Genomic DNA, 57,509 nt, shown 5'->3' with positions numbered 1-57,509 from the left:
ACACTCCCGCGCGGATGAGAATTCACTTCACGCCCCCCTGGGCATCTGCCGGGAACTCCCTCCGCATGGCAGGATCGGTCCGATCGCCGACGGGAACCAGGGGAGGGCCGGCCGATGGGGGCAGGGCAGCGCGCGGAATCGACCGGGATGCGGCCGTGGGTACGCGCCGCACTGCGTTGCGGGGCGGTGCTCGCCGTCGCCGCACTGACCTTGCCGTTCGCCTCCGCCGCGTACGCCGCGCCGGACCCCGGAGCCTCGACCTCCGCCCCCGGGGCCGACCCGCTGGCTGAGGCCAAGCGGACCCTCGGCCCGCTGCTGGAGCAGCTGCACACCCTGTACCAGGAGGCCGAGGCCGCCACCGAGCAGTACAACGGCACGGTGGCCCGGCTCGCCGAGCAGCAGGCCAACGTCCAGGACCTGAACGCCCGGGTGACCCGGCAGCAGGAGGCCGTGGACACCGGCAACGACCTGGCCGCCCAGCTGGCCGGCGCGCAGTACCGCAACAGCCAGATATCCGGGTACGCCGAGATGCTGCTGGCCAAGGACCCGTACGAGGCGGTGGTGATCGCCGGACTGCTGGACTCTGTCGGGCGCTCGCAGAAGGAGTTCCTGGAGCGGCTGAAGTCCGACCGGGACACCCTCGCCGCCGCGCAGCTGGCCGCCCAGCAGGCGCTGACCGAGGCGCAGACGCTGGCCGGTCAGCAGGAGCAGCAGAAGAACACCGTGGCCAAGAAGCTGGCCGACGTGGAGACCCTGGTCGGCTCGCTCACCGGCGCCCAGCGCAGCGAGCTGGAGGCGCTGGAGAAGCAGCAGGCCGACCAGGCGCAGCTGACCTTCCTGGCATCCGGCGCACTCGGCAAGGGCGAGCGCACGCCGTCCGCGATGGGCCGCAAGGCGGTGCAGTACGCGCTCCAGCAGCTCGGCAAGGACTACGTGTGGGGCGGTGCCGGGCCGGACGTGTTCGACTGCTCGGGCCTCACCTCGCAGGCCTGGCTGCACGCCGGGAAGGCCATCCCGCGCACCAGCCAGGAGCAGTGGGCGCAGCTCAAGCACGTGGCGCTGAACGAGATGCGCCCCGGTGACCTGGTGGTCTACTACGGCGGCGCCACCCACATCGGGATGTACATCGGCGGCGGCCTGGTCGTGCAGGCCCCGCGCACCGGCGACGTGGTGAAGGTGTCGAAGGTCGGCGCGATGCCGATCCTGGGCGCCGTCCGGCCCGATCCGGAGGACTCGGCGGACGACGCGGGCGGCGAGTGGAAGGTGCCGGACGTGAAGGCCGGCGAGTCGAAGATCGGGCCCGCCAAGCCGTCCACGCTGCCGCCGGCGCCGAGCACGCCCGCGCCGAGCACGCCTGCGCCGAGCACCCCGGGCCCGAACGTCCCGGGGCCGGACACGAAGCCCAGCAACCCCGGCACCATCCCGTCGCAGCCCGGTGGCAGCGGCTCGCCGAGCACCGGTTCGAGCAGCTCGCCCAGCGGATCGGCGAGCGGTTCGGCCTCCGGCTCGCCGTCCGGCGCCGCGTCGGCCTCCGGGTCGGGTTCGGCCGCGCCGACGGGCAACTGACCGACCGGGCCGCCGTCGCAGGACGGCGGCCCAGGCGGGTCGGACCGGTCAGGCGGTCGGCTCCAGGCGGACCACCACGGCCTTGGAGGTCGGGGTGTTGCTGATGTCCGCGGTGGAGTCCAGTGGCACCAGCACGTTGGTCTCCGGGTAGTAGGCAGCCGCGCCGCCCCGGGCCACCGGGTAGTGCACCACCCGGAAACGCGGGGCGCGGCGCTCCACGCCGTCCTTCCACTCGCCGACCAGGTCGACGAACTGCCCGTCGGTGAGGCCGAGTTCGGCGGCGTCGGCGGGGTTGACCAGGACCACCCGGCGGCCGCCCTTGATGCCCCGGTAGCGGTCGTCCAGGCCGTACACGGTGGTGTTGTACTGGTCGTGCGAGCGGAGCGTCTGGAGCAGCAGCCGGCCCGGCGGGACGTCGGGGGCGGTGAGCGGGTTGACGGTGAAGTTGGCCTTGCCGGTGGCGGTGGGGAAGCTGCGGCTGTCGCGCGGGGCGTGCGGCAGGGCGAAGCCGCCGGGGCGGCGGACCTTGGCGTTGAAGTCGTCGAAGCCGGGGATCACGCGGGCGATCCGGTCCCGGATCAGGTCGTAGTCGCGGGCGAACTCCTCCCACGGCGTGGGGTCCTGCGGGCCGAGCGCGGCGCGGGCCAGCCGGCTGACGATCGCCACCTCGGAGAGCAGCTCGGGCGCGGGCGGGCGCAGGCCGCCGCGCGAGGAGTGCACCATGCCCATCGAGTCCTCGACGCTGACGAACTGCGGGCCGAGCGTGCTGACGTCCCGGTCGGTGCGGCCCAGGGTGGGCAGGATCAGCGCGCGGGCGCCGGTGATCACGTGCGAGCGGTTCAGCTTGGTGGAGACGTGCACGGTCAGCCGGCAGCGGCGCATCGCGGCCTCGGTGGCGTCGGTGTCGGGGCTCGCGGAGACGAAGTTGCCGCCCATCGCGAAGAACACCTTGACCCGGCCGTCGCGCATCGCCCGGATGGTGTCGACGGTGTCGAAGCCGTGGGCGCGCGGCGGCTCGAACGCGAACTCCTGGCCCAGGGCGTCCAGGAACGCGGTGCTCGGGCGTTCGAAGATGCCCATCGTGCGGTCGCCCTGCACGTTGCTGTGCCCGCGCACCGGGCAGACGCCCGCGCCGGGGCGGCCGACGTTGCCGCGCAGCAGCAGGAAGTTGACCACCTCGCGGATGGTCGGCACCGAGTGCTTGTGCTGGGTCAGGCCCATCGCCCAGCAGACGATGATCTTCTGCGAGGAGAGCACCAGGCGGTGCAGTTCCTCGATCTGCTCCCACGGCAGGCCGGTGGCGGCCAGCGTGGCCGGGCGGTCGAGGTCGGCCGCCTCGGCGGTGAACTCCTGGTACCCGGCGCAGTGTTCGGCGACGAACGCCTCGTCGACGGCGCCGGGGGTGGTGAGCAGCAGGTGGTTCAGCGCCCGGAACAGCGCCAGGTCGCCGCCGAGGCGGATCTGCAGGAACAGGTCGGTGAGCTTGGTGCCGCCGCCGACCAGGCCGCGCGGGGTCTGCGGGTTCTTGAACCGCTCCAGGCCGGCCTCGGGCAGCGGGTTGACGCTGACGATCTTCGCGCCGGCCCGCTTGGCGCGCTCCAGCGCGGAGAGCATCCGGGGGTGGTTGGTGCCCGGGTTCTGGCCCGCGACGATGATCAGATCGGCCTGGTACAGGTCCTTGAGCGAGACGCTGCCCTTGCCGACTCCGAGTGTCTCGGTGAGCGCCGAACCCGAGGACTCGTGGCACATGTTGGAGCAGTCGGGCAGATTGTTGGTGCCCAGCCGGCGGGCGAACAACTGGTAGGCGAAGGCCGCCTCGTTGGACGTCCGGCCGGAGGTGTAGAACGCCGCCTCGTTCGCGGAACCCAACGCGGTGAGCTCGGCGGCGATCAGCGCGAACGCCTCGTCCCAGCCGATCGGCGCGTAGTGGGTGGCGCCCTCGTCGAGCAGCATCGGGGTGGTGAGGCGGCCCTGCTGGCCCAGCCAGTAGCCGGAGCGCTCGGCGAGGTCGGCGACCGGGTGGGCGGCGAAGAACTCGGGGGTTATCCGGCGCTCGGTGGCCTCCTCGGCGACCGCCTTCGCGCCGTTCTCGCAGAACTCCGCCAGGTGCGGCTTGTCCGGCTCGGGCCAGGCGCAGCCCGGGCAGTCGAAGCCGTCCTGCTGGTTGACCTTGCGCAGGGTGGACAGCACCCGGCCCGGGGACATCTGGTCGGCGGCCATCCGCAGGGTGTGACCGATCGCGGGCAGACCGGCGGCCGCGTGCGCCGGAGGTCCGACGTGCGGCGCGTCCTGGGCGGGGTCGCGGTGCGGGGGCTGCTTGGCCATGGCGGACTCTCCGGAGGGCTCGGGGTACTTGGAGCGTATCCGGTACGACCGCGGGTGTCGTGGGGCGGAGGGCCGGGCCGGTCACCAGCCGTGCGGGATGCGCTCCAGCACCCCGCCCGCGAACACGTCGTACAGCGGCAGCGACTCCAGGTGCACATAGCCGATGTGGCAGTCGCACTCGCCCAACGGGCAGGCGCGCGGCCGAAGTTGGGCCCGGTATGAGTCGTCGTACAGGTTGCCCAGCGGCGGTCGGACGAAGTGGCAGCGACGCACCGTGCCGTCCCCGTCCACCGACACCACGCTCTCCCCGGTGCGGCACGGCAGGCCCGCGCTGCGGTGCGGGTGGCGGCTGTAGCCGAACAGCGGGTCCAGCTCCGTCCACCCGGCCGCCTCCGCGTCGGTGTACGTGAGCCCGTCCGCCGCGTTCACCCACAGGTAGACGGACGCCGGCAGCGCCGCGCGCAGCCGGCGGGCCGCCGCCAGGTGCTCCGGCTGCCCGACCACGCCGACGCTGAACCGCACGCCCAGTGCCGTCAGTTCGGCGCACTTGGCGAGGAAACGCTGCTCCGTCACCTGGCCCGGGTGGTACGTCACCCAGAGCGCCAGCTTCGACAGGTCCGCCTCGGCCAGCCAGCCGGTGCGGCAGCTCGCGTTGGTCTGGATCGCCACCCGCTCCAGGTGCGGCAGCCGGCTCAGCTCCACCATCGCCCGCCGGTACCAGGACCGCACCAGGCCCTCGCCCCACGGCGTGAACAGGACGGAGAGACGGCCGTGTTCGTACCGGGACGCCCAGGCGGTGAACCGCTCCAGCGCGGCCCGGTCGGTGCGCAGCAGCTCCGGGGGGTCCCGCCGCTTGGCGAACGGGCAGTACGGGCAGTCGTAGTCGCAGGAGGACAGCGGGCCCCGGTACAGGACGGTCAGTGCGCTCATTTCGGCGAGTACCCCGCCATCCGCTCGCGCACCCCGGCGGAGAACAGCCGTGGGCCGATCGCGTCCGACCAGGCCAGGCCCTCCGCGGTGAGCAGCAGCCGGTCCGTGCCGGCCGCCAGCCAGTTGTTGGCGGCGAACCCGGTCAGTTCGGACGGGAAGTCCTGCTCGGGGCTGCTGCCGAAGCGCTCCCGGTAGGCCGCCAGGTCGACGCCCTCGCCCTGCAGCAGCGACTGCACCAGATGGCGGCGGCGGGTCTCCTCGTCCGTCATCTCCCAGCCCAGTTCGGCGCGCGAGAAGTCCGGCGCCGCCACGTAGTCGTCGATGATTCGGCGGACCTCGCGGGCGTCCACCGCGTAGTCGAAGGAGTAATGCAGCTTCGAGGTGTACGAACGCGCCCCGCAGCCCAGGCCCACCATGCCGTCGGTCTGGCAGGCGTACTCGCCGGCGCTCGCGCCGGCCGCGCCGGAACGGCGGAACATCCGCATCGACACCTGCTCGTAGCCGTTCGCCAGCAGGTGGTCGCGGCCGGCCCGGTAGAGCGTCAGGCGCTGAGCGTCCCATTCGGGGGACGGCGCGTTGTCGGTGTGCCGGTTGTCGGCGTGCCGGCCGAGGCCGGTCAGCGGGCGGACGTACAGCGGGTACAGGTACAGCTCCTCGGGCTGCCAACTCAGCGCCGCGTCAAGGGACTTGATCCAGCTGACGGCCGTCTGGCCGTCGATGCCGTAGATCAGGTCGATGTTCAGCACCGGGAAGCCCGCGTCCCGGATCCGGCCGAGCGCCGCCTCCACCGCCGCCCGCTTCTGCGGCCGGACCGCCGACCTCGCCTCCTCGTCCAGGAACGACTGCACGCCCAGGCTCAGCCGCGTCGTGCCGCGCTCGGCCAGGACCTGGAGGCGGTCCGCGGTGGCGGTGTCGGGGGAGGCCTCGACGGAGAGGGGGATGGACCGCAGATCCGCGCCCATCCGGTGCTCGGCGATGTCGCAGAGACGCTCCAGCTCGGCCGCCGTCAGATAGGTGGGCGTGCCGCCGCCGAACGCCGCGAGAGCGAATTCGGCGGTGTCGGAGAGGGCCTCCCGGGCCTGGCCGGCCTGCCGCTCCAGCGCGTCCAGGTAGGCCGTGGTCAGGCCCTCCGGGCTGCCGATCCGGGTGAACAGGTTGCAGAAGCCGCAGCGCACCTCGCAGAACGGGATGTGCAGATAGAGGGAGAGCGCGTCCTGCTTCTCGCCCCGCCACAGATCCGCCAGCGACGGGCGGTCGGGCAGCGGGCGATAGGCCGTCTTGTGCGGGTACGCGTAGACGTACGACTGGTACGGGGACTCGGCGGGCGTCATCGGTGCTCCTGGGTGGTCGCCGGGAGGGTGAAGTGCGCGTACGGCACCGTCCAGACCACCTCGTGGCCGATCCGGTGACCGGTGTAACCGTCCTCGCCGTACGCGGTGCCGTGGTCCGAGCAGACGATCGCGAAACACGGACGGCGGGCGGACATCGCCGCGAACAACCGCCCCAGATGCGCGTCCACGTACTCCAGCGCGGCCGCGTGACTGGCCCGGGAGTCGCCGTCCTCACGGGTCGCGCCCGGAAGGTGGAACCAGTTCGGCTGGTGCAGCGCCGAGACGTTGATGAACAGGAACAGCGGCTGGTCGGACGGCTGCTCTGCCGCGACCCGCTCGGCCACCGCCACCTGCGACTCGAACGAGGTCGGGGACGGGACACCCAACTCCGGTGCCCAGTGGCTCTCCTGGAACAGGCCGGGGAGAACGGAACCCAGCGGGCCCTGCTTGTTGAAGAACCCGACGCCACCGATGCAGACCGTGCGGTAACCGGCCGCGGCGAGAGCCGTCGGCAGATCGGGCGCGTCGAACACCCAGGTGCGGGACTCGGTCGACTCGGAGCCGGCGAAACGCGCGGCGAACAGCCGCGGGTGCGGGCCATCGGGGGACGCGGGCGTGGGGAGGAAACCGGCCAGGATCGCCTGGTGCGCGGCGTACGTGAAGCTGCCGGGGGAGTGGCGGCGCTCCCAGGCGCCGTTCGGGATCACCTTGGCGAGATTGGGGAGGCGGCCGGCGGCGAGAAGCTCTTCGGCGACGTCGTAGCGGAGGGTGTCGAGGGTGACGAGGAGGAGATCGTGGGTGCCGACGATCTCGTTCATGTTCGGTATGTCGTGCTGCAAGGGAGTTCCTTCGGGGTTACGCCGCCGGGGCGTCAACTGGCTGCGGGGTGGACGGATCCGGCCGGGGGAGCTCTTCCGCTTCGCGCAGTTCTCCCCCTAGTCCTGGCGGGCTGGGAGGTGCCCCCACGCGCCCCTGGTTTCGCACCCGCTCGCGCTCCCCGCCGGGGGCTGGGAAAAGCGCCTCCCAGCACTTCGGCGAAGCCAGCTGTGCCGCGTAGGTGTCGAGCCCCGGGGCCGGGCCGTCCGGCAGGCCCGGGAGGTTGGGGAGGAGGTCGCCGAAGGCGTTGACTTCGCCGATCAGGGTGCGGCGCCAGCGGGCGTGGGGGAGCAGGTCGACGCCGACCATCGGGGCGTGCGGGAAGCAACTCGCGGCGGCTTCCGCGGTGGCGAGCAGGGTGGGCCAGGTGTCGCCGGCGGCGGCGCGGACGGCGGCCAACTCGCCGCGGGCGCCGCCGAGGTGGAGGTTGGTCATGGGGTGGCGGCTGGTGCGGACCACCACGTGGGTGGCCCGGCCGCCGACCACCAGTACCCGCAGGTCCGCGGCGCGGCCGCCCTGGCCGGACTTGGGGACCCACTGTTCGACGTGCAGGCCCTCCGGGGCGAGCCGGTCGACGAGTGCGGCGACCTCGGCCGCGTCGCGGTAGCGGCGGACGGTGAGCGAGTTGTGCAGCCCGTCCGGGGCGACCTCCACCGAGGTGGTGGCCTGGACCTGCCCGCGCGGGCCGAACTCCAGCGCCACCACCCCCGAGGCGGAGGAGCCGTGCACCGGTTTGAGGAACACCCGGCGCATCCCGGCGGACGCCATCCGTTCCCGCAACTCCTCGAAGGAGGACGGGAGTTCACCGGGCAGTGCGGGCGGAACCGGCACCCCCGCGGCGGCCAGCGCCGCGTGCGCGCGGCGCTTGTCGAACATCACGGCGATCTCCTCCGGATCGCCGAGCATCCGCACCCCGGGCCGGGCGGCCAGTTCGCGGAGTGCGGCGGTGACGCCCGCGTACCAGGCCGGTCCGCCCTCGACCCGGGTGGCCGCGTAGCTGTCACCCAGTGCGGCGCCGCGCAGCAGCCGGTCGGCCTCCGGGTCCTCGCCGGGCGAGTCGACCCGCACCACCGCGCCGGGCGGCAGCTCGTACCGTCCGCGCAGCACCGAGGACCAGGGCAGCACGGCGGGCTCCGGCAGGCCGGCGGCGCGGGCCGCGGCGGCGAACAGGGTGACCCTCCGGTGCCCGGGGCAGCCCAGGACGACCAGCTTCGGCGGCGTCAACGCAGGACCTCCGCCTACTCGGAGACGGCGACGTAGCGCCAGTTGTCGTTCGGGTCCTCGGCCTGGGAGAGGTCGATCTCGACGCCGGGCAGGGCGTCCCGCAGGCGCTTCCGCATGCCCTCGGTGAGGTAGTGGTGGTGCAGGTCGAGCTTCTTCAGGTGGGTGAGCGGCTGGCCCTCCAGCAGTGCCGCCGCGCCCTCGTCGGTGAGCGCGCCCAAGGACAGCGCCAGCCCGGTCAGCCGGGGCACCACCGGGGCCTGGGCGACCAGCGCGGCGATCCGGTCCTGCTGTTCGGCGTTCTGCAGGCCGAGGTACGTCAGCGACGGCAGGTTGGCGCCGGACAGGAACGGGCCGAGGTCCTCCATCGTCCAGTCGCCGCCGTAGTTGTCGACGCCGAGCCACAGTTCCAGCTTCTCCAGCGCCGGGAAGTCGCAGGCCGCGACCGAGCGGACCACCGAGCCCGGCAGGCCGCCGGCCTCGAAGCGCAGCGCCTTCAGCTTCTCGTGCTTCACCGGCTTCAGGGAGAGCGAGTCCTTGCCGTCGTAGTCGCCGTCGGTGCCGCGCACCACCAGCTCCTCCAACTGCGGGAAGGCGGCGAAGACCGGCGTGATCTCGGACATCTGGATCCAGGAGATCTCGCACTCCTCCGCGATGATGTCGCCGATGAACAGCGCCCGCAGCGCCGGGAATCGGTCGGCGGCGGCGAGCACCGTCGGCAGCACCCCGGACAGCGACTCCGGCTCCTCGGAGAACCAGGGGCCGAGCACCAGCGCGGTGACCTCCTCCAGCGCGACGGTCTTCAGGAACGCCGCCCAGACCTCACCGAACTCGCGCTCCTCCTCGTAGTCCAGCCCGATCCGCCAGGCGGTGGCCGCGGCTGCCGGCAGCTTCTTCCCCTCCGCCTCGGCGGTCCGGAAGTCGGTGACGGGGAGGCCGTGGAACTCCTCGATGTGCTGATTGATGGTCATGCGCGCCGCTCCTGGCTGCTCGTCGTGGGGCCTGACCCTGTCTACCAGCCGCCCCCGACGTTCACCCGCACGGGGAGTTCCCTGGCGTGGTGTTGTCGGTGGCGCCGCCTAGTTTTCCGGTCGGGACGTCCGGCGCCCGGCCGGACCCGACCGCGGGAGGACTCCGTGTACCGCCAGGGTGACGTACTGATCGTGCCGGTCGAACAGAGCGCGGTACCGGCCGCGGTGGCCCACCTGCCCCGCCAGCCGCGGGACGGCCGCGGCCGGCTGGTGCTGGCCCTCGGCGAAGTCACCGGCCACGCCCACGCGGTGGTCGGCCCGGGCGAACTGCTGCGCGAGTCCGGCCCGTTCGGCCGGGCCTGGCTGCACCTGCCGGAGGGCGGCAAGGTCGTGCACGAGGAGCACGCGGCGATCCCGCTGCCCACCGGCTGGTTCCGGGTGGTCCGGCAGCGCGAGTACGCGCCCGGCGCGGTCCGGATCGTCGCGGACTGAGCACCCCTTAAGGATTGAGGACAGAACTGATGAGCACGCAGCTGACCGGCCGTCCCGCCGACGCCTCGGTGGCGCACTGGCGGGCCGTCGCCGCCGCCACCGGGCCGGCCGACCGGGCCACCGCCGAACACGCCGTCCGCGCCGCCTACCGGGCCGCCGGGCTGGCCGAGCCCACCGCGTTCCGCTGGTACCCCTCGCCGCTCGCCGCCGTCACCGAACTGCTCGACCACCGCGAGGAGTTCGGCGCCAACGTTCGCGAACAGGTGCGCACCGCCGCCTGGGAACGCGCCCGCACCGCCGCGTTCACCGCACACGGCCCCGGCGGCTGGGCCGAGATCTGGGGTGCGACCGGCGCCGAACTCGCCGCCACCACCACGCTCCCCGCCGAACGCGTCCGCGCCGCGCTGCTCGACCACTTCGCCCCCGAGCCCGAACCGCTCGACTGGGAGGAATCCCGCAAGCCCGAGAACAAGGAACGCCGCCGGGTGGCCGGCGAAGCCCGCGCCAGGGTCCGGCTCGCCCTGGTCGACGCCGTCGCCGGGCAGCACGACGCCGCCTGGTTCGCGGCGTTCGACACCGCGGGCACCGGCGACGAGGCGCTCGCCGCGCTGGCCGGCGTCGCCCGGCAGACCGGCTGGTGGTGGCCCTTCGAGAACACCGTGCTGCTCAGCGAACGCCCCGTCGCCCTGCACCGCGACGAAGCCGGCCGCCTCGACCGCGCCGACGGCCCCGCCCTCGCCTACGCCGACGGCTTCGCGCTGTACGCGTGGCGTGGCATGCCCGTCCCCGCGGACTTCCTGGAGCAGCTGACCGGCCTCACCGCGGAGCGGATCCGCGCCGAGGAGAACGCCGAACTGCGCCGCGTCATGCTGGAGCACTTCGGCTACGAGAGGTACCTGGCGGAGAGCGGCGCGAAGCCGCTGCACCGGGACGAGACGGGCGTGCTCTGGCGGATCCAACTCCCCGACGACGAACCGGTGGTGATGGTCGAGGTGGTCAACTCCACCCCCGAACCGGACGGCACCTACCGCACCTACTACTTGCGCGTTCCCCCGTCGACCCGCACCGCGAGGGCGGGCGTGGCCTGGACGTTCGGCGTCGAGGAGGCGGAGTACCGGCCCCAGCGAGAGACCTGACGGGACGGGTGCGAGAGCCAGCGGGCGCGAAACCGGGGGCGGGGGGACTGCGCGACAAGCGCAAGTCACGTCCGCAAGGTCGCTCTCACGTGCAAGTCATTGTCCTGCGTCGCGATCTTGCGGACGTGTCGCGTTCCCCTTCGCGCAGTTCCCCGCGCCCCTGGTTGTGCCCTCCCTGCCTTCGCCTCACCCTGGCAGTCCCACATCGCGGAGGCGTCCCATGAGCACCCCCGCCGGGCTGTCCGCCGTCTCCAGGCGGAGCCAGTTGCGCAGGACTTCGGCCGTCTGTTCGTCGCGGACGGCCGTTGCGGCGGCCATCACGACGAACTGGTCGACCAGCCAGTCGCAGAGGGAGTCGAGGGGGATCTGGTGGCCCTCGTCGAGCCAGCTGATCGCGGAGGCTTCCACCACCGAGATCCAGGAGCGGACCAGCAGGGTGAGTCGCGGGCCGGCCTCGCGGACGCCCAGGTGGCGCAGGGTGCGGCGGATCGCCGCCCTGCGGACGTCGTCGACGATGGCGGAGGTGCGGGCGGTCTCGACCACGGAGCCGCCGCGGAGGAGTGCGGCGTAGCCGGCGGCGTGTTCGTCGACGAACGCGAAGTAGCGGTGGAGGACGGCGCCGAGTTGCTGGGTGGGGGTGCCGGGGGTCGCGGAGACCGTGAAGCGCTGGGTGAGTTCGGTGGCGGCGCTGCGCAGGGCGGCTTCGTAGAGCTGCTGCTTGCCGCCGGCGAAGTAGCGGTAGACGAGGGGGCGGGACGCGCCGGCGGCCTCGGCGACGTCGTCGAGTGAGACGTCCTCGGGCGGGCGGGCGGCGAAGAGTTCGAGGGCGACGGCGATGAGTTGTTCGCGCCGTTGCTGGACGGGCAGTCGGCGGTAGGTGGCGCGCCGGGGGCGCTGGGCCTCGGTGCGGGAGGGGGTCGCTGCCATGGGTGCCAGCGTAATCGTCGGGCGGGTCGTTGCCGCCGACCGCAGACTGTGAGCAGGTGTCGGTGGAGTGCGACGAGGAGCGGCCGGTGCGGTGGGTTCGGGCGGTCGGCCGGTGGATCGGCAGGTCTCCGGGGACGTACGTGTGGCTGCTGCTGCTCGCGGTCACGAGTTTTGTGGTGGGTCAGAAGGATCCGGCCGCGCTGCACTATTTCCTGCAGAAACGGTCCACCAATATCGATCAGCTGACTTCGCACCCGGTGCATGTCCTGGTGGCCAGCCTGATCTGGACGGAGCAGGCGAACTTCTGGTTCTACTTCGTGATGTTCCACATCTTCCACGTCCCGGCCGAGCGCTGGCTGGGCACCCGGCGCTGGCTGACGGTGGCGCTGACCGCGCACGTCCTGGCGACGTACATCAGCCAGGGGGTGGTGGCGTGGGGCGTCCACCACCAGGTGCTGCCGATGAACATGGCGAACACCGTGGACGTCGGGGTGTCGTACGCGCTGGCGGGGGTGCAGGGCGTCCTGACGTGGGGGCTGGCGGGCTGGTGGCGGTGGGTGTACGGCTGGGGGCTGGTGGTGTTCTACCTGGTGCCGCTGCTGATCTCGCACACCTTCACCGACCTGGGGCACTTCTGCGCGGTGCTGATCGGGCTGGCGTTCCGTCCGATCACCCGGGGCCGGCCGGTGTGGGATCCGTGGCAGGCGGTGCGGCGCCGGTGGCCGGTACGCAGTTGACGCGATCACTTCCAGTTGGGGCTTGAATTCGTCCGCCGCTGCGACAGGATGGCCGGATGGCTCATGAACTGAACGATCGTCACGTCGGCGGCCCCACTCCGCGCCGCATCGCCGACTCCTACGTCCACGCCCTCGCCGAGCTGGACCCGCTGACCGCGGTCTACCTCGGCCTCAACCCGGAGGACGACCGGCTCACCGACCTGTCCCCGGCGGGCACCGCCGCCCTCGACGAGCTGGCCCGCCGCACCCTCGCCGAGCTGGACGCGCTGGAGGCGTCCGGCCCGATCGAGGACGAGGCGGAGCGCCGCTGCGCCCGGCTGCTGCGCGAGCGGCTGATCGCGGAACTCGCGGTGCACGACGCGGGCGAGGAGTTCCGGTCGGTCCGCAACCTGGGCTCGCCGGTGCACAACACCCGGGAGATTTTCACCCTGCTGCCCACCGACACCGACGAGGACTGGCTGCGGCTGGGCCGCCGGCTGGCCCGCTTCCCGGAGGCGCTCGCCCAGTACCGGCAGACCCTGGAGGAGGGCGTGCGCCGCGGCCTGCTGTCGGCGCCGCGCCAGGTGACCACCGTGGTCGGCCAGTTCGAGGAGTGGATCGACTCGGAGCGGCCCGGCGGCTGGTTCGGCGACCTGGTCGCCCCCGCGCCGGAGCACCTGCGCGAGCAGCTGACCGCCACCGCGGTCGAGGCCACGGCGGCCCTCGCCGAGCTGCGCGACTGGATGCGCGACGTGTACGGCCCCGCCGCCCAGGGCACCCCCGACGCGATGGGCCGCGAGCGCTACACCCGCTGGGTGCGGTTCTGGACGGGCGCCGACCTGGACCTGGACGAGGCGTACCGCTGGGCGTGGGAGCAGTTCCACGACCTGGACGCGCAGATGCGGGTCGAGGCGGAGAAGGTGCTGCCGGGGTCGACCCCGATGCAGGCGATGAAGTGGCTGGAGACCGACGGCCCGGCGATCCGCGGTGAGCAGGAGGTGCAGGAGTACCTGCAGGGCCTGATGGACCGGGCGATCAACGACCTGCAGGGCGTGCACTTCGACCTGGCCGAGCCGCTGCTGAAGGTGGAGTCGCGGATCGCGCCGCCCGGCAGCGCCGCCGCCCCGTACTACACCCAGCCGTCGCTGGACTTCTCCCGCCCCGGCCGGACCTGGCTGCCGACCCTGGGCCGCGAGGCGTTCCCGGAGTGGGACCTGGTCTCCACCTGGTACCACGAGGGCGTCCCGGGCCACCACCTGCAGCTCGCGCAGTGGACGTACATGGCGGACCGGCTGTCCACCTACCAGGTCACCCTGGGCGGCGTCAGCGCCAACATGGAGGGCTGGGCGCTGTACGCCGAGCGCCTGATGGACGAGCTGGGCTACCTCACCGACCCGGGCCACCGCCTGGGCTACCTGAACGCGCAGATGATGCGCGCGCTGCGGGTGATCGTGGACATCGGCATGCACGCCGAGCTGGAGTTCCCGGCCGACTCGCCGTTCGCCGCGGGCGAGCCGATGCTGCCGGAGCGCGCCCGCGAGTTCTTCGGCGCGTACTGCGGCCTGTCCGCCGACTTCCTGGACAGCGAGCTGGTCCGCTACCTGGGCCTGCCCGGTCAGGCGATCGGCTACAAGCTCGGCGAGCGGGCCTGGCTGAGCGGCCGGGCGGCGGCCCGGGCGGCGGCCGAGGCGCGCGGCGAGGAGTTCGACCTGAAGGCGTGGCACATGGCGGCGCTGTCGCAGGGCTCCCTGGGCCTGGACGACCTGGTGACGGAGCTGGGCGCGCTGTAACCGGGGGAGTGTCCCGGGTGGCCGATGCGGCCGGGCACCCGGGTCCCATGTCCCAAATCGTGACAAAAGAACACAGACCGCCTTGCCGATGACCGGATCGGGCGTTTGGCTGGAGAGAGCGCCGTGCGCGCGACCAGGCCCATTCCCGATTCGGCGGAAGGCGGTCCTCCGGTGACCTCCCAGCACGCCCCCGACACCCAGACGGTTGACCCGCGCCGCTGGTGGGCCCTGGCGGTCATCGCCATCGCCCAGCTGATGATCGTCCTGGACGCGACGATCGTGAACATCGCCCTCCCGTCCGCCCAGCACGACCTGGGCATCTCCAACGCCAACCGCCAGTGGGTGATCACCGCCTACACGCTGGCCTTCGGCGGTCTGCTGCTGCTCGGCGGCCGGATCGGCGACCTCTACGGACGCAAGCGCACCTTCATCATCGGCCTGCTCGGCTTCGCCGCCGCGTCCTGCCTCGGCGGCTTCGCCACCAGCGGCGGCATGCTGTTCGCCGCCCGCGCGCTGCAGGGCAGCTTCGGCGCGCTGCTCGCCCCGTCCGCACTGTCGCTGCTGTCGATCACCTTCCGCGACGCGCGTGAACGGGCCACCGCGTTCGGCGTCTTCGGCGCGCTGGCCGGCGGCGGCGCCGCGATCGGCCTGATCACCGGTGGCCTGCTCACCGAATATCTCAGCTGGCGCTGGTGCCTGTACGTCAACGGCCCGATCGCCGCGGCCACCGCGCTCGGCGCCTACTACCTGCTGCGCCGCGACCACATCGACCGCTCCCACCGGGTCCGGCTCGACCTGCCGGGCGCGGTGCTCGGCTGCGGCGGACTGCTGCTGATCGTCTACGGCACCTCCGAGGCCGTCGACCGCGGCTGGGGCGACTGGCTGGTGCTCACCGCGCTGTGCACCGGTGTCGCGCTGCTCGCCGTGTTCGCCCTGGTCGAGCGGCGCACCCCGCACGCACTGCTGCCGATGCACCTGGTCCGCGACCGCAACCGGGCCGGCAGTGCGCTCTCGGTCGGCCTCGCGGTGATCGCCATGTACGGGCTGTTCCTGTTCCTGACGTACTACATGCAGGTGGTCAAGGGGTACTCGCCGATCCGGGCCGGCGTCTCGTTCCTGCCGATGACCGGCGCGATCATCCTCAGCTCGGCCGGCATCGGCTCCCGCCTGATGACCCGCATCCCCACCCGCGCCCTGATCGTCCCCGGACTGCTGATCGGCGCGGGCGGCATGGCCTGGCTCACCCAGCTCCGGGTGGACAGCTCCTACGCCGGACTGGTGCTGCCCGCCGAACTGCTGCTCGGCATCGGCCTCGGCCTGGTCTTCATGCCGGCCATCAACCTGTCCACCCTCGGCGTCGCCCCGCAGGAGACCGGCGCCGCCTCCGCCATCATCAACAGCGCCCAGCAGGTGGGCGGTTCGATCGGCACCGCGCTGCTCAACACCATCGCCGCCAGCGCCACCGCCACCTACCTCGCCACCCGCAACCCGACCGACCCACTGGTCCAGGCCCAGGGCGCCGTGCACGGCTACACGGTCGCCACCGTTGTCGCGATGGGCATCCTGCTGGCCGCCGCGGTGGTCGCGTTCCTGATGATCACCCACCGGCCCGCGCCCGGCGAGGCCAGAGGCCGCGCCACCCAGCCCGAGGCCAGAGCGGTGGCGTAGGCGGGGCCTGACCCGCCCGCCGGGTGTCGCCGTCCCCGCACCCGGCCCCGGCCGTGAGACCCTGCTGTCCGCCACCGGAAATCTCACGAGTCTCCCAGCCAGGAATCACGGCATTTCCAGCTCGGCGACGCATATTCGAGACAGCTCGGGTCACCGGTGTCCGCGTCGACAACGACGCGGACACCGCTACGATCCTCCGGTCGGCAGGAACGGGGCACCATGGGACGGCACGCCAAGCAGCGCAAGCGCCGTTCGCTGCGCCCGGTCGTCCTCAGCTCGGTCCTCGCCGTCGGCGTGGCCGGCGTGATAGCCGTCGCCGGGCTGTTCTCCGTCCACGTGCGCGACCCGCGGCAGCGGACCAGCGCCGACAGCGTCGCGATGGCCGCCTCGGCCCCGGCGCCCGCCCCCGTCACGGGCGCCACGGTCGACGCGAGCCCGAGCCCGAGTGCCGGTGAGGAGACCGGTGCGAGCGAGCAGCCCGGCGCCGCCGCAGGGTCCGCGGACCCCAGCGCCGGTCTCAGCCGGCAGATCCCGCCGTTCGCGCCGCCGGACGTGAAGCTCGGCGTCACCGCCGACGCCGCCGTCAACGCCGAGTCGGTCCGGGTCGGCGCGCTGTTCACCGGCGACATCGGGCCCGGCAACCACTTCTGCACGGCCAGCGTCATCGACAGCCCCGGGCGCGACCTGATCCTCACCGCCGCGCACTGCCTGTCCGGCATCAGCAGCATCACCTTCGTCCCCGGCTACCACGACGGCCAGGCCCCGTTCGGGAGTTGGCAGGTCAGCAAGGTGTTCACCGCGGACGGCTGGCAGAACGGCAACGACCCCGACGAGGACTTCGCCGTCCTCGCCGTCGCCCCCAGCAACGGGCAGCGGGTCGAGGACGTGGTCGGCGGCAACCCGCTCGGCATCAACGCCGCCTGGACGGTGCAGACCCGCCTGTACGGCTACCCGGACGGCGCCGAGAAGCCGATACTGTGCACCAACGTCACCAGCCGCGAGGACACCTTCCAGCGGCGCATCGACGGCCCGTCCTTCCCCGGCGGCACCAGTGGCGGCCCGTTCATCGACGCGGCCACCGGGCAGGTGATCGGCGTCATCGGCGGCTACCAGCAGGGGGGCGACACCGACGGCACCTCCTACAGCGCCTACTTCGACCACACCGTCGCCGACCTGGTCACCCGCGCGAGCTGACCAACTCTGGAATCCCTCCGGGCCGTCACCCACAATGGGGCGACGACGCAGACGAGGGGGAGGCGCGGTGTTCCGCCGCTGGTGGTTCCTGAAAGCCGCGGGGCCCGCCCCGACATCCGAACACCACCCGAGCCGCCGGGAGATCCGCGAGCACAACGCCCTGGTGCTGGGGGAGTGGGAAGCCCTCCGGGACCGGCTGCGCGACCTCGCCGCCGAGCGGGTCACCACCGCCGGCGCGGTCTTCCGGGCCGCCGAACTCCAGCTCCCCACCGAGGAGTCCGCCGCCCGCCGGGCCTACCAGTGGGCGCTGGAGGCGTACGAGGCGGCCGGCCGGCTGCTCGACGCCGCCGAGCACCGCGACACCGACCTGCCCGACCTGGCCGCCGCCGTGGTGCTGGCCGAGCAGGCCGTCGAACGCCTGGCCGCCGCCCACCTGTTGCACGCCGGACAGCGCCCGGGCCCGCTCGTCGTCCGCTGCTACTACAACCCGCTGCACGGCCCCGCCGAGAGCGCGGCGGAAGCGCCGAAGAACCGCAAGACCCGGCAACGGGCCCACACCACCGTCCGGGAGGCCGCCGCGGACCGGCGCCCCGCCTGCCGCTCCTGCCGCACCGCGATCCTGGCCGGCCAGACCCCCGACGTGCTGCCCGCGCTGCTCCCCGCCAAGGCCGCCCCCGGGCGCAAGGGCCCCGTACTGGTCCCGTACTTCGCCGTCCCCCGCCAGTGGTCCCCCTGGTCCACCACCGCCTGCGGCGCCTACGACCCGGCCACCCCGGCCCTGGTGCTGCGCGGCGATCACCGTAGGCGGAAGCCGAGTTGACGCCGCCTCAGCGCTTCTTGCGTTCGGCCACCCGGCGTTCGACCTCGGCCAGGAAGTGCGGCGGGACTTCGCCGGTGGCCCGCAGGTGCGCGCGTTCGGCGGCGGTGAGTGACTCGGCCGCGATGTCCACGGCGAAGGCGTATTCGTGCAGCTTCGCCGAGGCCGCGTCGCGCCGCATGCCCCCGGCCATCCCGGCCGCCTGCCGTCCGGCCGATCCGCCCCGGAAGGCGAAGATCGCGGTGAACCAGCCGAACGCCCCGGGCCGGCGGGCCTTCTTGTTCAGCTGGTCGCGGACCGCCAGCCAGGCCAGTCGGTCGTCGGACAGGTTCGGAACGGTGTTGGTCATGGTGGTTCCCCCCTCGTTCAGGTGTCGGGGGAGCGTACCGGTCGGGGGAGTGCGAAGGACAACGAAAAAGGCCCAAGTCCCTTGGACTTGAGCCTCGTTCACGCACTTGCTGCGAAGTGCCCCCGGTAGGATTCGAACCTACGCACCCGCCTCCGGAGGGCGGTGCTCTATCCCCTGAGCTACGGGGGCCTGGGTGATCTGTGATCGCCCGGCCTTGCGGGGAAAACACTACCAGGGAAACTCCGTGGTCCGTGCACGGGTTTCCGGCAGCGGGGCCGGACGGGCCGTCAGGGGGCGATCGGCAAGTCGGGCAAAGGCCGGACGGGCGGGGTGGGGCGCGGCTACCCTCGGTGAGGTGGCGGCGGCGTCGGGGCGGGTCCTCGTGGTGGACGACAGCGAGGCGATCCGTCGGCTGATCACGGTCAACCTGGAGCTGGAGGGCTTCGAGGTGGTGACCGCCGCCGACGGTGCCGAATGCCTGGAGGTGGTCCGCCGGGTCGCGCCGGACGTGGTGACGCTGGACGTGGTGATGCCCCGGCTGGACGGCCTGCGTACGGCGGCCCGGCTGCGCGCCGCCTGGGAGACCGCGCACCTGCCGATCGCGATCGTGAGCGCCTGCACCCCGGCGGATCTGGAACGGGGCGCGTCGGTGGGGGTGGACGGCTATCTGGCGAAGCCGTTCGACCCGGCGGACCTGATCGAACTGGTGCGCCGCCTGCGGGCGATGGACCGCCGGCCCGCGGCGGGGCGCCGTTTCGCGTACGACTTCGGCAGCGCCGGGCCGTCGATACCCGGCCGGCCCGTTCAAACCGCACGGGATTTCGCCCTGAGCGAACAGTCGCAGGAACTTGTTCCGCCGGACGAGTCACGCCCGTGAGATGTGCCGGTCTGCGGCGCTGTCCGACGAGACGAAGCACACCGGGCGGCGTGACGCGCGTCCCGCTCGGCAAACCGAGTGGCGGGCGACCACCCCCTCTCGCCTAGGCTTGGGCCCGTGACACCCGCAGAACTCTCCCAGGCAGTCCAGGCCGCCGTCAGCGCCGCCATCCAGGCCGGCGAGCTGACCGTCGACGTGCCCGCGCACGTGACGGTCGAGCGGCCCAAGAACAGGGACCACGGCGATTACGCCACCAACGTGGCCCTCCAGCTCGCGAAGCCGGCCGGCAAGCCGCCGCGAGCCGTCGCGGAGATCCTGTCCGCCCGCCTGCGAGAGATCGCCGGCGTCGCGAAGGTCGACATCGCCGGTCCCGGCTTCCTGAACATCACGCTGGACGCGGCCACTCAGGGCGAGCTGGCGCGCACCATCGTCGAGGCGGGCGAGGCGTACGGCCGCAACGACGCGCTCAAGGGCCTGAACATCAACCTGGAGTTCGTCTCGGCGAACCCGACCGGCCCGATCCACATCGGCGGCGTCCGCTGGGCTGCTGTCGGTGACTCGCTGGCCCGCGTCCTCAAGGCGTCCGGCGCCGAGGTGTCCACCGAGTACTACCTCAACGACGCCGGCGTGCAGATCACCAAGTTCGCCAAGTCGCTGAAGGCCGCCGCGAACGGACAGCCCGTTCCGGAGGACGGCTACGTCGGCGAGTACATCGTCGACATCGCCAAGGCCGTCACCGACGGCGTGCCCGGCATCCTGGAGCTGCCCGAGGACGAGCAGCTGCTGGCCTTCCGCACCGAGGGCCTGAAGCTGATGGTCGCCGAGATCCAGCGGTCGATGGCCGAGTTCGGCGTGCACTTCGACACCTGGTTCTCCGAGCAGACGCTGCACGACTCCGGCGCCGTTCAGCAGGCCATGGAGCGGCTGCGCGAGCAGGGCCACGTCTTCGACCGGGACGGCGCGATCTGGCTGCGCACCACCGACTTCGGTGACGACAAGGACCGCGTCCTGATCAAGGCCGACGGCGAGACCACCTACTTCGCCGCCGACGCCGCCTACTACCTGAGCAAGCGGGACCGCGGCGCGGAGGTCTCGGTCTACATGCTCGGCGCCGACCACCACGGTTACGTCAACCGCCTGAAGGCCATCGCGGCCTGCGCCGGCGACGACATGGACCGCAACATCGAGGTGATGATCGGCCAGTTCGTGAAGATGCTGCGCGACGGCAAGGAGGTCCGACTCTCCAAGCGCGCGGGCAACATCATCACGATCGACGACGTGGTCGACTGGATCGGCGTGGACGCCGCCCGCTTCATGCTGGTGCGGCAGTCCACCGACTCCACCATCACCATCGACATCGACCTGGTCACCCGCCAGAGCAACGACAACCCGGTCTTCTACGTGCAGTACGCGCACGCCCGGATGTGCTCCGTCCAGCGCAACGCGGTGGACAAGGGCGTCATCCGCAGCGCGGACTTCAAACCGGAGCTGCTGGACACCGAGTGGGAGAACGACCTGCTCGGCCGGCTCGGCGAGTTCCCGCGGGTGGTGGCCCGGTCCGGTGAGGAGCGCGCCCCGCACCACGTGGCCACCTACCTGACCGAACTGGCCCGCTCCTACCACCGGTTCTACGACAACTGCCAGATCCTGCCGAAGGGCGACGAGCAGGTCACCGACCTCACGCACGCCCGCCTCTGGCTCGCCGACGCCACGCGAACGACGCTCGCCAACGGCCTCGGTCTGCTCGGCGTATCCGCGCCCGAGCGGATGTAAAGCACCACAACCCCCAAGCGCAGCACAGCGGGGGCGGCGGACCGGTCGACGGAGACCGGTCGCCGCCCCTCGCCATAGGTCGAGGAAGTTCCGCACATGTCTCGCTCCGCACACCCCGCAGGTCCCCGGCACGGCGACGTGCTGCCCGAGGGTCACTACCAGGCCCCGCCCGCCGACCTGAACGCCCTCGACCCGAAGATCTGGTCGCGCACCGTCACCCGTGACGCGGACGGCGTCGCCACCGTCGGCGGCGTCGATGTCCGCACCCTGGCCGCCGAGTTCGGCACCCCCGCGTACGTGCTGGACGAGGCCGACTTCCGGGCCCGCGCCCGGGCCTGGCGGGACGCGTTCGGCGACGACGCGGACGTGTACTACGCGGGCAAGGCGTTCCTGTCCAAGGCCGTGGTGCGCTGGCTGCACGAGGAGGGCCTCAACGTCGACGTGTGCTCCTCGGGCGAGCTGCAGGTCGCGCTGGCGGCCGGCATGCCGGGGGAGCGGATCGCGCTGCACGGCAACAACAAGTCGGTGCGGGAGCTGGAGCAGGCCGTGCGGGCCGGCGTCGGGCACATCGTGGTCGACTCGTTCCAGGAGATCGACCGCCTGGCGGAGATCGCCGCGGCGCGGGGCGTCCGCCAGCCGGTGCTGATCCGGATCACCGTCGGCGTCGAGGCGCACACCCACGAGTTCATCGCCACCGCCCACGAGGACCAGAAGTTCGGCCTCTCGCTCTCCGGCGGCCTGGCCGCCGAGGCGGTCCGCCGGGTGCTGGCCAAGCCCTCGCTGGAGCTGCGCGGCATCCACTCGCACATCGGCTCGCAGATCTTCGACTTCGCCGGTTTCGAGGTCGCCGCCCGCCGGGTGGTCGGCCTGCTCGCCGAGGTCCGCGACGAGCACGGCGTCGAACTGCCGGAGATCGACCTCGGCGGCGGCCTCGGCATCGCGTACACCCCCGACGACGATCCGCGCGAGCCCGCTGAGATCGCCGTCTCGCTCGGTGAGATCGTCCGACGCGAGTGCACGGCAGCACAGTTGACGGCCCCTCGGATCTCGGTGGAGCCCGGCCGGGCGATCGTCGGCCCGACCGCTTTCACGCTGTACGAGGTCGGCACCGTCAAGCACCTGGAGGGCCTGCGCACCTACGTCAGCGTGGACGGCGGCATGTCCGACAACATCCGCACCGCGCTGTACGACGCCGAGTACTCGGTGGCGCTGGTCTCCCGCACCAGCGAGGCCGAACCGATGCTGGTCAGGGTGGTCGGCAAGCACTGCGAGTCCGGCGACATCGTGGTCCGGGACGCCTTCCTGCCCGCAGACCTGGCGCCCGGCGACCTGATCGCGGTGCCCGCCACCGGCGCCTACTGCCGGTCGATGGCGAGCAACTACAACCACGCCCTCAAGCCCCCCGTGCTGGCCGTCGCGGACGGTGCGGCCCGGGTGATCGTCCGCCGCGAAACGGAGGAGGATCTCCTGCGGCTCGATATCGGCTGACGAAATTTTCGTCTCAGAACGTGGACCAGCCGTAGATCCGTGCGGAAAGTCCCGGAGACTGGTGGGGACAGGAAAGCCCCCGGGGGAACCGAATCACCCCGGCGGGGACCGAAGAATGCAGAGCGGAGTCGGATGATGCGTACGCGCCCGCTGAAGGTGGCGTTGCTGGGCTGTGGTGTGGTGGGCTCCGAGGTGGCGCGCATCATGACGACGACAGCCGACGACCTCGCCGCGCGCATCGGCGCCCCGGTGGAGCTCGCCGGCATCGCGGTACGGCGGGCCGGGCGCCCCCGTCCCGGGGTGCCCGAGCACCTGCTCACCACCGACGCCGAGGCCCTGGTCGGCCGCGACGACATCGACGTGGTGATCGAGGTCGTGGGCGGCATCGAGCCGTCCAAATCGCTGATCCTGAAAGCCTTCCAGGGCGGCGCCTCGGTGGTCTCCGCCAACAAGGCACTGCTCGCCAAGGACGGCGCCGAACTGCACGCCGCGGCCGCCGAGGCCGGCGTCGACCTCTACTACGAGGCCGCGGTGGCCGGCGCCATCCCGCTGCTGCGCCCGCTGCGCGAGTCGCTGGCCGGCGACAAGGTGAACCGGGTGCTGGGCATCGTCAACGGCACCACCAACTTCATCCTCGACAAGATGGACTCCACCGGCGCCGGGTACTCCGAAGCGCTGGAGGAGGCCACCGCGCTGGGCTACGCCGAGGCCGACCCGACCGCCGACGTGGAGGGCTTCGACGCCGCCGCGAAGGCCGCCATCCTGGCCGGCATCGCCTTCCACACCAAGGTGACCGCCGCGGACGTCTACCGCGAGGGCATCACCGAGGTCTCCGCCGCCGACATCGCCTCCGCCAAGGAGATGGGCTGCGTGGTCAAGCTGCTTGCGATCTGCGAGCGCTCCGCAGACGGCAGCTCGGTCACCGCCCGGGTGCACCCGGCGATGATCCCGCTCAGCCACCCGCTGGCCTCCGTCCGCGAGGCCTACAACGCGGTGTTCGTCGAGGCCGAGGCGGCCGGCCGGCTGATGTTCTACGGACCCGGCGCGGGCGGCTCGCCGACCGCCTCCGCGGTCCTCGGCGACCTGGTCGCGGTCTGCCGCAACAAGGTCAACGGCACCACCGGCCCCGGCGACTCGGTCTACACCCAGCTGCCCGCCAAGCCGATGGACCAGGTGGTCACCCGCTACCACGTCAGCCTCGACGTGGACGACCGGGCCGGCGTGCTCGCTCAGGTCGCCTCGGTCTTCGCCGAGCACGGCGTCTCCATCGACACCGTGCGCCAGCAGGGCCGCGACGGCGACGCCGCACTCGTCGTGGTCACCCACCGCGCCACCGACGCCGCCCTGTCGGCGACGGTCGACAAGCTCCGCGCACTGGACAGCGTGCGCGACGTGGCCAGCATCATGCGGGTCGAAGGGGAGTAGGAAGAACCATGAACGCCGAAAACGCTGCCCGAGGCACCCACACCCACCAGTGGCGCGGCCTCATCGAGGAGTACCGCGACCGCCTCCCGGTCACCGACTCCACCCCCGTGGTCACCCTGCTCGAGGGCGGCACGCCCCTCGTCCCCGCCCAGGTGCTCTCCGAGCGCACCGGCTGCGAGGTCTACCTCAAGGTCGAAGGCGCCAACCCGACCGGCTCCTTCAAGGACCGCGGGATGACCATGGCCATCTCCAAGGCCAAGGAGGACGGCGCCCAGGCCGTCATCTGCGCCTCCACCGGCAACACCTCCGCCTCCGCCGCCGCCTACGCGGTCCGGGCCGGCATGGTGTCCGCCGTGCTCGTCCCGCAGGGCAAGATCGCCCTCGGCAAGATGGGCCAGGCGCTGGTGCACGGCGCGAAGATCCTCCAGGTGGACGGCAACTTCGACGACTGCCTGACCCTCGCTCGCGAACTCTCCGAGAAGTACCCGGTCGCCCTGGTCAACTCGGTCAACCCGGTGCGCATCGAGGGCCAGAAGACCGCCGCCTTCGAGATCGTCGACATGCTCGGCGACGCCCCCGACATCCACGTCCTCCCGGTCGGCAACGCCGGCAACATCACCGCCTACTGGCGGGGCTACCGCGAATACGCGGCCGACGGCCTTTCCACCAAGACCCCGCGGATGTGGGGCTTCCAGGCGGCCGGCTCCGCCCCCATCGTGGACGGCGCCCCGGTGCTCAAGCCGCAGACCATCGCCACCGCGATCCGGATCGGCAATCCCGCCTCCTGGGACTTCGCGCTGGCCGCCCGGGACGAGTCCGGCGGCCTGATCGACAAGGTGACGGACCGCCAGATCCTGTCCGCCTACCGCCTGTTGGCCGCGCAGGAGGGCGTCTTCGTGGAGCCCGCCTCGGCCGCCTCGGTGGCCGGCCTGCTCGCCAAGGCCGAGGCCGGACTGGTCGACCCCGGCCAGCGGATCGTCTGCACCGTCACCGGCAACGGCCTCAAGGACCCGGACTGGGCGGTGGCCGGCGCGCCGCAGCCGCAGATCGTCCCGATCGACCCCGAGACGGCCGCCCGCAGCCTCGGCCTGCTTGCTTGACACTGCGTCAACGCCCTTGAGCGGCGGGCCTGATCGGGCCCGCCGCTCAACCGCATCTGCACTGCTTTCAGGTCATCCGGCCGGCGCTTTTCCGCTTCTTGTGGCAACACGGAAGATCCGGGCCGGGCAGGGTGTACCGCTCTGGAACCTCTCTTCGATACGCTGGACCCCGGCGGGCCGCGCCATGCTGCGCGCTCCCTTCGACCAACCCGCCGTCGTACCACCGCAGGCCCCGTCGTCCGGGCCGCCCCCACTTTTCAGGAGTGTCCACCGCATGGCCGGTCCCGCGTTCCGCGCCGCCGCCGTCCGGGTCCGCGTTCCCGCGACCAGCGCCAACCTCGGCCCCGGCTTCGACGCTTTCGGCCTCGCCCTCGGGCTCTACGACGACGTGGTGGTCCGGGTCGCCGACTCCGGCCTGAGCGTGGACATCGCCGGCGAGGGCGCCGACACCCTGCCCCGCGACGAGCGCCACCTGCTGGTCCGCTCGCTGCGCGCCGCCTTCGACCGGCTCGGCGGACAGCCCCGCGGCCTCGAAGTGGTCTGCGCCAACCGCATACCGCACGGCCGCGGCCTGGGCTCCTCGTCCGCGGCGATCTGCGCCGGCATCGTCGCCGCCCGCGCGGTCACCATCGGCGGCGCCTCCGCCCTCGACGACGACGCGCTGCTCGCCCTCGCCTCCGAGCTGGAGGGCCACCCCGACAACGTCGCGGCCTGCCTGCGCGGCAACTTCACCGTCGCCTGGACCGAGGACGGCACCGCCCGCACCATCACGCTCGACCCCTCCGACCGAGTGGTTCCGGTCGTCTTCGTGCCCTCGACCGAGGTGCTCACCGAAACGGCGCGCGGTCTCCTCCCCAAGACCGTTCCGCTCTCCGACGCCGCCGTCAACGCCGGCCGTGCCGCACTGCTGGTCGAGGCGCTCACCCGCCGCCCCGAACTGCTGCTCACCGCCACCGAGGACCGCCTGCACCAGGACTACCGGGCCTCCGCCATGCCCGACAGCGCCGCCCTGGTCGCCACGCTGCGCGCCGAGGGCGTGCCGGCCGTCATCTCGGGTGCCGGACCGACGGTGCTCGCCCTCGCCGACGAGGCCGGCGCGGAGAAGCTGCTCAACTTCGCGGGGCCGCAGTTCGCGGCGCACCGGCTGGAGCTCGACCGCACCGGCGCGACGGTTCTTCCGCTCGACATGTGAGACGGACACGATTGACAAACAAAGGGCTGGGGAATGTGTCAGGGGGTCGGTAGTGTTAACCTCATTGCTGCACCAGATGCCCTCCGGGGCCCGGTGCGACGCATCCCGATCCCGTTCCCCCGTCCGCACGGGGGCCGGAAGCTCGGGATCACGATTCTCCGGGAGCCCGCCACACTGCGTACGCAGCCTGCCTGCGCAACTGCGGCCCATCCCGAAGCCGTGACGGCACCAGACTCCCACCCGCAGCCTCTGCACTGAGGCCTGGCCGGGCGGGGCCCGAACTGCCGCCGCGCGACGGGGGCCCGGGCATCAACAGGCGCAGCGAGGTCGGTACCGGCCGTCCGCGCCACCTTCGCACCACAGTGCACCGCACTTCGCAGCTCCCCGGAAGGACCAGCCTTCCGCGGGAATCCAGCCCCTGACCAGCGCACAGAGATGTTGGACAGGACAGCACAACCGGTCGCCGTGCCAGACAGGCCGACGTCCGCTCCAGGGAAGGACCCTTAGTGAGCGACACCACCGATCTGATGGGCGCGCGCCCGGACGCCGAGGCGTCGGACGCAGCCGCCGCCCCCGCGGCTCCGGCGCGACGCCGTCGTACCGCTGCCGCCGGCCTGGACGGCCTGGTCCTGGCCGAGCTCCAGAAGCTCGCCTCGACCCTCGGGATCAGCGGTACCGGACGGATGCGCAAGAGCCAGCTGATCGAGGCCATCAAGGAGAAGAGCGGCGGAGACCCGCTGCTCGCGGGCGGCTCCGCCCCCGCCGCTCCGGCCGCCAAGAAGGCCGCCAAGTCGGCTGCTCCCGCCGCCGAGGCCGCTCCGGCCGCCGCGGAGGAGAAGGAGAAGCCGGCCCGCCGCGCCCGCACCGCCGCCGCCACCGAGCCGCAGCCGCAGGCGCAGATCGAGATCCCGGTGCAGGCCGCCGCCGACACCGCGGCCGCCACCACCCGGACCGAGCGTCCGCGCCGCCGCGCCACCGCCGCCGCCGGTGCGCCGACCGCCGAGGCTGCGGCCACCACCACCGAGCAGGCCCAGCCGGCCGCCGAGGCCAAGGCCGAGGGCCAGCGCCAGGCCGCCGAGGGCGAGGGCCGTTCCGAGCGCCGCGAGCGCCGGGACCGCCGCGACCGCCGCGAGGGCGGCGAGCGCACCGAGCGTGCCGAGCGCACCGAGACCGCCGCGGCCGACAGCGACGGCGAACTGCGCGAGTCCCGCCGGGACCGCCGCAACCGCCGTGAGCGCGACCGCGCCGACCGGCAGCAGGGCGGCGGCCAGCAGCAGGACGGCGGCCAGTCCCGCCAGCAGGGCCAGCAGCAGGGCCAGAGCCAGGGCCAGCAGCAGGGCGGCAGCGCCCAGCAGCAGGGCGGCTACGACGACGACGAGTTCGGCGACGGCCGCCGCGGCCGTCGTGGCCGCTACCGCGACCGCCGGGGCCGTCGCCGCGACGGCTTCGAGGGCACGACCGGCCCCGAGGTCCCGCTGAGCGACGACGACGTCCTGATCCCGGTCGCGGGCATCCTGGACATCCTCGACAACTACGCGTTCGTCCGGACCTCCGGCTACCTGCCCGGCCAGAACGACGTCTACGTCTCGCTGGCCCAGGTCCGCAAGCACGGCCTGCGCAAGGGTGACGCCATCACCGGCGCCGTCCGGCAGCCGAAGGACGGCGAGCGCCGCGAGAAGTTCAACGCCATGGTGCGCCTGGACTCCGTCAACGGCATGGACCCGGACAGCGGCCGCGGCCGCCCCGAGTTCGGCAAGCTGACCCCGCTGTACCCGCAGGAGCGGCTGCGCCTGGAGACCGACCCGGGCGTGCTGACCACCCGGATCATCGACCTGGTGTCGCCGATCGGCAAGGGCCAGCGTGGTCTGATCGTGGCCCCGCCGAAGACCGGTAAGACCATGATCATGCAGGCGATCGCCAACGCGATCACCCACAACAACCCCGAGTGCCACCTGATGGTCGTCCTGGTCGACGAGCGTCCGGAAGAGGTCACCGACATGCAGCGGTCGGTGAAGGGCGAGGTCATCTCCTCGACCTTCGACCGCCCGGCCGAGGACCACACCACCGTCGCCGAGCTCGCCATCGAGCGTGCCAAGCGCCTGGTGGAGCTGGGCCACGACGTGGTGATCCTGCTGGACTCCATCACCCGCCTGGGCCGCGCCTACAACCTGGCCGCGCCCGCCTCCGGCCGCATCCTGTCCGGTGGTGTCGACTCGACCGCGCTGTACCCGCCGAAGAAGTTCTTCGGTGCCGCGCGCAACATCGAGAACGGCGGCTCGCTGACCATCCTGGCCACCGCGCTGGTCGAGACCGGCTCGCGGATGGACGAGGTGATCTTCGAGGAGTTCAAGGGCACCGGCAACATGGAGCTCAAGCTCGACCGGAAGCTCTCGGACAAGCGCATCTTCCCGTCCGTCGACGTGGACGCCTCCGGCACCCGCAAGGAGGAGATCCTGCTCGGCCACGAGGAGCTCTCCATCGTCTGGAAGCTCCGCCGGGTGCTGCACGCCCTGGACTCGCAGCAGGCGATCGAGCTGCTGCTGGACAAGATGAAGCAGACCAAGACGAACGCCGAGTTCCTGATGCAGATCGCCAAGAACACCCCGGGTTCCGGCGACTGATCCGGTAACGCCCTGCTGAGACCCCGTACCGCCGCGCGCGGCGCGGGGTCTCACGCTTTTCTCAGGCGGGGTTCGCAACCCGCTCGCCCTACCGGTGCGTCACTTATGCTCGAAAGGTCGCACTCCAGGTGAAATGAGGCGATATGGCCGAACACCGGAAGACCCGCTTCACGAGTCGACGCGGACTGCGGATCACGCTGTTCGCGCTGGTCGCCGTGCTGTTGCTGGTCGCAGGACTCGGTGGGCTCGCCTACTGGAAGCTGAACCGGAACCTGCACGGCGTCGACATCTCAGGCCAACTGGGCAGTGCCCGGCCGCCCGCGTCCACCGACGGCTCGTTCAACCTGCTGGTGCTCGGCTCCGACTCGCGGGCCGGCGCCAACGGCGACCTGGCCGGTGGTGGCACCGGGGACACCGCCCGCTCCGACACCGCCATGGTGGTGCACGTCAACCAGACGCACACGGCCGCCTCGGTGGTCTCCATACCGCGCGACACCCTGGTCGCCCGGCCCGCCTGCACCGGTCCGGACGGCAAGCCCGTCCCGGCGGTCCACAGCGCGATGTACAACTCGGCGTTCGAGGTCGGCGGACCGGTCTGCGCGGTGAAGACCACCGAGCAGCTCACCGGGATGCGGATGGACCACTTCGTCGAGCTGGATTTCGCCGGCTTCGCCTCGGTGATCGACGCGATCGGCGGGGTGGACGTCACCACCACCGTTCCGATAAGCGACCAGGACAGCGGGCTCCAGCTGCCGGCCGGCACCCATCACCTGGGCGGGCAGCAGGCGCTGGCGTTCGTCCGCACCCGGCACGGCGTCGGCGACGGCAGCGACCTGGGGCGGATCGAGCTCCAGAAGGAGATGGTGAAGGCCATGCTCGGCCGGATCGACGCGCAGGGCCTGGCCACCGATCCGGTGGCGGTGTGGAGCCTCGGCGACAAGCTCACCAAGTCGCTCACCACCGACTCCGACCTGGCCTCGGTGAGCTCGCTGGTGGGCCTGGCGCAGACCCTGAAGCGGATCGGCCCGGATCAGCTGACCATGGTCACACTGCCTGTGACGTACGCCCCCAGCGACCCGAACCGGGTGGCCCCGAAGAACCCGGACGCCCAGCAGCTCTGGGCGGCGCTGCGGGTCGACCAGCCGGTGCCGACCTCGGTGGTCTCCGAGCAGCCCAGCAACCCGGCGGAGGCCTCCCCGTCCGCCCGGGCGTCGATCAGCCCCGGCGCGGCGGCCCTGTACCGGGGCGCGGAATAGCGCAACCCCCCTCCCGGTTTGGGAAGAAGCGGGCAGTGCTGGCACACTGGTCCGTCGGTCCCGGTTCACGTGCGGATGTCCATGTTCGCCGACCCGGTGCCCTCCCGATCAGCTAGGAGAATCCGTTGAAGTCCAACGTTCACCCGGAGTACGTGGTCACCAAGGTGACCTGCACCTGCGGCAACGAGTTCACCACTCGCTCGACCGAGACCAGCGGTGAGATCCGTGCCGAGGTCTGCTCGAACTGCCACCCGTTCTACACCGGCAAGCAGAAGATTCTGGACACCGGTGGCCGCGTGGCCCGCTTCGAGGCGCGCTTCGGCAAGAAGCTTTCCGGCAACAAGTCGGCCTAGCGCTTCCACGGCGCCGGTCTCGGGCGCCCTCGTGTACTGCACGGGGGCGTTCGGGCCGGCGCCGTTCGCGTCTCTCCTGCCCAGCACCCAGGTTGGGCACCCCCTGTTCGGCACTCACGGAAGTAGGACCACCCGATGTTCGAGGCAGTCGAAGAGCTCCTCGTCGAGCACGCCGACCTCGAGAAGAGGCTGGCCGATCCGTCCGTGCACGCCGACCAGGCGAACGCGCGCAAGCTGGCCAAGCGGTACGCCGAGCTGACCCCGATCACCCGGACCTACCTGGCCTGGAAGCAGGCCGGCGAGGACATCGTCGCCGCGCGTGAACTCGCCGCCGAGGACCCGGACTTCATCGCCGAGGCGAAGGCGTCCGAGGCGCAGCAGGCGGAGCTCACCGAGGAGCTGCGGCTGCTGCTGGTGCCGCGCGACCCCAACGACGACAAGGACGTCATCCTGGAGGTCAAGGCGGGTGAGGGCGGCGAGGAGTCCGCGCTGTTCGCCGGTGACCTGCTGCGGATGTACCTGCGGTACGCGGAGCGGGTCGGCTGGAAGACCGAGATCATCGACGCCAACGAGTCCGACCTCGGCGGCTACAAGGACGTCTCGGTGGCCGTGAAGACCAAGGGCAACGCGGAGCCCGGCCACGGTGTCTGGGCGCAGCTGAAGTACGAGGGCGGCGTGCACCGGGTGCAGCGGGTGCCCGCGACCGAGTCGCAGGGCCGCATCCACACCTCCGCCGCGGGCGTGCTGGTCACCCCGGAGGCCGAGGAGGTCGAGGTGGAGATCCACGCCAACGACCTGCGGATCGACGTCTACCGCTCCTCCGGCCCGGGCGGGCAGTCGGTCAACACCACCGACTCCGCGGTCCGGATCACCCACCTGCCGACCGGTATCGTCGCGTCCTGCCAGAACGAGAAGAGCCAGCTGCAGAACAAGGAGCAGGCGATGCGCATCCTGCGTTCGCGGCTGCTGGCCGCCGCGCAGGAGGAGGCCGAGCGGGAGGCGTCCGACGCCCGCCGCAGCCAGGTCCGCACGGTCGACCGCTCCGAACGGATCCGGACGTACAACTTCCCGGAGAACCGCATCTCCGACCACCGCACCGGTTTCAAGTCGTACAACCTGGACCAGGTGCTGGACGGCGACCTGAACGCGGTGATCCAGTCCTGTGTGGACGCCGACGCCGCGGCCAAGCTGGCCGCCGCGCAGGAGAACTGAGCCTAAGGGGCCCGAGGGATGAACCTGCTGCTCGCCGAGGTGGCCCAGGCCACCCAGCGCCTGGCCGCGGCCGGCGTACCCTCGCCGCGCTTCGACGCCGAGGAGCTGGCCGCGCACATCCACGGCGTGAAGCGCAGCCAGCTGCACACCGTGCCGGACGGGGACTTCGACGCCCGCTACTGGGAGGCGATCTCCCGCCGCGAGCAGCGCGAGCCGCTGCAGCACATCACCGGGCGGGCGTTCTTCCGCTACCTCGAACTGGAGGTCGGCCCCGGGGTGTTCGTGCCCCGGCCGGAGACCGAGACAGTGGTCGAGTGGGCGATAGAGGCGGTCCGCGCGATGGACGTCGCCGAGCCGCTGGTGGTCGACCTGTGCACCGGCTCCGGGGCGATCGCGCTGGCGCTCGCCCAGGAACTGCCGCGTTCCACGGTGCACGCGTTCGAGCTCGACGAGGGCGCGATCGCCTACACCCGCCGCAACATCGAGGCCAGCCCCGACCGGGCCCGGGTCCACCTGCACCAGGGCGACGCCACCAAGGCGTTCGCCGACGACCGGGCCTGGGACGGCCGGTTCGACCTGGTGATCAGCAACCCGCCGTACATCCCGCTCACCGAGTGGGAGTACGTCGCCCCCGAGGCCCGCGACCACGACCCGCAGATGTCGCTGTTCTCCGGCGAGGACGGCCTGGACACCATCCGCGGCATCGAGCGGGTCGCCGCCCGGCTGCTGCGGCCCGGCGGCGCGGTGGTGATCGAACACGCGGACACCCAGGGCGGCCAGGTCCCGTGGATCTTCCGCGAGGAGGGCGGCTGGACGGACGCCGCCGACCACCGGGACCTGAACAACCGGCCGCGCTTCACAACGGCCCGAAGGGCTTCGTTGTGAACATCGGGCACAGCACAACGGCCCGAAGGGCTTCGTTGTGAACATCGGGCACAGCACAACGGCCCGGAGGGCTTCGTTGTGAACATCGGGCACAGCACGACGGCCCGGAGGGCTTCGTTGTGAACATCAGGCACGGCACTACTGCCCGTCGCGCTTCGCTGTAGACCACCACTGAATTCACCGGAAGGGGATTGCTCCGATGAGCCGCCGATACGACTGCTCCGACGCCCAGGATCGCGCCAGCGGGCTGCGTGAGGCCGCCACGGCGATCCGCCGCGGGGAGCTGGTGGTGGTGCCGACCGACACGCTGTACGGGATCGCGGCGGACGCGTTCTCGCCGGAGGCGGTCGGCGCGCTGCTGGCGGCCAAGGGGCGCGGGCGGAACATGCCCTCGCCGGTGCTGGTCGGCTCGCCGACCACGCTGCACGGGCTGGTCACCGACTTCTCCGAGCAGGCCTGGGAGCTGGTGGACGCGTTCTGGCCGGGCGGCCTGACCCTGGTGGCCCGGCACCAGCCGTCGCTGCGCTGGGACCTGGGCGAGACCCGGGGCACCGTCGCCGTCCGGATGCCGCTGCACCCGGTCGCGCTGGAGCTGCTGAACGCCACCGGCCCGCTCGCGGTGTCCTCCGCCAACAAGACCGGCGGCCCGTCCCCGTCCACCTGCGACGCGGCCGAGGCGCAACTCGGTGACGCGGTGTCGATCTACCTCGACGGCGGGACGGCCGACTACGCCACGGCCTCCACCATCGTCGACGTCACCGGCAAGGTGCCGGTGGTGCTGCGGGCGGGCGCGATCAGCGTCGAGCAGCTGAGGGAGGTCGCTCCGGACGTCGAGGCCGGCAGTTGACCGCCGCCCCGTTGTACGGAGCGGGGAGTGCCCTGGCGCCGTTCCCGGCGTCCGGGCCGCTCCCGCTGGACACCTTCAAGATCCTGTTCGTCTGCACCGGCAACATCTGCCGCTCCCCGATCGCCGAGCGCCTGGCACGGTTGGAGCTGGACTCCCGGCTGGGCGCCCGGGTGGGCGGCCGGATCGTCGTGGAGAGCGCCGGGACCTGGGGCCACGAGGGCGCCCCGATGGAGGCGCACGCGGCCACCGTGCTGGGTGAGTACGGCGCGGACAGCGCCGGCTTCGCCGGGCGGGAGCTGCTCGACGAACACGTGATCGACGCCGACCTGGTGCTGACCGCGACCCTGGACCACCGCGCGCAGGTGATCTCGATGGGACACGCGGCGGGTCTGCGCACCTTCACGCTGAAGGAGTTCACCCGGTTGGTGCAAAGGGTCGATCCGCGGACCCTGCCCGACCCCAGGGACGGCGCGCGGCTGACCGAACGCGCCCGCGCGCTGGTCCGCTCGGCCGCCGCCCTGCGCGGCTGGCTGCTGGCCGCCGCACCGGAATGGGATGAGCTGAGGGACCCGTACGGGGCGCCGATCGGCATGTTCCGCAACTGCGGCGAAGAGATATTCGACGCGCTGGACCCGGTGGTGACCGCACTGACCGGCGTGGACCGGTGAGTTGAGCGCCCTCCACTAAAGTTTCGGTGGAGAAGTTGTGAAGCCTGCGTGCGCAGGTGATGCAGGTGACCGGGGCGCGGCCGAAAGGCCCAGTCCCGCGCGTGGGGGCGGGCCCGGTGACAGGGGCCGACCTAGGCTGGAGAGATCTCCGCCCGCACCGGCCCCCTCGCCCTTCGGCTGGGGGACCCCCCACCCGGGAGCCAGCATGACGGTCGCCGATGCCCGACAGACCCACTGGCAGGCCGCCGAGGCCCTGCGCGCGGCGGACCCGCTGACCGCCGACCTGCTCGCCGCCGAGGACGAACGCCGGGCCGATTCCGTGCAGCTGCTGGCCGGCGAGAACCTGGCCACCCCCGCCGTGCTGGCGGCGCTGACCGGCCCGCTGATCGACAAGTACGCCGAGGGCTACCCCGGCCGCCGCCACCACACCGGCTGCGCGCCCGCCGACACCGTCGAGCTGCTGGCGGTCGACCGGGCCCGCGAACTGTTCGCCGCCCCGCACGCCAACGTCCAACCCCGGTCGGCGACTTCGGCCGTGCTGGCGGCCTACGCGGCGCTGCTGCGGCCGGGCGACGCGGTGCTGGCGATGTCGCTGGAGCACGGCGGCCACCTGAGCGCCGGTTCGCGGGCCAACTTCTCCGGCCGCTGGTTCCAGTTCCACGGCTACGGGGTGCGCGAGGAGGACGGCCTGATCGACCTCGACCAGGTCCGCCGGCTGGCCCACGAGCACCGCCCCAAGGCGATCGTCGCGGGTGGCATCTCCTACCCCCGGCACCTGGACTGGGCGGCCTTCCGGGAGATCGCCGACGAGGTGGACGCCTACCTGATCGCCACCGCCGGGCAGAGCGCCGGCCTGGTCGCGGCCGGCCTCGCGCCGTCCCCGGTGCCGTACGCGGACGTCACCGCCGTGGCCACCCACAAGCTGCTGCGCGGCCCGCGCGGCGGCCTGCTGCTGTGCACCGACGAACTGGCGGACCGGATCGACCGCGCGGTGTTCCCGTTCTGCCAGGGCGGGGCGGCGATGAACGAGGTGGCCGCCAAGGCGGTGGCGCTGGCCCAGGCGGCCACCCCCGCCTTCGCCGAGTACGCCCGCCGGGCCGTGGCCGGAGCGCGGGCGCTGGCCGCCGCGCTGGCCGCCGCCGGGGCCGCGCCGCTCACCGGCGGCACCGACACCCACCTGGTGACCGCCGAGGTCGGCGGCCTCGGCCTGACCGGCGTGGAGGCCGAACGCCGTTGCGCCGCAGCGGGGTTGATGCTCGGGAGGTGCGCCGTCCCGTACGACCCGGCGCCGCCCACCGAGACCTCCGGGATCCGGCTCGGCACCGGCACCTGCGCGGCCCAGGGGATGGGGGAGAGCGAGCTCGGCGAGGTCGGTGAGCTGCTCGGGCAGGTGCTGCGCGGGGCCGAGCCGGCGTCGGTGCGGGGCCGGGTCCGGGAGTTGGCGCGGGCCTTCGCCGGGCGCCGCTGAGCATCCGGTGGTCGCGGAGGCGAACCGCGATGCGGGGGCTGGGCGTCGGAGTCAATAAGGTGTGCACCGTGGCGACGCACCTCGAACCCCGAACCTGCGCGGGAGTACCCTGCGTACTCGTCCGTCGGACCGTGACCCTGGAGGCCAGTGGTGCGTGAGTATCTGCTGGTCCTGTTCGTCTCGGCGGCAGTGACCTACCTGCTGGTGGCCCCGGTGCGGAAGTTCGCGATCGCCGCCGGCGCCATGCCCGCGGTCCGGGCGCGTGACGTGCACCGCGAACCGACCCCGCGGCTCGGCGGCATCGCGATGTTCGGCGGCCTGCTGGCCGGCCTGCTGGCGGCGTCCCAACTCACCAACCTGGGGCGGCTGTTCGTACAGAGCGCGGACGTCAAGGCGCTGCTGTCCGGGGCCGGGATCATGTTCGTGCTGGGCGTCCTGGACGACAAGTGGGGCGTGGACGCGCTGGTGAAGCTCGGCGGTCAGATGATCGCGGCCGGCGTGATGGTGTGGCAGGGCGTCACGGTGATCTCCATCCCGGTGCCCGGCTACGGGACGGTCACCTTCACCCCCACCCAGGGCATGCTGATCTCCGTCACGCTGGTGGTCGTGATGGTGAACGCGGTGAACTTCATCGACGGCCTGGACGGCCTGGCGGCGGGCATGGTGTGCATCGCCGCGATCGCGTTCTTCCTGTACTCGTACCGGCTCTGGCTGGGCTACGGGATCAACGACGCCGCTCCCGCCGCGCTGTTCACCGCCGTGCTGATCGGCATGTGCCTGGGCTTCCTGCCGCACAACCTGCACCCGGCGCGGATCTTCATGGGCGACTCAGGCTCGATGATGCTGGGCCTGATGCTGGCCGTCGCCGCGATCTCCATCACCGGCCGCGTCGACCCCGACCTGATCTCGGCCCGGACCGGTTCGCAGACCAGCGCCGTGCACGCCCTGGTGCCGATCTACATCCCGCTGATCCTGCCGCTGACGGTGATCGCGCTGCCGCTGGCGGACCTGCTGCTGGCCGTGGTGCGCCGCACCTGGGCGGGCAAGTCGCCGTTCGCGGCGGACAAGCAGCACCTGCACCACCGGCTGCTGGAGGTCGGGCACTCGCACAGCCGGGCCGTGCTGATCATGTACTTCTGGGCCGCGCTGATCGCCTTCGGCACCGTCGCGGTCTCGATCACCAACACCGGCCGCACGGTCGTCCTGACCATGGCGGGCCTGTGCCTGGTGGGCCTCGCGGTGCTGCTGATGCCGCGCTTCAAGCCGCGCGCCCCGAAGGCCGTTCAGCCGTTCGTGCCGCCCCGCTACCGCAGCAGCGAGCGGGCCGCCGGGCCGGATTCCGTGAAGGCTGCTAAGGACGCGGCCGAGGATGCTGCCGAGGACGCCTCCGAGGTGCCCGCGATGGCCGAGCTGTCGGCCGAGGACAAGGCCCTGCTGGGGCGGATCGGAACGGGGGCGACGGCGTCCGGCCGGCGGGACGAGCGGCAGCCCTGACGCGGTGTCAACTCCCGCTGGGCCGTTCGGATACACCCGTTCGGCGGCACCCGTGGGCCGGGGGTGTGACAGGTGCCACACGTTCATGGTAAAGCTCTCATCAAATAGTTTGTGATACCGTTCACGAGTACCGAGAACACGCCGAAAGACCTGACATGGAGGACTTCCGTCCCTGGTCGGTCTCCCTCGACGGGCTCCGCCCTCAGTGGTGGTCCGCGGCGTGGTTCTCGTCCTTGTACCTCTGCCCCTTGCCACCGACATGCCGCCGGAGCTGCCGACATGCCGTCCCACGACGCCCGGATCCTCCGTGGCGCCGCAATCCCCACTGCGGCCGCCGGAGTGATCGCCATGGCGATCTCCTTCGCCGTTGCCCAGGGGAAGGGCCTGCTCGGCGCCCTGCTGGCAACGGTGGTGGTGATCGGTTTCTTCGGATTCGGCCAGGTCGCACTCGACCGGCTGACCCGGAACAATCCGCAGATGATGATGGCGGCAGCGCTGCTGGTCTACACCACGCAGATCCTGTTGATCGGCATTCTGCTGGCAGTCGCCAAGCACCTCTCGTTCTTCGACCACAAGGTCTTCGGTTTCACCCTGCTCGGGCTCGCGATCATCTGGACGGCGTTCCAGGTGCGCGGCTGGCTCAGGGCGAAGACCTTCTACGTGGAACCCGACGGCAAGTCGAAATCCGGGCGTCAACCGTGAGTGGGGCACACCGTCCCCCTCGCGAGGGGGGCGGTGTTTATGCCCTCCTGACGGGCTGCTATCGTCCGTCCCAACGGCGGAGTGCGGGATGCGGCCAGGTCCCTCCGGGAATCGGACGGATCGCCCCCCAGCTCCACGAAGCTTTCGAAGATCCCGTGGCGTGGATATGCGCCGCGCAGGGTCCGCGAGAAATCCAACTAGTTCCAGTGCCGCACCGTGGCCGCAGGCCACGCCGACACACCGAGGTTGCCGTAACCATGCGTCAGAACGAAGGAGTCTGTGGTGGGTGCTGACGTCCAGCTCGCCTCCGAGGCCGGTTGCCACCTGAACTCCGGCTGCGGCTTCCCGGCCCCCGGCCTGAACGAGTTCGACTTCAAGCCGATCTTCTCGATCGGTAGCGTCGACTTCACCAAGCCGATGCTGCTGTCGATCATCTGCGCACTCCTGGTGGTCGGCTTCTTCTGGGCCGCGTTCGCCAAGCCGAAGCTGCTCCCGGGCAAGCTCCAGCTGGTCGGCGAGATCGGGTACGACTTCGTCAAGCGGAGCATCGTGCTCGAGACGATCGGCAAAAAGGGCGAGAAGTACGTCCCGATGCTGGTCTCGATGTTCTTCTTCGTGTGGATCATGAACATCATGTCCATCATCCCGTTCGCCCAGTTCCCGGTGATGTCGCGCATCGCGTTCCCGGTCGGGCTCGCGGCGATCGTGTGGATCACCTACATGACGCTGACCTTCAAGAAGCACGGCTTCGTCGGCGGTATGAAGAACCTCTGCTGGCCGTCGGGCATCCCCGGCTGGGTCATGTTCATCCTGGTGCCGATCGAGTTCTTCTCGAACATCTTCGTGCGCCCCTTCACCCTCGCGGTCCGAGCCTTCGCGAACATGTTCGCCGGTCACCTGCTGATCGTCGTCTTCTCGGTGGCCTCGTGGTACCTGCTGAGCCCCAGCATCGGCGCCCTGTACGGCTCGGTGTCCTTCGTGGTGGCCGTCGGTCTGACCGGTTTCGAGCTGCTGGTGCAGTTCCTGCAGGCGTACATCTTCGTGATGCTCGCCAGCAGCTACATCGCCGGTGCCCTGGAAGAGGCGCACTGAGCCCCGCGGCCCCGGCCGCGCCCCTGAACTCCCGGTGGCCAACACCCACCGGTATCCCATCCCCGCAAAGGATTAGCTGAGATGTCCGCTCTCGCCGCTGGTGTGTCCGGTTCCGTTGCTTCCATCGGCTACGGCCTCGCTGCGATCGGCCCCGGCATCGGTGTCGGTCTGATCTTCGGTAACGGCGTGCAGGCGATGGCCCGTCAGCCCGAGGCTGCCGGCCTGATCCGCTCCAACATGTTCATCGGCTTCGCCCTGACCGAGGCCCTCGCCCTGATCGGCATCGTCATGCCGTTCGTCTACGGCCAGTGAGCCAGGCGCACCGGTAGTCAATTCCGACGAAAGGTTCTGATATGACCCCCGAGGTTCTCCTCGCGGCTGAAGAGAAGATGAACCCTCTTCTCCCCGCGTGGCCCGAGGTCATCATCGGCCTGCTCTGCTTCTTCATCGTCTTCGGTCTTCTCGGCAAGAAGCTCCTCCCCAGCATCGAGAAGGTGCTGGAGGAGCGCCGCGACTCCATCGAAGGCGGCATGAAGCGCGCGGAGACCGCTCAGGCCGAGGCCCAGGCCCTGCTGGAGCAGTACCGTGCCGAGCTGGCCGAGGCGCGTCACGAGGCCGCTCGGATCACCGAGCACGCCCGTGAGCAGGGCGCTGTCCTGATCGCCGAGATGCGCGAGGAGGGCCAGCGTCAGCGCGAGGCCATCGTCGCCGCCGGCCACGCGCAGATCGACGCCGACAAGAAGCAGGCGACCGCCGCCCTGCGCCAGGACGTGGGCTCGCTGGCCTCCCAGCTGGCCTCCCGCATCGTCGGTGAGTCCCTGGAGGACCACGCCCGCCAGAGCGGTGTCATCGACCGCTTCCTGGACGAGCTGGAGTCCAAGGCCGCCGCTGCCCAGGGTGCGTCCAAGTGATCGGCGCGAGCCGTGAGGCCCTCGCCGCCGGTCGCGAGAACCTCGAGAGCCTGACCGACAACACTTCGGTGGACGCGGCCAAGCTCGCCGAGGAACTCGCCGCCGTCACCGTGCTGCTGGACCGTGAGGTCTCGCTGCGCCGCGTGCTGACCGACCCGTCGCGGTCCGGTGAGGACAAGGCCCAGCTGGTTGCCTCGCTGCTGGCCGGTCAGGTCTCCGGCGAGACCGTCGACCTGGTCTCCGGCCTGGTCCGCTCGCGCTGGTCCGGTTCGCGTGACCTGGCCGACGCGGCCGAGCAGTTGACCGCGTACGCCGAGGTCATCGCCGCCGACAAGGCGGGCGCGCTGGACGATGTCGAGGACGAGCTGTTCCGGTTCGGCCGGGTGGTGGCGGGCTCGCACGAGCTGCGCGCCGCGCTGACCGAGCCGAAGGCCGACAAGGCCGCCAAGACGGCGCTGATCCGCAAGCTGCTCGGCGGCAAGGCCAACGCGGGCACTGTCCGCCTGGTCACCAGCCTGGTCACCGCCCCCCGGGGCCGTAGCCTGGAGGGCGGCCTGGAGTCCTACTCCAAGCTCGCCGCCTCCCGGCGTGGCCGCGTGGTGGCCCTGGTCACCAGCGCTGTGCCGCTGTCGGACCGCCAGAAGGAGCGGCTCGCCGCTGCGCTGGCCGGCCTGCACGGCCGTCCGGTGCACCTGAACATCGACGTGGACCCCGAGGTCCAGGGCGGTGTCCGGGTGCAGATCGGCGACGAGATCATCGACGGCACCGTCGCGAGCCGCCTCGAAGGCGCTCGCCAGGGCCTCGAAGGCTGAGCACCAGCACTATCCGACCCTCGGTCGGGCGTCGGTCCACACCAGGTGGGCCGGCAAAACGTACGGCCGGTTCACCCGACCCGGCCGAGAGTCGAGCACTTGCGGCCCTCAATGGCGGGCCGAGGATCGCAAACTAGGAGAGCAGGGAAGCCTGATGGCGGAGCTTACGATCCGTCCGGAGGAGATCCGGGACGCGCTGGCCGACTTTGTCCAGTCGTACCAGCCGGACGCCGCTTCTGTGGAAGAGGTCGGCAAGGTCACTGACGCGGCGGACGGCATCGCGCATGTCGAGGGCCTGCCCTCGGTCATGGCGAACGAGCTGCTGAAGTTCGAGGACGGCACGCTCGGCCTCGCGCTGAACCTCGACACCCGCGAGATCGGTGTCGTCATCCTCGGTGAGTTCGGCGGCATCGAAGAGGGCCAGACCGTGCGCCGCACCGGCGAGGTCCTCTCGGTTCCGGTCGGCGACGGCTACCTCGGCCGCGTCGTGGACCCGCTGGGCAACCCGATCGACGGCCTGGGCGACATCGCCTCCACCGGCCGTCGTGCCCTGGAGCTGCAGGCCCCCGGCGTCATGGCCCGCAAGTCGGTCAAGCAGCCGCTGCAGACCGGCATCAAGGCCATCGACGCGATGACCCCGATCGGCCGCGGCCAGCGCCAGCTGATCATTGGTGACCGTCAGACCGGCAAGACCGCGGTCGCCGTCGACACCATCATCAACCAGCGCGACAACTGGCGCTCGGGCGACCCGGAGAAGCAGGTCCGCTGCATCTACGTCGCCGTTGGCCAGAAGGGCTCCACCATCGCGTCCGTCCGCGGCGCCCTGGAGGAGGCCGGCGCGCTGGAGTACACCACGATCGTGGCTGCTCCCGCCTCCGACCCGGCCGGCTTCAAGTACCTCGCCCCGTACACCGGTTCGGCCATCGGCCAGGAGTGGATGTACGACGGCAAGCACGTCCTCATCGTCTTCGACGACCTGTCGAAGCAGGCCGAGGCCTACCGCTCCGTCTCCCTGCTGCTGCGCCGCCCGCCGGGCCGCGAGGCCTACCCGGGTGACGTCTTCTACCTGCACTCCCGCCTGCTGGAGCGCTGCGCCAAGCTGAACGACGCCCTCGGCGGCGGCTCGATGACCGGTCTGCCGATCATCGAGACCAAGGCCAACGACGTCTCGGCGTACATCCCGACCAACGTCATCTCCATCACCGACGGCCAGTGCTTCCTGGAGTCCGACCTGTTCAACGCCGGCATCCGCCCGGCCGTGAACGTCGGTATCTCGGTCTCCCGCGTCGGTGGCTCCGCCCAGATCAAGGCCATGAAGTCGGTCGCCGGCCGCCTGCGCCTGGACCTGGCCCAGTACCGCGAGCTGGAGGCGTTCGCCGCCTTCGGTTCCGACCTGGACGCGGCCTCCAAGGCCCAGCTGGAGCGCGGTGCGCGCATGGTCGAGCTGCTGAAGCAGGGCCAGTACCAGCCGTTCGCGGTCGAGGACCAGGTCGTCTCGATCTGGGCCGGCACCACCGGCAAGCTGGACGACGTCCCGGTCGCCGAGATCCGTCGCTTCGAGCGCGAGTTCCTCGACCACCTGCGCCTGGAGCACAAGGGCATCCTGACCGGCATCGCCGAGACCCAGAAGCTCGAGGACGGCACCATCGACGCGCTGACCGCGGCGATCACCTCGTTCAAGCAGGGTTACACCACGGCGGACGGCAAGCTGCTCTCCGAGCAGGCCTGAGTCCGGTAGCGAGGGAAAGGACGTAACGACCCATGGGAGCACAGCTTCGGGTCTACAAGCGCCGCATCCGCTCCGTCACCGCGACGAAGAAGATCACCAAGGCGATGGAGATGATCTCCGCGTCGCGCATCGTCAAGGCGCAGCGCGCGGTGGCCGCCTCCACCCCGTACGCCGATGAGCTCACCCGTGCGGTGACCGCGGTGGCCACCCGGTCCAACGCGAAGCACCCGCTGACCACCGAGAACCCGAACGCCACCCGCGCCGCCGTGCTTGTGATCACGGCGGACCGCGGTCTGGCGGGCGGCTACTCGACCAACGCCATCAAGCAGTCGCTGGCGCTCGCCGCCCGCCTCCGCGAAGAAGGCAAGGAAGTGGTCACGTACATCGTCGGCCGCAAGGGCGTCGGGTACTACGGGTTCCGCAACCTCGCGGTCGCGAACTCGTGGACGGGCTTCTCGGACAAGCCGACCTACGGGGACGCGAAGACCGTCGCGGCGGACCTCATCGAGGCCTTCACCGCGGAGACCGGTGGCGTGGACGAGCTGCACCTGGTGTCGACCGAGTTCGTGTCGATGCTGACGCAGACGGCCGTGGACCGGCGCCTGCTGCCGCTGAAGCTCGACGAGGTCGAGCTCAGCGACAAGTCGCCGGCGAAGAACCAGATCTTCCCGCTGTACGACTTCGAACCGTCGGCCGAAGGCGTCCTCGACGCCCTGCTGCCGCGGTACGTCGAGAGCCGGATCTACAACGCTCTCCTGCAGTCGGCCGCCTCCGAGCACGCCGCCCGCCGGCGTGCGATGAAGAGCGCGACGGACAACGCCGGCGAGCTCATCAAGTCGCTCACGCGGCTTGCCAACTCGGCCCGTCAGGCCGAGATCACCCAGGAAATCAGCGAGATCGTGGGCGGCGCGAACGCGCTGGCCGACGCTAGCGCGGGGAGCGAATGATATGACCACCACTGTTGAGACCACGGCGACGGGCCGCGTCGCGCGGGTCATCGGCCCGGTCGTCGACGTGGAGTTCCCCGTCGACGCTATTCCGGACATGTACAACGCCCTGCACGTCGAGGTGGACAACCCCGACGGCACCGGCAAGAAGACCCTGACCCTCGAGGTTGCCCAGCACCTCGGCGACGGCCTGGTCCGCGGCATCTCGATGCAGCCGACCGACGGCCTGGTCCGCGGCTCGCAGGTCACCGACACCGGTTCGGCGATCTCCGTCCCGGTCGGCCAGATCACCAAGGGCAAGGTCTTCAACGCCCTCGGTGAGGTGCTGAACGTCGACAAGGCCGAGTTCGAGGCCTCCGTCGAGGTCAAGTGGCCGATCCACCGCAAGGCCCCGAACTTCTCCGAGCTCGAGTCGAAGACCGAGATGTTCGAGACCGGCATCAAGGTCATCGACCTGCTCACCCCGTACGTCCAGGGTGGCAAGATCGGTCTGTTCGGTGGTGCCGGTGTCGGCAAGACCGTTCTGATCCAGGAGATGATCTACCGCGTCGCCGAGAACTTCGGTGGTGTGTCGGTGTTCGCCGGTGTCGGTGAGCGCACCCGTGAGGGCAACGACCTCATCGACGAGATGGTCGACTCGGGCGTTCTGGACAAGACCGCGCTGGTCTTCGGCCAGATGGACGAGCCGCCGGGCACCCGTCTGCGCGTCGCGCTCTCCGCGCTGACCATGGCGGAGTACTTCCGCGACGTCGAGAAGCAGGACGTGCTCCTCTTCATCGACAACATCTTCCGGTTCACCCAGGCCGGTTCCGAGGTGTCGACCCTGCTCGGCCGTATGCCCTCCGCGGTGGGTTACCAGCCGAACCTGGCCGACGAGATGGGCCTCCTGCAGGAGCGCATCACCTCGACCCGCGGTCACTCGATCACCTCGATGCAGGCGATCTACGTCCCCGCGGACGACCTGACCGACCCGGCGCCGGCCACCACCTTCGCCCACCTGGACGCGACCACCGTTCTGTCGCGCCCGATCTCGGAGAAGGGCATCTACCCGGCCGTCGACCCGCTGGACTCCACGTCCCGCATCCTCGACCCGCGGTACATTGCGCAGACCCACTACGACACGGCCATCCGTATCAAGGGGATCCTGCAGAAGTACAAGGACCTGCAGGACATCATCGCGATCCTCGGTATCGACGAGCTGTCCGAGGAAGACAAGATCACGGTGCAGCGTGCCCGCCGCATCGAGCGCTTCCTCTCGCAGAACACCTACGTGGCGAAGCAGTTCACCGGTGTCGAGGGCTCGACCGTCCCGCTGTCGGAGACCATCGAGGCCTTCAACGCCATCGCGGACGGCAAGTACGACCACGTCCCGGAGCAGGCCTTCTTCATGTGCGGTGGCATCGATGACCTCGAGCGCAACGCCGCCGAGCTGCTGAAGAAGTAACCGCAGACCGGTCGCACGGCAGACCCAACCGTTGAGGGGTGGTTCCCGGCTCTCGTCGGGGGCCACCCCTCAACGCTGGAAGTGCTGTGATCCCGGTCATTTACGAGCCCTTGGTTTCGTTCCGGGGGCGCGTGACCGTTATTCTTACCGAAACTGCCGAGAGCTCAGCCGCCCGTTCGCCCGGGTGGCCGAGCCCCGGCGAGAGCCAAGGAGCCCACGTTGGCTGAGCTGCACGTCGAGCTGGTCGCAGCCGACCGCAAGGTGTGGTCCGGTGCGGCCACCATCGTTGTTGCCCGTACGGCCTCCGGCGACACCGGCATCATGCCGGGTCACACCCCGGTGCTGAGCGTGCTGGAGACCGGCCCGGTCACCATCCGCACCGTCTCCGAGGGCACGATCGTCGCCGCGGTGCACGGTGGCTTCATCTCGTTCGCCGACAACAAGCTGTCGATCCTCGCCGAGATCGCCGAGCTGGCCGACGAGATCGACGTCGCCCGCGCCGAGCGCGCGCTGGAGAACGCCCGGAACGAGGCCGACGCGCACGCCGAGCGTCGCGCCGAGGTCCGGCTGGTCGCCGCCGGCGGCCTGAAGGCGCACCACTGAGCCTGGTCTCAGCGACGGTCCCGGGGACGCTTTGAGCGTGTCCTCGGGACTGTCGTATCAGTTGGTAGGAATGGGTGGCCGCGTAAGGCCGCCAACGGGGATGAAGGCAGCGAGGAGGTAGGTGAGCGTGGTCCTCGCCCTTGTGGTGTGCGCGTCGGTAGTGGTCCTCGCCCTCGCGGGCCTGGTCGGCTTCGCGGTACGCCGCCGCCTCATCCAGCGGGTGGGCGGCACCTTCGACTGCTCCTACCGCTTGAAAATGCCGGCGGACGCCTCCACGCAGCCGGATCTCGACGAGAACGGCCAACCCACCTCGGCCCCGGTCCCACAGACCGACGGCAAGGGGTGGGTTTTTGGTATCGGCCGGTACAGCGGCGACTCCATCGAGTGGTTCCGGGTGTTCTCCTACGCGCCCCGGCCGCGACGGGTCCTGCCGCGCACCGAGATCGAGGTGCTGGGCCGCCGCTACCCGCAGGGGCAGGAAGAACTCGCCCTGCTCTCCGACTCCGTGGTGCTGCGCTGCCTGCACCGGGGCGCGCCGCTGGAGCTCGCGATGAGCGACGACGCGCTGACCGGCTTCCTGGCCTGGCTGGAGGCCGCTCCGCCCGGGCAGAGGGTCAACGTCGCCTGATTTCCCGGGTGCTTGGCCTCCCGGATGCCTGATTCGGCGTCAGGAGAGCGTGACGCGGCTCGCGTCCACCCGCTCCGACGTGCGCGCTAGGCTGCGGGCATGGTGAACCTGACGCGCATCTACACCCGCACCGGGGACGACGGCACGACCGCGCTCGGCGACATGAGCCGGACCACCAAGACCGACCCGCGACTGATCGCGTACGCCGACACCAACGAGGCCAATGCCGCGATCGGCGTGGCGCTGGGCGCCGGGGCGCTGGACGGCGAGCTGGTGACGGTGCTGACCCGGATCCAGAACGACCTGTTCGACGTGGGCGCGGACCTGGCGACGCCGATCGTCGAGGACCCCAAGTACCCGCCGCTGCGGGTCGAGCAGTCGTACATCGACCGGCTGGAGGGCGACTGCGACCGGTTCCTGGAGGAGCTGGAGAAGCTGCGCAGCTTCATCCTGCCCGGCGGCACCCCCGGCGCCGCGTACCTGCACCTGGCGTGCACCGTGGTGCGGCGGGCCGAACGGGCCACCTGGGCGGCGATCGAGGCGCACGGGGACAACATCAACCCGCTGACCGCGAAGTACCTGAACCGGCTGTCCGACCTGCTGTTCATCCTGGCCCGCACCGCCAACAAGGAGCGCGGCGACGTGCTGTGGGTGCCCGGCGAGAACCGCTGACGCCTGGTCATCCGGTCTGCTTGGGCCGCTTGGGGAAGACCGTGTAGCTGGCGGCGATGACGAGGTTGATGCCGACCGCCAGCGCCATCCGCGGGTACCAGGAATCCAGCTGCGCGGTGCGCGCGGCGTCGCCGACCAGCCACTGGACGGCGGCGATCAGCGCCACCGTGACGGCCGAGGCCAGCAGCGTCAGCAGGAACACGCCCCACTCGTAACGGGCCCTCGGCGCGCCGTACTTGGGCGCGCCGGGCGGCTTGGGGCCGCCGGCCAGCCGGTGCGCGGCGTGGCCGTCGGCCCAGCGGACCATGCGGTGGCCGTAGGCGATCGAGAAGCCGACGTAGGCGGCGGCCAGGCCGTGCGTCCAGTCGGCGGTGGCGCCGCCGCGCAGGTCGGCGACGGTGGCGCCGAGAATCACCAGATCGACCACCGGCAGCAGCGCCAGCAGCGCCAGGCCGGTGCGGCGCAGGCGCATCGCGTAGCGGGCCAGCAGCCCCGCTACCAGTACGACCCAGAAGCCGGCCTCGCCGGCCACGATCAGGGAAACCATGCTTCGATCCTTCCCCCGCCCGGGCGCGCCGTCATCGTCCGGCCAGTGGAGTGGCGTGTCAGCCGTTCGTCGGACGGCGGGTCCTCCGAGCGGTCGTTCCGGCCGGTTGGGAGGAGTGCTGGGATGGGCCGGGTGAGACTCTCCGAACGCGGGCAGGACATGGCCATCGCCGTGGCCGGGCTGCTGGGCGGCCTGCTGCTGATCTCGGTCGGCGCGTACGACCGGCGGCCCGAGTGGTCGGCGTGGGTGTCGGTGCTGCCGCTGGTGGCGATGGCCGGGCTGTCGCTGGTGCGGCGCCGGTGGACGGTGTGGACGGTCAGCGTCGGCGGCGTGGTGTTCGGCGTCGCCGTGTACCTCGGCTCGCTGGTGCCGACGATGCTGCTGTACACCGACCTGCTGTACGCGGCGGTGCTGTACGGCCCGCCCCGGATGAGCCGGGTCCTGCAGCTGTCCGGCGCCGCCACCACCGTGGTGCTGACGGGCCTGACGTGGCAGTACGCCTCGCTGCCCGAGGCGCTGCTGGTCGCCGTGTTCTGCGGGCTGATCTTCCTCTCCCCGGTGTGGACGGCCGACCTGCTGCGGCGGCACCGGGAGGTCGCCGAGACGGAGCGGCTGCGGGCCGAGCAGACCGCGCTGCTGGCCGAGTTGGACCGGCGCGGCGCGGTGGTCTCCGAACGGGCCCGGATGGCCCGCGAGTTGCACGACGTGATCGCCAACCACCTGTCGGCGATCGCCATCCACGCCACCGGCGCGCAGGCGGTGGCGCGCCGTCAGGCACGGGAGGCGGACGAGCCGTTGGTGGAGGCGCTCGCGGTGATCCGGGAGAACAGCGTGCAGGGCCTCGCCGAGATGCGTCGGATGATCGGACTGCTGCGCGAGGCCACGCCCGAAGAGCCCTACGCCGCACCGCGGTTGGCCGCCGTCGACGTGCTGCTGGAGCAGGCCGGGGCGGCCGGGCGGTCGGCCGGGCTGCGGTTCGAGGCCGAGCAGCAGGGCGAGGCGGGCGAGCTGCCCGCGCCGGTCGAACTGGCCGCTTACCGGATCGTCCAGGAGTCGCTGACCAACGCCGTCAAGCACGCCGCACCCGGCCCCGTCCGGCTCTGCATCCGGTACGGGGAGCGGGAGTTGGAGATCACCGTGGAGTCCGCGTACCGGGAGGGCGAGGGCCGGGCGGTGCCCGGGGCGAAGGCCGGGCTGGTCGGCATGGGCGAGCGGGCGCAACTGCTCGGCGGCGAGTTCGACGCCGGGCCGGACGGGCGGACGTGGCGGGTCCGGGCGGTGCTGCCGCGGACGGCGAGCGGGGAGCGGGGATGATCCGGGTACTGGTGGCGGAGGACCAGGCGGCCGTCCGGGCCGCGCTGGTGATGATCCTGCGGGCCGAGGACGACCTCCAGGTGGTCGGCGAGGCCGCGGACGGCGAACAGGCCGTCCGGATGGCACTGGAACTGCGGCCCGACGTCGTCCTGATGGACGTCCAGATGCCCCGGCTGGACGGCGTCGCCGCGACCCGGCAGGTGGTGGAGGCCGGGGCGGCGCAGGTGCTGGTCCTCACCACCTTCGACCTGGACGAGTACGTGTGGGGCGCGCTGCGGGCCGGCGCCGCCGGGTTCCTGCTCAAGGACCTGGAGGCGGACACCCTGGTCGAGGGCATCCGCACGGTCGCCCGCGGCGACGGCATGCTCGCGCCGTCCGTCACCCGGCGGCTGATCACGTCCTTCGCCAAGTCGCCGGCTTCGGCGCCGGACTCCGGTGCGCTGCTGGACGGGCTGACGCCGAAGGAGCGGGAGGTGCTCGGCTGCCTCGGGGCCGGCCTGTCCAACGCGGAGATCGCGCACCGGCTCGGGACGGTGGAGGCCACCACCAAGACCCACGTCAGCCGGATCCTCGCGAAGCTCGGGCTGCGCAGCCGGGTGCAGGCGGCGATCCTCGCGCAGGAGCGGGGAGTGCCCGTTCCCGGGGAGCGGTGACGGGGCTGGTGTGACGGAGTTCGTCCGACGGGGTCTGTGTGGCGGAGCGGTTCCGTGGGAGGGGCGCAGATCACACCTGTTCCGGTGCAGATCACACTGCCGGAACGCACCACGGAACGCGTGCTCCTACTAGAGTCCGGCGCAGAGCGATGTGGCTCCCGCCGGGCGGTCGTTGCTGCCCCGGCACGGGCGGCCCTCGGCGTGCCCCCGGGAGGACCAGATGACCGTACGACCAGCTCTCTAGCGGCGCCCGCACCCTCCGGGTGAGTTTGCTCACGGAGCACCCCGCAGACGGGTGATTTGGGCGGTTATCGAGCGTAAGTACCAGGTGTACCTGCGTATATTCCCTCGGACGGGTGAAGTTGAGGGACAGTCCGCCGGGTGACAGCAACCTGCGGAACTGGTTGGCCGTCAGATTCAGCAAGGGCCGGTGCACAACCGGCCCGAAACATGTCGCGGTCGGTCCTTGGGGAACGGGACGGGCGGCAGGCGCAACGCGGCGGACGAGCAGCGGCACACGGCCGAGGAGGAGGACAGCGTGCGCATCACCGGCGACCACACCGGACTGGCCATCGAAGGGCGGCTCGACGTGCGCAGCGCCGCCGACGCCAAGGCGCGGTTGCACGCGGCGGTCGACGGCGGAGAGGGCGACTTCGTCCTCGACCTCTGCCGGCTCGAGTCCTGGGACGCGACCGGACTCGGCGTCATCATGGGCACCCACCGCCGGGCCGGGCGGGCCGGGCGACGGCTCGTCCTGCGGGAGGTGCCGGTGCAGCTCCAGCGGCTGCTGGTGGCTACGCGGCTGCACCGGATTCTGGCGGTGGAGGGGGCGGCGCTTCCCGCGATGGGGTAGTGGCGGGCCCGACCGCTGGGGCGCGAGCACGTGCAAGTCATTGTGCGGTGGCGCGATCTTGTGGTGATGGTGCTCTCCCTCTTTCGCGCCCCCGACTACCCGGTGTGTTGACCCGGTTCGGTCATGTGGGACAGTCTCCGGTCAGGTGTCCGAGTGGCGGGGAGCAGTGACGTGGGTCAGCCGAGCGGGGAATTCCGGGGGGACGGGGTACGCCCGCGGGGTGGGGAACTGGTCAGCGGTGAGCGGCTGGTGGTGGTCGGGGGGCCGGAGGGGTCGGAGGCGCGGCGCTGTCCGGACGAGTGGTTGCCGCAGCCGCGGCGCATACGTGGGTTGGTGCAGGCGCGGCCGGAGTTGGGGCCGAGTCCGGCGGTGGGGCCGCTCGCGTTGGGGGCCGGGCCGGGGGACTTGCCGCTGCTGGACCGTGACGGTGACATCGAGGCCGTGATCGGGCAGCTCCGGGAGGGGCGTTCGGTGCGGCTGGTCGGGCAGTCCGGCTCGGGCCGTTCCGCGTTGCTGGCGGCGGTCGCCGAGGCGGCGGGGGAGTTGGCGCCGGACGGCGTGGTGCGGCTGAGCGGCTACCGCAGGACGTCCGCCGATCTGTTGCAGGACCTGTTCGCGACGACGCACCAGGCGCCGGACTTCCGTCCGGACCGGGAGCAGTTGGTCGAACTGCTGGCCGGGGTCGCCGCGGTGGTGGTGATCGACGATGTGGAGCCGTCCGGCGAGGAGTTGGAGGAGCTGCTGGCGCTGGCCCCCGAGTGCGCGTTCCTGGTCAGTACGGCGCCGGACGCGCCGCCGTCGCCGCCCGGTTCGCGGTTGCGGGACCACCTGGTGGCGGGCCTGTCCCGGCCGGCGTGTCTGACGCTCGCGGCGCGGCTGGCGGGCCGTCAGCTGGACGAGGCCGAGCGGGCCTGGGCGGTGGACCTGTGGTTCGAGTCGGAGGGCCTGCCGCTGCGGTTCGTCCGGGCGGCGGCGCTGGTGCGGCAGCGGGACGTCGCGGTGGACGCGCTGGTCGCCGCGCAGGAGGACCGGCGGAGCGTCTTCGGCTTCGTGAAGGAGTACGAACTCCCCAGCGATCCGGCCGAGTTGGAGGCCGAGCTGCGGGCCGGGGTGCCGTTGCCGTCGGTCGGTGAGAGTGCCGCGCCGGCCCGGCTGCTGGTGCAGGGCCTGAGCGAACCGGCCCGGCGGGTGCTGCGGCTGGCGCTGGCGCTGAACGGGGAGTGCCCGACCGCGCCGCACCTGCCCGCGCTGATCGACGTCGGTCTCGGCGAGAGCGCGCTGCAGGAACTGGTGGACAACGGCCTGGCGGTGTCGGTGGGCGGACACCACCGGCTCACCGAAGGCGTGCTCGCCGCGCTGCTGCCCGAACTCGAGGCCGACGCGCACGGGCAGCCCGCCCCGTTCGCCCCCGGCGGCGTCGCGCACGGCGCGGCCGAACACCTGTCCTGGTGGGTCGGGCACGCCTCGGTGACGACCCGCCAGGTCGCCGCCGAGGCCGAGGTGATCCTCGCGGTACTGGCGGCCGAACGGGACGCCGACCGCCCCGAGCAGGTGCTGCGGCTGGCCCGGGCCGCCGCGCCCGCGCTCGCCCTGTCGCTGCGCTGGGGCGCCTGGGAGCGGGCCCTGCAACTCGGCCTGGAGGCCGCCCGGATGCTCGGGGCGGACGCCGAACAGGGCTGGTTCCACCACGAGTTGGGCGTGTACGCGCTGTGCGTCGGCAACTCGCAGCGGGCCGTCGCCGAACTGGAGGCCGCGCTCGCGCTGCGCGTCGCCGGCGGCGACCAGCGCGGTGGGGCGGTCGGGCGGCGGATGCTCGACCTGATCCGGCTGGAGGAGACCGCGGCGATCACCGCCGGCACCGGCGACACCCCGTCGGACCGCGGCCGGCGCACCATCCGGGCGATCGCCCAGGTGCCGGCCCGGCTGCGCAAGCGGGCTCCCGCCGGGGCCCGGAAGACCGTCCTGGCCGCGAGTGCCGCCGTGATGGCGCTCGGCGTGCTCGGCACCGCGATCGGCGTCGCCGTCAGCAGTGAGGACAGCCCGGCCGGCAAGCAGCCCGGCAACTCCGCGGACGACATCGTCCCGGACCCGGGCGCCACCACCAGCCCCCGGCCCAGCACCAGCCCGCGGCCGTCGGCGAGCGACAGCGCGACGCCGTCCGACAGCCCGTCGGAGTCGGCGAGCGGCAGCCCCTCCAGCAGTCACCGGCCGAGCGGCAGCGCGAGCAGTACGAAGCCGAGTACTTCGGCGAGCGCCACCAAGTCGTCTTCCCCGCCGACGAGTTCGTCCCCGCAGCCCACCAAGTCGTCCACCCAGTCGTCCTCCCCGTCGCCCAGTGCCTCGTCCAGCGCCTCGCCGTCGGACAGCCCGTCCCCGTCGAACAGCGCGGTGGGCTAGACCCGGAGCCAAGCCTCGACAGTCTCCGGGTCCAGGCTGCCGCGAGCCGCCGATCCGGCGTGCCCGGCCCAGGTCGGGCAGCCGAGCATGGCCGCGCCGAGGTGTTCGGGGGCGGCCGCGCCGAGGGCCTCGGCGGTGAGGCGGTAGGCCAGCGGGAGCGTCGCCTGGCGGTCGGCCAGCCAGGACTGGGTGGCGGCGAGGCCCTGTTCGGCGTGCAGGCGGCGTACGGGTGCGAGCCAGCCCTCGCGCCACCAGGCGGCGAGCTCGGCGGCGGGGACTTCGGCGAAGGTCGGGGCGAGGGCGTCGGCCAGGCGTCGGGTGTGGTCGGACTCCTCGCCGGCCAGCCGCGGGTACTCGGTGGCGAAGTTCGGCCAGTCCGTCTCGGTGAGCACGTCGTGCAGGCCGATCGGGTGCTCGGCGTAGTACGCCAGGCCGGTCGCGAAGACGTCCCGCAGTACCTGGTAGCGCAGGCGGGTGGAACCGGCGAGCAGGGCCGCGTCGTACAGGTCCTTGCCCTGCGGGTCGCTGTCGGTGGCGAGCCAGAGGAGTTTCCAGGCGAGCGAGAGCTCCCGTCCGGCGACGTTCAGTACCGTGCCGGGGGCGACCTCCAGGGGCTCGGCGGGGACGGGCAGCTCCTCGTTGAAGACGAAGTCGAGCTGGACGGTGCCGCCGGGCAGGCCGTCGGTCTCCCAACTGAACAGCAGGCGGCGGCCGGGGGCCCGCTCGTACGTCCAGATGTCCTCGCTGACGGTCCGCTCGGGCAGGAAGCGGACCGGGCCGGTCGAGGCGGCGATGGTGCGGGTGAGGTCGTCGAACAGGTTCTCGGTGCGCGGGTCGTCGAGCGTCCAGTCGGCGGGGGTGATGACGAAGTCGAGGTCGCCGGGTTCGCGGGCGGCGTCGCCGAACCAGGCCTTCAGCACCACGGAGCCACGCAGCACCAGGTGGTCGGACCGGCCGGAGGCGGCGACGGCGGCCAGGACGGTGTCCATGGCGGTGCGGCGGGCCGCGTACCAGGCGGCGGAGAGGGCCGGGTCGGTGAACTGCGGGTCGCCGGCGCGGTAGGCGTTGGCGAACTGGATCAGGGCCGGGTCGTAGATCTCGGCCTGGGTGGCCCGCGGGTCGTCGATCGTCAGGAATGTGCGGGGCCAGTTGTCACGGGCCTGCGGCAGCATGCGGGGGTCGGACACGGGTCCTCCTCGGTCAGGCGGTGGTCGGGGCGTCGTCGAGCCAGCCGGAGTCCAGCGCGAGCGCCGAGTCGTGGACCACGTACTCGCGGGTGACCTTCAGCGGCGGGAAGCCGGCGGCGGTCAGGGCGGCGGTGAGGCGGTCGAGGTGCCGGCCGGCGGTGGTCAGGCCGAGGCGGTGGCAGCGCTGGGTGACGAAGTACTGGCGGTGGCCGTCGGGTTCGGTGCGACGGGCGTTCCAGGAGACGTGGGCGTGGTGGCCGTCGGCGGCCCGGGCCAGGGCGTCGCGGGGGACGTCCGGGGCCAGCCGGACCTTCACGTGGTGCTCGAAGTAGTGGGCGGCGTCGGCCTGTTCGGCCTCCGCGTCGGTGCCGGGGACGCCCGGGGTCCACGGGGCGGCCTCGATCTTCACCCGGACCGGGGTGAACCCGGCGGCCCGCAGCCGGGTCGCTTCGGCGGCGGCGCGGTGGTGCTGGGCGGCCAGGGTGCCGTCGCTCTGCCAGGACAGCATCGGCTGCGAGGGGTGCCGGCCGCGGGCCAGCAGGATGTGGGTGAACTCCAGGCCGTGCGCGGCCGCCCAGTCGGCGAGCGCCTCGGCCTCGGCCGGGGCCAGCGTGAGATGGGTCTCGTACCGGCCGACCGGTTCAGCGCTTCGCACGGGCATGCGGCGATCTTGGCAGGCGGGCGCGAAGGGCGGCCCGCCGGGGTCCGCCGGGGCCCGTTGGGCCCGCCGGGGTCAGAACAGCTTGAGCTTGTCGTCGTCGATGCCGCGCAGCTCGTCGTAGTCGAGGACGACGCAGCCGATGCCGCGGTCGGTGGCGAGGACGCGGGCCTGCGGCTTGATCTCCTGGGCGGCGAAGATGCCCTTGACCGGGGCCAGCAGCGGGTCGCGGTTGAGCAGGTCGAGGTAGCGGGTGAGCTGCTCGACGCCGTCGATCTCGCCGCGGCGCTTGATCTCGACGGCGACGGTGGCGCCGTCGGAGTCGCGGCAGAGGATGTCGACGGGGCCGATCGCGGTGGGGTACTCGCGGCGGATCAGCTGCCAGCCGGTGCCGAGGACCTCCATCCGGTCGGCGAGCAGCTCCTGCAGGTGGGCCTCGACGCCGTCCTTCACCAGGCCGGGGTCGACGCCGAGCTCGTGGCTGGAGTCGTGGTGGACGTCCTCCAGCGTGATGATCAGCTTCTCGCCGGCCTTGTTGGTGACCGTCCACACCCCCTCGGCCTCCTTGAGGGAGCACGGCGGGGACATCCAGTTCAGCGGCTTGTAGGCCCGGTCGTCGGCGTGGATGCTGACGCTCCCGTCGGCCTTCACGATCACCAGGCGCACGGCGGAGGGCAGATGTGCAGCGAGGCGGCCCGCGTAGTCCACGGTGCACTTGGCGATTACAAGACGCATGGGGACAAGCCTACGGCCCGCCGGGAGTGCCCCCGTCCCTGTTCGATTTTGGAGGGGCGCGGGGAGGGGGCGTGCGGTGGGGGAGGTGCGCCGGCGTGCAGTGGGTCGAGGGGGCGTGATTCCTGAGACAGGCGGCTGTCCGGAGGGGCCCTCGGGGGCCGTTTGAAGCGAGTGTCCGCACAGTGGGTGTGGGCCGGGCGGGAGGGGCGAAACATGGTGACCGCACGGCCACCCGCGGTGAGCCGTGCCAGCTCGGCACAGAGGGTCGGTGCACAACTGATTCCGGCCAATCTCGGCCTCGGCACGGCGAATCGGGCGGCAATCCCCGGATTCTCCAGCCGGGTCCGGGAAGGACTGACACGCTGGTTGAACCCCTGGCCAGGACCTCGACGTACGCGGCGTCACCCCCAGCCCGTCGCGCCGTCGGTATTCGAACATCGCGCGCGGTTCACCGCACGTCCGTCCAATGCACCCTCAGCACACCGGTACGACCGCCCCGTCGAATCCGCCGGGGCGGACCGTGAGAGGAGAACCCATGTCGCTCGACGTCTCACCGGCCCTGTTGGAGAAGGCCGAACGAGGCGAGGTCGACGAGCGGGAGTTCGTCGACTGTGTCCGCACCTCGCTGCCCTACGCCTGGGACATGATCAGCTCGCTGGTCGCCCAACTCAAGGTCGACGGAACCGACTTCGCCGACAACGAGGTCCCCCCGCCGAGCGAGCAGGAGCGCGGACAGCTGCTCCGGGCGCTGGCCAGCGATGCCATCCGCGGAGCCCTGCAGCGCCACTTCGGCGTCCAGCTGGCCTTCCAGAACTGCCACCGGGTCGCGGTCTTCGCCCCCGGCCCCGACACCGACGAGCGGCTCGCCCGCTTCACCTCGGTCCGCGCCCAACTGCTCAACCAGTCGCCGGAGTTGCGCGACTGCTGAGCCCCGACACGCCCGAGCGCGGGTCGCCCCGGTCCCCATCGGACGGGGCGGCCCGCGGGTGCGGTCTCAGCGCAGCTGCGGCAGCACCTCGTCGCCGATCCGGTCCAGGTTGTGCAGCGTCGCCGCGGTGTCCCCGGAGCCCTCGGCGAGCAGCGCGAAACGCCGGATCCCGGTGCTCTCCGCCGTCGCCCGCAGCCGGTCCGCGCACTGCCGGGGCGTGCCCACCGCGTGCAGGTCGCACAGCAGCTCGGTGTACGCCCGCGGGTCGCGCATCGAGCGCTCCCGGCCGTCCACCGTGCGGTGCGCGCCCAGCCCGTACGCGAAGAAGTCCGGCATCGCCCGCAGCAGGCTGGCCCGGGCCGCGCCCGCCCGGTCGTCGACCTGCACCACGCCCGCCGCGACGTGCTCCCGCTCCACCCGGGACAGGCCCTCCTCGCCGCGCCCCGCGGCCCGCCAGGCCGCCCGGTAGGCGGCCAGCATGTCCCGCTTGTCCTCGTCGCCCGAGTGCATGCCCAGCAGCATCGGCAGACCCCGCTCGGCGGCCGTCCGCACCCCCGCCGGCGAGGTGCACGCCATCACCACCGGCGGGCCCGACTGCGCCTGCTGTGCGGGCTCCTGGCGCTGCCGCGGAATCACCGCGGTGGTGGTGGCGGCCCCGTCCAGGCCCAGCCAGCCCGTCAGGTCCGACCGCCGGGCCGGTTCGGCGGCCCGCGGCACCACCGCCACCTCCGGGAAGTCGAACTGCGGTCCCGAGCCGCCCACCCGGGCCCCGCGCAGCCAGCGCAGCAACAGGTCCAGCCGTTCCGGGTAGCCCTGCTCGTACGCCTCCAGGCCGCCGCCGAACACCGCCAGGTCGATCCACGGCCCGCCCCGGCCCACGCCCAGCGTGAACCGGCCGCCGGACGTCAGGTGCAGCAGCGCCGCCTGCTCGCCCAGCGCCACCGGGTGCTTGGTGCTCAGCACGCTGACGGCGGTGCCCACCCCGATCCGCCGGGTGCGGCCCAGCAGCATCGCCGCGAGCGTCGCGGCGTCCGGGCAGACCCCGTACGGCACGAAATGGTGCTCGGCCAGCCACACCGCGTCCAGGCCCACCCGTTCCGCGGCCAGCGCCGCCGAGACGGTCCGGTCCAGGGCCTCGCCGTGGCTCTGCCCCGGGAACTGTGCGGACAGCAGGAACGCGCCGACCCGGATCGCGTCCGTATCGGCGCCCCGCGAGGGCTCCGGGGCCGGCTGCGCGGCCGGTGCCACCCCTCGGCCGGCCCGCCGCTGCTGCTCGGCGGATCGGGAGTGGCGGCGGGCGGTGGTCTTCGTCATGCGGTGTGCCTCCTCGGTGCGCGCAGGGTTCGCGTGCCCCGCCGTGTCACCTCGTGAGTAACCCATGTCATGTGCCAATGGCACGCCGAACCCTCAATTTGCCCAAGGGAAGGGTGGATTACCGTCGAATCGCTGAAGCCGGACGGGGATCCATGCTAGGGCCTGTCCGGCCGATCTTGCCGGGCGCGCGACGCCGGATCACCCCGCCTGGACGCACCGCCGAAACATCCAAGTACACCCAGTACGAGGACGTTCCGGCGGCACGCCCAGCCGGGCGCCCGACGCCGCGCGCTGATCCGACAAGATCGGCCGGACAGGCCCTAGATGCAATACCGGTGACTTTGTGTGGTTTTGGTCGTTGGGCTGGTTGTGCCAAGGCCTGGACAGGTGAAGTCGTCGGCGGGTGAGCGGTTCT

52 protein-coding genes and 1 tRNA gene are annotated in these 57,509 nt (G+C 71.9%); 39 read left to right on the top strand and 14 right to left on the bottom strand.

The annotated features are described in order from the left end of the window. The first annotated feature begins 147 nt into the window (after positions 1-147). Positions 148-1,566, top strand: coding sequence for an NlpC/P60 family protein (locus ACFYST_RS24640; RefSeq protein WP_387865499.1), 1,419 nt, complete (start codon positions 148-150; stop codon positions 1,564-1,566). A 48-nt stretch (positions 1,567-1,614) separates the two neighbouring features. Here the strand turns inward: ACFYST_RS24640 and ACFYST_RS24635 are convergent, their stop codons facing one another. The 6 genes from ACFYST_RS24635 to ACFYST_RS24610 all read right to left on the bottom strand — a co-directional run bounded on the left by ACFYST_RS24635 (position 1,615) and on the right by ACFYST_RS24610 (position 9,220). Next, positions 1,615-3,891, bottom strand: coding sequence for an FdhF/YdeP family oxidoreductase (locus ACFYST_RS24635; protein WP_387865497.1), 2,277 nt, complete (start codon positions 3,889-3,891; stop codon positions 1,615-1,617). 81 nt (positions 3,892-3,972) lie between these two features. Beyond that, complete coding sequence (locus tag ACFYST_RS24630; RefSeq protein ID WP_387865494.1) at positions 3,973-4,821, bottom strand: STM4011 family radical SAM protein; 849 nt, start codon at positions 4,819-4,821, stop codon at positions 3,973-3,975. Then, a complete protein-coding gene (locus tag ACFYST_RS24625) occupies positions 4,818-6,152 on the bottom strand; it encodes an STM4012 family radical SAM protein (RefSeq protein WP_387865492.1) in 1,335 nt (444 codons plus the stop codon). Before ACFYST_RS24625 ends, ACFYST_RS24630 begins: the two co-directional genes overlap by 4 nt. Beyond that, on the bottom strand, positions 6,149-6,970 hold the full coding sequence (locus ACFYST_RS24620; RefSeq protein ID WP_387865666.1) for an STM4013/SEN3800 family hydrolase: 822 nt from the start codon (positions 6,968-6,970) through the stop codon (positions 6,149-6,151). Before ACFYST_RS24620 ends, ACFYST_RS24625 begins: the two co-directional genes overlap by 4 nt. Positions 6,971-7,007: 37 nt before the next feature. After that, positions 7,008-8,252 carry an STM4014 family protein gene (locus ACFYST_RS24615; RefSeq protein ID WP_387865490.1) on the bottom strand — a complete coding sequence of 415 codons (1,245 nt, stop codon included), beginning with the start codon at positions 8,250-8,252 and terminating at the stop codon, positions 7,008-7,010. 14 nt (positions 8,253-8,266) lie between these two features. After that, complete coding sequence (locus tag ACFYST_RS24610) at positions 8,267-9,220, bottom strand: STM4015 family protein (protein WP_387865487.1); 954 nt, start codon at positions 9,218-9,220, stop codon at positions 8,267-8,269. Positions 9,221-9,385: 165 nt separating this feature from the next. Between ACFYST_RS24610 and ACFYST_RS24605 the strand changes: the two genes are divergently transcribed. Further along, positions 9,386-9,712, top strand: a complete 327-nt coding sequence (locus ACFYST_RS24605) for a hypothetical protein (protein WP_387637340.1) — start codon at positions 9,386-9,388, stop codon at positions 9,710-9,712. Positions 9,713-9,741: 29 nt separating this feature from the next. Continuing rightward, a complete protein-coding gene (locus ACFYST_RS24600; protein ID WP_387865485.1) occupies positions 9,742-10,848 on the top strand; it encodes a DUF6745 domain-containing protein in 1,107 nt (368 codons plus the stop codon). Between the two features lie 186 nt (positions 10,849-11,034). Here ACFYST_RS24600 and ACFYST_RS24595 read toward each other — a convergent pair whose 3' ends face one another. Then, positions 11,035-11,775 carry a TetR/AcrR family transcriptional regulator gene (locus tag ACFYST_RS24595; RefSeq protein ID WP_387865484.1) on the bottom strand — a complete coding sequence of 247 codons (741 nt, stop codon included), beginning with the start codon at positions 11,773-11,775 and terminating at the stop codon, positions 11,035-11,037. Between the two features lie 86 nt (positions 11,776-11,861). Between ACFYST_RS24595 and ACFYST_RS24590 the strand changes: the two genes are divergently transcribed. The 5 genes from ACFYST_RS24590 to ACFYST_RS24570 all read left to right on the top strand — a co-directional run bounded on the left by ACFYST_RS24590 (position 11,862) and on the right by ACFYST_RS24570 (position 17,963). Continuing rightward, entirely contained in the window at positions 11,862-12,512 is a 651-nt protein-coding gene (locus tag ACFYST_RS24590; RefSeq protein WP_387865481.1) for a rhomboid-like protein, read from the top strand. A 56-nt stretch (positions 12,513-12,568) separates the two neighbouring features. After that, complete coding sequence (locus ACFYST_RS24585; RefSeq protein WP_387637328.1) at positions 12,569-14,281, top strand: DUF885 domain-containing protein; 1,713 nt, start codon at positions 12,569-12,571, stop codon at positions 14,279-14,281. Between the two features lie 255 nt (positions 14,282-14,536). Further along, complete coding sequence (locus ACFYST_RS24580; protein ID WP_387865663.1) at positions 14,537-15,949, top strand: MFS transporter; 1,413 nt, start codon at positions 14,537-14,539, stop codon at positions 15,947-15,949. Positions 15,950-16,168: 219 nt separating this feature from the next. Further along, the gene (locus ACFYST_RS24575; protein ID WP_387637322.1) at positions 16,169-17,143 is read left to right on the top strand and encodes a trypsin-like serine peptidase; all 975 of its coding nucleotides are present in this window, start codon (positions 16,169-16,171) and stop codon (positions 17,141-17,143) included. A gap of 67 nt (positions 17,144-17,210) precedes the next feature. Next, positions 17,211-17,963, top strand: a complete 753-nt coding sequence (locus tag ACFYST_RS24570) for a hypothetical protein (RefSeq protein ID WP_387865478.1) — start codon at positions 17,211-17,213, stop codon at positions 17,961-17,963. Positions 17,964-17,970: 7 nt separating this feature from the next. On the opposite strand, the gene ACFYST_RS24565 is transcribed toward ACFYST_RS24570, so the two are convergent. Together ACFYST_RS24565 and ACFYST_RS24560 are read right to left on the bottom strand one after the other, a co-directional pair. Then, positions 17,971-18,309, bottom strand: coding sequence for a hypothetical protein (locus ACFYST_RS24565; RefSeq protein ID WP_387865475.1), 339 nt, complete (start codon positions 18,307-18,309; stop codon positions 17,971-17,973). A gap of 117 nt (positions 18,310-18,426) precedes the next feature. Next, positions 18,427-18,498, bottom strand: a tRNA-Arg gene (locus tag ACFYST_RS24560). Between the two features lie 166 nt (positions 18,499-18,664). Between ACFYST_RS24560 and ACFYST_RS24555 the strand changes: the two genes are divergently transcribed. The 26 genes from ACFYST_RS24555 (at position 18,665) to ACFYST_RS24430 (ending at position 46,508) form a co-directional block, all read left to right on the top strand. Next, the gene (locus ACFYST_RS24555) at positions 18,665-19,186 is read left to right on the top strand and encodes a response regulator (RefSeq protein ID WP_387865473.1); all 522 of its coding nucleotides are present in this window, start codon (positions 18,665-18,667) and stop codon (positions 19,184-19,186) included. Positions 19,187-19,303: 117 nt separating this feature from the next. After that, complete coding sequence (argS, locus tag ACFYST_RS24550) at positions 19,304-20,959, top strand: arginine--tRNA ligase (RefSeq protein ID WP_387865471.1); 1,656 nt, start codon at positions 19,304-19,306, stop codon at positions 20,957-20,959. A gap of 96 nt (positions 20,960-21,055) precedes the next feature. Continuing rightward, entirely contained in the window at positions 21,056-22,447 is a 1,392-nt protein-coding gene (gene lysA / locus ACFYST_RS24545; protein WP_387865468.1) for a diaminopimelate decarboxylase, read from the top strand. Between the two features lie 132 nt (positions 22,448-22,579). Then, the gene (locus ACFYST_RS24540; protein WP_387637308.1) at positions 22,580-23,872 is read left to right on the top strand and encodes a homoserine dehydrogenase; all 1,293 of its coding nucleotides are present in this window, start codon (positions 22,580-22,582) and stop codon (positions 23,870-23,872) included. An 8-nt stretch (positions 23,873-23,880) separates the two neighbouring features. Further along, positions 23,881-24,972, top strand: coding sequence for a threonine synthase (gene thrC, locus ACFYST_RS24535; RefSeq protein ID WP_387637306.1), 1,092 nt, complete (start codon positions 23,881-23,883; stop codon positions 24,970-24,972). A 274-nt stretch (positions 24,973-25,246) separates the two neighbouring features. Further along, positions 25,247-26,164 (top strand): homoserine kinase, encoded by a 918-nt coding sequence (thrB, locus tag ACFYST_RS24530; protein ID WP_387637304.1) that lies wholly within the window; start codon positions 25,247-25,249, stop codon positions 26,162-26,164. A gap of 506 nt (positions 26,165-26,670) precedes the next feature. After that, positions 26,671-28,785, top strand: a complete 2,115-nt coding sequence (rho, locus tag ACFYST_RS24525) for a transcription termination factor Rho (protein ID WP_387865465.1) — start codon at positions 26,671-26,673, stop codon at positions 28,783-28,785. 143 nt (positions 28,786-28,928) lie between these two features. Next, complete coding sequence (locus ACFYST_RS24520; RefSeq protein WP_387865463.1) at positions 28,929-30,041, top strand: LCP family protein; 1,113 nt, start codon at positions 28,929-28,931, stop codon at positions 30,039-30,041. A gap of 125 nt (positions 30,042-30,166) precedes the next feature. Then, entirely contained in the window at positions 30,167-30,394 is a 228-nt protein-coding gene (gene rpmE / locus ACFYST_RS24515; RefSeq protein WP_035866123.1) for a 50S ribosomal protein L31, read from the top strand. A 135-nt stretch (positions 30,395-30,529) separates the two neighbouring features. Further along, a complete protein-coding gene (gene prfA, locus ACFYST_RS24510; protein WP_387637297.1) occupies positions 30,530-31,606 on the top strand; it encodes a peptide chain release factor 1 in 1,077 nt (358 codons plus the stop codon). An 18-nt stretch (positions 31,607-31,624) separates the two neighbouring features. Beyond that, on the top strand, positions 31,625-32,491 hold the full coding sequence (prmC, locus tag ACFYST_RS24505; RefSeq protein WP_043916027.1) for a peptide chain release factor N(5)-glutamine methyltransferase: 867 nt from the start codon (positions 31,625-31,627) through the stop codon (positions 32,489-32,491). A gap of 199 nt (positions 32,492-32,690) precedes the next feature. Continuing rightward, positions 32,691-33,338, top strand: a complete 648-nt coding sequence (locus tag ACFYST_RS24500; RefSeq protein WP_387637294.1) for an L-threonylcarbamoyladenylate synthase — start codon at positions 32,691-32,693, stop codon at positions 33,336-33,338. Positions 33,339-33,370: 32 nt separating this feature from the next. Then, positions 33,371-34,006, top strand: coding sequence for a protein-tyrosine-phosphatase (locus ACFYST_RS24495; protein ID WP_387638843.1), 636 nt, complete (start codon positions 33,371-33,373; stop codon positions 34,004-34,006). A 205-nt stretch (positions 34,007-34,211) separates the two neighbouring features. Further along, positions 34,212-35,474 (top strand): serine hydroxymethyltransferase, encoded by a 1,263-nt coding sequence (gene glyA / locus ACFYST_RS24490; protein ID WP_387637292.1) that lies wholly within the window; start codon positions 34,212-34,214, stop codon positions 35,472-35,474. Positions 35,475-35,624: 150 nt separating this feature from the next. Next, positions 35,625-36,968 carry a glycosyltransferase family 4 protein gene (locus ACFYST_RS24485; RefSeq protein WP_387865460.1) on the top strand — a complete coding sequence of 448 codons (1,344 nt, stop codon included), beginning with the start codon at positions 35,625-35,627 and terminating at the stop codon, positions 36,966-36,968. A 279-nt stretch (positions 36,969-37,247) separates the two neighbouring features. Further along, the gene (locus tag ACFYST_RS24480; RefSeq protein ID WP_387637286.1) at positions 37,248-37,670 is read left to right on the top strand and encodes a hypothetical protein; all 423 of its coding nucleotides are present in this window, start codon (positions 37,248-37,250) and stop codon (positions 37,668-37,670) included. A gap of 279 nt (positions 37,671-37,949) precedes the next feature. Next, positions 37,950-38,762: a F0F1 ATP synthase subunit A gene (gene atpB / locus ACFYST_RS24475; RefSeq protein WP_387637284.1), complete on the top strand. Its 813-nt coding sequence runs from the start codon at positions 37,950-37,952 to the stop codon at positions 38,760-38,762. Positions 38,763-38,843: 81 nt separating this feature from the next. Then, entirely contained in the window at positions 38,844-39,074 is a 231-nt protein-coding gene (gene atpE / locus ACFYST_RS24470; RefSeq protein WP_100588007.1) for an ATP synthase F0 subunit C, read from the top strand. Between the two features lie 41 nt (positions 39,075-39,115). Continuing rightward, positions 39,116-39,673, top strand: a complete 558-nt coding sequence (locus ACFYST_RS24465; protein WP_387637282.1) for a F0F1 ATP synthase subunit B — start codon at positions 39,116-39,118, stop codon at positions 39,671-39,673. Continuing rightward, positions 39,670-40,485, top strand: coding sequence for a F0F1 ATP synthase subunit delta (locus ACFYST_RS24460; RefSeq protein ID WP_387637279.1), 816 nt, complete (start codon positions 39,670-39,672; stop codon positions 40,483-40,485). The genes ACFYST_RS24465 and ACFYST_RS24460 overlap by 4 nt, the downstream gene beginning before the upstream one ends. Positions 40,486-40,639: 154 nt before the next feature. Next, positions 40,640-42,214, top strand: a complete 1,575-nt coding sequence (gene atpA / locus ACFYST_RS24455; RefSeq protein WP_043916035.1) for a F0F1 ATP synthase subunit alpha — start codon at positions 40,640-40,642, stop codon at positions 42,212-42,214. 32 nt (positions 42,215-42,246) lie between these two features. Continuing rightward, positions 42,247-43,161: a F0F1 ATP synthase subunit gamma gene (locus ACFYST_RS24450; protein ID WP_387637276.1), complete on the top strand. Its 915-nt coding sequence runs from the start codon at positions 42,247-42,249 to the stop codon at positions 43,159-43,161. 1 nt (position 43,162) lies between these two features. After that, entirely contained in the window at positions 43,163-44,605 is a 1,443-nt protein-coding gene (gene atpD, locus ACFYST_RS24445) for a F0F1 ATP synthase subunit beta (protein ID WP_387637273.1), read from the top strand. Positions 44,606-44,824: 219 nt separating this feature from the next. Further along, positions 44,825-45,208, top strand: coding sequence for a F0F1 ATP synthase subunit epsilon (locus ACFYST_RS24440; protein WP_387637270.1), 384 nt, complete (start codon positions 44,825-44,827; stop codon positions 45,206-45,208). 127 nt (positions 45,209-45,335) lie between these two features. Continuing rightward, entirely contained in the window at positions 45,336-45,836 is a 501-nt protein-coding gene (locus ACFYST_RS24435; protein ID WP_387637268.1) for a DUF2550 domain-containing protein, read from the top strand. A 99-nt stretch (positions 45,837-45,935) separates the two neighbouring features. Further along, the gene (locus tag ACFYST_RS24430; RefSeq protein ID WP_387865457.1) at positions 45,936-46,508 is read left to right on the top strand and encodes a cob(I)yrinic acid a,c-diamide adenosyltransferase; all 573 of its coding nucleotides are present in this window, start codon (positions 45,936-45,938) and stop codon (positions 46,506-46,508) included. Between the two features lie 7 nt (positions 46,509-46,515). On the opposite strand, the gene ACFYST_RS24425 is transcribed toward ACFYST_RS24430, so the two are convergent. Then, positions 46,516-47,055: a hypothetical protein gene (locus tag ACFYST_RS24425; protein WP_387865454.1), complete on the bottom strand. Its 540-nt coding sequence runs from the start codon at positions 47,053-47,055 to the stop codon at positions 46,516-46,518. Positions 47,056-47,178: 123 nt separating this feature from the next. Here ACFYST_RS24425 and ACFYST_RS24420 point away from each other — a divergent pair, with 123 nt between their 5' ends. The 4 genes from ACFYST_RS24420 (at position 47,179) to ACFYST_RS24405 (ending at position 52,272) form a co-directional block, all read left to right on the top strand. Continuing rightward, the gene (locus ACFYST_RS24420) at positions 47,179-48,369 is read left to right on the top strand and encodes a sensor histidine kinase (RefSeq protein WP_387865453.1); all 1,191 of its coding nucleotides are present in this window, start codon (positions 47,179-47,181) and stop codon (positions 48,367-48,369) included. After that, complete coding sequence (locus tag ACFYST_RS24415; RefSeq protein ID WP_387865450.1) at positions 48,366-49,022, top strand: response regulator; 657 nt, start codon at positions 48,366-48,368, stop codon at positions 49,020-49,022. The genes ACFYST_RS24420 and ACFYST_RS24415 overlap by 4 nt, the downstream gene beginning before the upstream one ends. A gap of 538 nt (positions 49,023-49,560) precedes the next feature. Beyond that, positions 49,561-49,875: an STAS domain-containing protein gene (locus tag ACFYST_RS24410; protein ID WP_387638841.1), complete on the top strand. Its 315-nt coding sequence runs from the start codon at positions 49,561-49,563 to the stop codon at positions 49,873-49,875. 441 nt (positions 49,876-50,316) lie between these two features. Continuing rightward, the gene (locus tag ACFYST_RS24405) at positions 50,317-52,272 is read left to right on the top strand and encodes an ATP-binding protein (RefSeq protein ID WP_387865447.1); all 1,956 of its coding nucleotides are present in this window, start codon (positions 50,317-50,319) and stop codon (positions 52,270-52,272) included. Here ACFYST_RS24405 and ACFYST_RS24400 read toward each other — a convergent pair. The 3 genes from ACFYST_RS24400 to nucS all read right to left on the bottom strand — a co-directional run bounded on the left by ACFYST_RS24400 (position 52,269) and on the right by nucS (position 54,852). Then, positions 52,269-53,459: a nucleotidyl transferase AbiEii/AbiGii toxin family protein gene (locus tag ACFYST_RS24400; protein WP_387865445.1), complete on the bottom strand. Its 1,191-nt coding sequence runs from the start codon at positions 53,457-53,459 to the stop codon at positions 52,269-52,271. The genes ACFYST_RS24405 and ACFYST_RS24400 overlap by 4 nt on opposite strands. 13 nt (positions 53,460-53,472) lie before the next feature. Further along, entirely contained in the window at positions 53,473-54,120 is a 648-nt protein-coding gene (locus tag ACFYST_RS24395) for a hypothetical protein (protein WP_387865442.1), read from the bottom strand. A gap of 72 nt (positions 54,121-54,192) precedes the next feature. After that, the gene (gene nucS, locus ACFYST_RS24390; protein WP_387865440.1) at positions 54,193-54,852 is read right to left on the bottom strand and encodes an endonuclease NucS; all 660 of its coding nucleotides are present in this window, start codon (positions 54,850-54,852) and stop codon (positions 54,193-54,195) included. Positions 54,853-55,387: 535 nt separating this feature from the next. Here nucS and ACFYST_RS24385 point away from each other — a divergent pair. After that, complete coding sequence (locus ACFYST_RS24385; protein WP_387865438.1) at positions 55,388-55,780, top strand: SCO5389 family protein; 393 nt, start codon at positions 55,388-55,390, stop codon at positions 55,778-55,780. 66 nt (positions 55,781-55,846) lie between these two features. Here ACFYST_RS24385 and ACFYST_RS24380 read toward each other — a convergent pair whose 3' ends face one another. After that, positions 55,847-56,971, bottom strand: a complete 1,125-nt coding sequence (locus tag ACFYST_RS24380) for an LLM class flavin-dependent oxidoreductase (protein ID WP_387638838.1) — start codon at positions 56,969-56,971, stop codon at positions 55,847-55,849. Between the last annotated feature and the right edge of the window lie 538 nt (positions 56,972-57,509).

The sequence above is a fragment of the Kitasatospora sp. NPDC004614 genome, assembly GCF_042873675.1.
Classification (GTDB): domain Bacteria; phylum Actinomycetota; class Actinomycetes; order Streptomycetales; family Streptomycetaceae; genus Kitasatospora.
The sequence above is the reverse complement of the archived record's forward strand: the minus strand, read 5'-3'. Positions and strand labels throughout refer to the sequence as shown.

Bases quoted from the DNA above. Each gene is read 5' to 3' on its own strand.
- ACFYST_RS24595 (WP_387865484.1), bottom strand. From the start codon at position 11,775: ATGGCAGCGACCCCCTCCCGCACCGAGGCCCAGCGCCCCCGGCGCGCC.
- ACFYST_RS24620 (WP_387865666.1), bottom strand. From the start codon at position 6,970: ATGAACGAGATCGTCGGCACCCACGATCTCCTCCTCGTCACCCTCGAC.
- ACFYST_RS24480 (WP_387637286.1), top strand. From the start codon at position 37,248: ATGCCGTCCCACGACGCCCGGATCCTCCGTGGCGCCGCAATCCCCACT.
- prfA (WP_387637297.1), top strand. From the start codon at position 30,530: ATGTTCGAGGCAGTCGAAGAGCTCCTCGTCGAGCACGCCGACCTCGAG.
- ACFYST_RS24430 (WP_387865457.1), top strand. From the start codon at position 45,936: ATGGTGAACCTGACGCGCATCTACACCCGCACCGGGGACGACGGCACG.
- ACFYST_RS24540 (WP_387637308.1), top strand. From the start codon at position 22,580: ATGATGCGTACGCGCCCGCTGAAGGTGGCGTTGCTGGGCTGTGGTGTG.
- thrC (WP_387637306.1), top strand. From the start codon at position 23,881: ATGAACGCCGAAAACGCTGCCCGAGGCACCCACACCCACCAGTGGCGC.
- atpE (WP_100588007.1), top strand. From the start codon at position 38,844: ATGTCCGCTCTCGCCGCTGGTGTGTCCGGTTCCGTTGCTTCCATCGGC.
- glyA (WP_387637292.1), top strand. From the start codon at position 34,212: ATGACGGTCGCCGATGCCCGACAGACCCACTGGCAGGCCGCCGAGGCC.
- atpD (WP_387637273.1), top strand. From the start codon at position 43,163: ATGACCACCACTGTTGAGACCACGGCGACGGGCCGCGTCGCGCGGGTC.
- ACFYST_RS24395 (WP_387865442.1), bottom strand. From the start codon at position 54,120: ATGCCCGTGCGAAGCGCTGAACCGGTCGGCCGGTACGAGACCCATCTC.
- ACFYST_RS24465 (WP_387637282.1), top strand. From the start codon at position 39,116: ATGACCCCCGAGGTTCTCCTCGCGGCTGAAGAGAAGATGAACCCTCTT.
- ACFYST_RS24575 (WP_387637322.1), top strand. From the start codon at position 16,169: ATGGGACGGCACGCCAAGCAGCGCAAGCGCCGTTCGCTGCGCCCGGTC.
- ACFYST_RS24500 (WP_387637294.1), top strand. From the start codon at position 32,691: ATGAGCCGCCGATACGACTGCTCCGACGCCCAGGATCGCGCCAGCGGG.
- ACFYST_RS24520 (WP_387865463.1), top strand. From the start codon at position 28,929: ATGGCCGAACACCGGAAGACCCGCTTCACGAGTCGACGCGGACTGCGG.
- ACFYST_RS24630 (WP_387865494.1), bottom strand. From the start codon at position 4,821: ATGAGCGCACTGACCGTCCTGTACCGGGGCCCGCTGTCCTCCTGCGAC.
- ACFYST_RS24625 (WP_387865492.1), bottom strand. From the start codon at position 6,152: ATGACGCCCGCCGAGTCCCCGTACCAGTCGTACGTCTACGCGTACCCG.
- ACFYST_RS24425 (WP_387865454.1), bottom strand. From the start codon at position 47,055: ATGGTTTCCCTGATCGTGGCCGGCGAGGCCGGCTTCTGGGTCGTACTG.
- ACFYST_RS24640 (WP_387865499.1), top strand. From the start codon at position 148: ATGCGGCCGTGGGTACGCGCCGCACTGCGTTGCGGGGCGGTGCTCGCC.
- atpA (WP_043916035.1), top strand. From the start codon at position 40,640: ATGGCGGAGCTTACGATCCGTCCGGAGGAGATCCGGGACGCGCTGGCC.
- ACFYST_RS24565 (WP_387865475.1), bottom strand. From the start codon at position 18,309: ATGACCAACACCGTTCCGAACCTGTCCGACGACCGACTGGCCTGGCTG.
- nucS (WP_387865440.1), bottom strand. From the start codon at position 54,852: ATGCGTCTTGTAATCGCCAAGTGCACCGTGGACTACGCGGGCCGCCTC.
- ACFYST_RS24580 (WP_387865663.1), top strand. From the start codon at position 14,537: ATGATCGTCCTGGACGCGACGATCGTGAACATCGCCCTCCCGTCCGCC.
- prmC (WP_043916027.1), top strand. From the start codon at position 31,625: ATGAACCTGCTGCTCGCCGAGGTGGCCCAGGCCACCCAGCGCCTGGCC.
- thrB (WP_387637304.1), top strand. From the start codon at position 25,247: ATGGCCGGTCCCGCGTTCCGCGCCGCCGCCGTCCGGGTCCGCGTTCCC.
- lysA (WP_387865468.1), top strand. From the start codon at position 21,056: ATGTCTCGCTCCGCACACCCCGCAGGTCCCCGGCACGGCGACGTGCTG.
- ACFYST_RS24415 (WP_387865450.1), top strand. From the start codon at position 48,366: ATGATCCGGGTACTGGTGGCGGAGGACCAGGCGGCCGTCCGGGCCGCG.
- ACFYST_RS24600 (WP_387865485.1), top strand. From the start codon at position 9,742: ATGAGCACGCAGCTGACCGGCCGTCCCGCCGACGCCTCGGTGGCGCAC.
- ACFYST_RS24635 (WP_387865497.1), bottom strand. From the start codon at position 3,891: ATGGCCAAGCAGCCCCCGCACCGCGACCCCGCCCAGGACGCGCCGCAC.
- ACFYST_RS24450 (WP_387637276.1), top strand. From the start codon at position 42,247: ATGGGAGCACAGCTTCGGGTCTACAAGCGCCGCATCCGCTCCGTCACC.
- ACFYST_RS24610 (WP_387865487.1), bottom strand. From the start codon at position 9,220: ATGACCATCAATCAGCACATCGAGGAGTTCCACGGCCTCCCCGTCACC.
- ACFYST_RS24385 (WP_387865438.1), top strand. From the start codon at position 55,388: ATGTCGCTCGACGTCTCACCGGCCCTGTTGGAGAAGGCCGAACGAGGC.
- ACFYST_RS24585 (WP_387637328.1), top strand. From the start codon at position 12,569: ATGGCTCATGAACTGAACGATCGTCACGTCGGCGGCCCCACTCCGCGC.
- ACFYST_RS24420 (WP_387865453.1), top strand. From the start codon at position 47,179: ATGGGCCGGGTGAGACTCTCCGAACGCGGGCAGGACATGGCCATCGCC.